General features: G+C 63.5%; 49 protein-coding genes and 1 tRNA gene. 23 read left to right on the top strand and 27 right to left on the bottom strand.

Annotated features, from left to right (window positions below):
- Positions 1-11: 11 nt before the first annotated feature.
- A complete protein-coding gene (locus AUR66_RS08785) occupies positions 12-281 on the top strand; it encodes a DUF5822 domain-containing protein (RefSeq protein WP_082682160.1) in 270 nt (89 codons plus the stop codon).
- 53 nt (positions 282-334) lie between these two features.
- Positions 335-1,183, top strand: coding sequence for a translation initiation factor eIF-2B (locus AUR66_RS08790; RefSeq protein WP_058572072.1), 849 nt, complete (start codon positions 335-337; stop codon positions 1,181-1,183).
- A gap of 9 nt (positions 1,184-1,192) precedes the next feature.
- Here the strand turns inward: AUR66_RS08790 and AUR66_RS08795 are convergent, their stop codons facing one another.
- From AUR66_RS08795 to AUR66_RS08805, 3 genes are all read right to left on the bottom strand, one after another.
- The gene (locus AUR66_RS08795; RefSeq protein ID WP_058572073.1) at positions 1,193-2,311 is read right to left on the bottom strand and encodes a Gfo/Idh/MocA family protein; all 1,119 of its coding nucleotides are present in this window, start codon (positions 2,309-2,311) and stop codon (positions 1,193-1,195) included.
- A 176-nt stretch (positions 2,312-2,487) separates the two neighbouring features.
- Positions 2,488-3,456 carry a sugar phosphate isomerase/epimerase family protein gene (locus AUR66_RS08800; RefSeq protein ID WP_058572074.1) on the bottom strand — a complete coding sequence of 323 codons (969 nt, stop codon included), beginning with the start codon at positions 3,454-3,456 and terminating at the stop codon, positions 2,488-2,490.
- A 119-nt stretch (positions 3,457-3,575) separates the two neighbouring features.
- A complete protein-coding gene (locus AUR66_RS08805; protein WP_058572075.1) occupies positions 3,576-4,052 on the bottom strand; it encodes a GNAT family N-acetyltransferase in 477 nt (158 codons plus the stop codon).
- Between the two features lie 156 nt (positions 4,053-4,208).
- Here AUR66_RS08805 and AUR66_RS08810 point away from each other — a divergent pair, with 156 nt between their 5' ends.
- The 3 genes from AUR66_RS08810 to AUR66_RS08820 all read left to right on the top strand — a co-directional run bounded on the left by AUR66_RS08810 (position 4,209) and on the right by AUR66_RS08820 (position 7,369).
- Complete coding sequence (locus tag AUR66_RS08810; protein ID WP_058572076.1) at positions 4,209-4,619, top strand: archease; 411 nt, start codon at positions 4,209-4,211, stop codon at positions 4,617-4,619.
- 91 nt (positions 4,620-4,710) lie between these two features.
- A complete protein-coding gene (locus AUR66_RS08815) occupies positions 4,711-5,817 on the top strand; it encodes a DoxX family protein (RefSeq protein WP_058572077.1) in 1,107 nt (368 codons plus the stop codon).
- Between the two features lie 91 nt (positions 5,818-5,908).
- Positions 5,909-7,369 (top strand): RtcB family protein, encoded by a 1,461-nt coding sequence (locus AUR66_RS08820; RefSeq protein WP_058572078.1) that lies wholly within the window; start codon positions 5,909-5,911, stop codon positions 7,367-7,369.
- A gap of 6 nt (positions 7,370-7,375) precedes the next feature.
- Here AUR66_RS08820 and AUR66_RS08825 read toward each other — a convergent pair whose 3' ends face one another.
- The 6 genes from AUR66_RS08825 to AUR66_RS08850 form a co-directional block, all read right to left on the bottom strand.
- Positions 7,376-7,780 carry a hypothetical protein gene (locus AUR66_RS08825; RefSeq protein WP_058572079.1) on the bottom strand — a complete coding sequence of 135 codons (405 nt, stop codon included), beginning with the start codon at positions 7,778-7,780 and terminating at the stop codon, positions 7,376-7,378.
- Between the two features lie 186 nt (positions 7,781-7,966).
- Positions 7,967-8,521 carry an HAD family hydrolase gene (locus AUR66_RS08830; protein ID WP_058572080.1) on the bottom strand — a complete coding sequence of 185 codons (555 nt, stop codon included), beginning with the start codon at positions 8,519-8,521 and terminating at the stop codon, positions 7,967-7,969.
- A gap of 51 nt (positions 8,522-8,572) precedes the next feature.
- Positions 8,573-9,718 (bottom strand): acyl-CoA dehydrogenase family protein, encoded by a 1,146-nt coding sequence (locus tag AUR66_RS08835; RefSeq protein ID WP_058572081.1) that lies wholly within the window; start codon positions 9,716-9,718, stop codon positions 8,573-8,575.
- Positions 9,719-9,814: 96 nt separating this feature from the next.
- Complete coding sequence (locus AUR66_RS08840) at positions 9,815-11,002, bottom strand: alanyl-tRNA editing protein (protein WP_058572082.1); 1,188 nt, start codon at positions 11,000-11,002, stop codon at positions 9,815-9,817.
- Positions 11,003-11,037: 35 nt separating this feature from the next.
- Entirely contained in the window at positions 11,038-11,559 is a 522-nt protein-coding gene (locus tag AUR66_RS08845) for a multiprotein-bridging factor 1 family protein (RefSeq protein WP_058572083.1), read from the bottom strand.
- Between the two features lie 484 nt (positions 11,560-12,043).
- Positions 12,044-12,128: transfer RNA gene (locus AUR66_RS08850), tRNA-Leu, on the bottom strand.
- Between the two features lie 142 nt (positions 12,129-12,270).
- On the opposite strand from AUR66_RS08850, the gene AUR66_RS08855 reads away from it, so the two are divergent.
- Positions 12,271-12,831 carry a DUF420 domain-containing protein gene (locus AUR66_RS08855; RefSeq protein ID WP_058572084.1) on the top strand — a complete coding sequence of 187 codons (561 nt, stop codon included), beginning with the start codon at positions 12,271-12,273 and terminating at the stop codon, positions 12,829-12,831.
- Between the two features lie 314 nt (positions 12,832-13,145).
- Here AUR66_RS08855 and purF read toward each other — a convergent pair whose 3' ends face one another.
- The 3 genes from purF to AUR66_RS08865 form a co-directional block, all read right to left on the bottom strand.
- Positions 13,146-14,624 (bottom strand): amidophosphoribosyltransferase, encoded by a 1,479-nt coding sequence (purF, locus tag AUR66_RS08860; RefSeq protein WP_058572085.1) that lies wholly within the window; start codon positions 14,622-14,624, stop codon positions 13,146-13,148.
- 335 nt (positions 14,625-14,959) lie between these two features.
- Positions 14,960-15,136 (bottom strand): 50S ribosomal protein L37e, encoded by a 177-nt coding sequence (locus tag AUR66_RS20495; RefSeq protein ID WP_082682159.1) that lies wholly within the window; start codon positions 15,134-15,136, stop codon positions 14,960-14,962.
- Positions 15,133-15,363 (bottom strand): LSM domain-containing protein, encoded by a 231-nt coding sequence (locus AUR66_RS08865; protein ID WP_004042938.1) that lies wholly within the window; start codon positions 15,361-15,363, stop codon positions 15,133-15,135. The genes AUR66_RS20495 and AUR66_RS08865 overlap by 4 nt, the downstream gene beginning before the upstream one ends.
- Positions 15,364-15,840: 477 nt before the next feature.
- Here AUR66_RS08865 and AUR66_RS08870 point away from each other — a divergent pair, with 477 nt between their 5' ends.
- From AUR66_RS08870 to AUR66_RS08885, 4 genes are all read left to right on the top strand, one after another.
- Complete coding sequence (locus AUR66_RS08870; RefSeq protein ID WP_058572086.1) at positions 15,841-17,193, top strand: ribonuclease J; 1,353 nt, start codon at positions 15,841-15,843, stop codon at positions 17,191-17,193.
- Entirely contained in the window at positions 17,193-18,239 is a 1,047-nt protein-coding gene (gene idsA3 / locus AUR66_RS08875) for a geranylfarnesyl diphosphate synthase (protein ID WP_058572114.1), read from the top strand. Before AUR66_RS08870 ends, idsA3 begins: the two co-directional genes overlap by 1 nt.
- Positions 18,240-18,426: 187 nt before the next feature.
- Positions 18,427-20,139 carry a glutamate--tRNA ligase gene (locus AUR66_RS08880; RefSeq protein ID WP_058572087.1) on the top strand — a complete coding sequence of 571 codons (1,713 nt, stop codon included), beginning with the start codon at positions 18,427-18,429 and terminating at the stop codon, positions 20,137-20,139.
- Between the two features lie 96 nt (positions 20,140-20,235).
- Positions 20,236-20,865 (top strand): cyclase family protein, encoded by a 630-nt coding sequence (locus AUR66_RS08885; RefSeq protein ID WP_058572088.1) that lies wholly within the window; start codon positions 20,236-20,238, stop codon positions 20,863-20,865.
- Positions 20,866-21,143: 278 nt separating this feature from the next.
- Here the strand turns inward: AUR66_RS08885 and AUR66_RS08890 are convergent, their stop codons facing one another.
- Positions 21,144-21,623, bottom strand: coding sequence for a DUF456 domain-containing protein (locus AUR66_RS08890; protein WP_058572089.1), 480 nt, complete (start codon positions 21,621-21,623; stop codon positions 21,144-21,146).
- 102 nt (positions 21,624-21,725) lie between these two features.
- Here AUR66_RS08890 and AUR66_RS08895 point away from each other — a divergent pair, with 102 nt between their 5' ends.
- From AUR66_RS08895 to AUR66_RS08920, 6 genes are all read left to right on the top strand, one after another.
- A complete protein-coding gene (locus AUR66_RS08895) occupies positions 21,726-22,055 on the top strand; it encodes a 4Fe-4S dicluster domain-containing protein (RefSeq protein ID WP_058572090.1) in 330 nt (109 codons plus the stop codon).
- Between the two features lie 138 nt (positions 22,056-22,193).
- Complete coding sequence (locus AUR66_RS08900) at positions 22,194-23,069, top strand: electron transfer flavoprotein subunit beta/FixA family protein (protein WP_058572091.1); 876 nt, start codon at positions 22,194-22,196, stop codon at positions 23,067-23,069.
- A 2-nt stretch (positions 23,070-23,071) separates the two neighbouring features.
- Entirely contained in the window at positions 23,072-24,766 is a 1,695-nt protein-coding gene (locus AUR66_RS08905; RefSeq protein ID WP_058572092.1) for an electron transfer flavoprotein subunit alpha/FixB family protein, read from the top strand.
- Positions 24,763-26,427 (top strand): FAD-dependent monooxygenase, encoded by a 1,665-nt coding sequence (locus tag AUR66_RS08910; RefSeq protein ID WP_058572093.1) that lies wholly within the window; start codon positions 24,763-24,765, stop codon positions 26,425-26,427. The genes AUR66_RS08905 and AUR66_RS08910 overlap by 4 nt, the downstream gene beginning before the upstream one ends.
- A gap of 4 nt (positions 26,428-26,431) precedes the next feature.
- The gene (locus AUR66_RS08915) at positions 26,432-26,872 is read left to right on the top strand and encodes a hypothetical protein (protein WP_058572094.1); all 441 of its coding nucleotides are present in this window, start codon (positions 26,432-26,434) and stop codon (positions 26,870-26,872) included.
- 132 nt (positions 26,873-27,004) lie between these two features.
- Positions 27,005-27,739: a GNAT family N-acetyltransferase gene (locus AUR66_RS08920; protein WP_058572095.1), complete on the top strand. Its 735-nt coding sequence runs from the start codon at positions 27,005-27,007 to the stop codon at positions 27,737-27,739.
- A 9-nt stretch (positions 27,740-27,748) separates the two neighbouring features.
- On the opposite strand, the gene AUR66_RS21870 is transcribed toward AUR66_RS08920, so the two are convergent.
- Positions 27,749-27,913, bottom strand: coding sequence for a hypothetical protein (locus tag AUR66_RS21870; RefSeq protein ID WP_197409716.1), 165 nt, complete (start codon positions 27,911-27,913; stop codon positions 27,749-27,751).
- 60 nt (positions 27,914-27,973) lie between these two features.
- Positions 27,974-30,286 (bottom strand): tRNA(Met) cytidine acetyltransferase TmcA, encoded by a 2,313-nt coding sequence (tmcA, locus tag AUR66_RS08925; RefSeq protein WP_058572096.1) that lies wholly within the window; start codon positions 30,284-30,286, stop codon positions 27,974-27,976.
- A gap of 339 nt (positions 30,287-30,625) precedes the next feature.
- Here tmcA and rpl7ae point away from each other — a divergent pair, with 339 nt between their 5' ends.
- The 5 genes from rpl7ae (at position 30,626) to AUR66_RS08950 (ending at position 32,665) form a co-directional block, all read left to right on the top strand.
- Positions 30,626-30,988 carry a 50S ribosomal protein L7Ae gene (rpl7ae, locus tag AUR66_RS08930; protein WP_058572097.1) on the top strand — a complete coding sequence of 121 codons (363 nt, stop codon included), beginning with the start codon at positions 30,626-30,628 and terminating at the stop codon, positions 30,986-30,988.
- A 6-nt stretch (positions 30,989-30,994) separates the two neighbouring features.
- On the top strand, positions 30,995-31,219 hold the full coding sequence (locus AUR66_RS08935; RefSeq protein ID WP_004060228.1) for a 30S ribosomal protein S28e: 225 nt from the start codon (positions 30,995-30,997) through the stop codon (positions 31,217-31,219).
- Between the two features lie 2 nt (positions 31,220-31,221).
- Positions 31,222-31,425, top strand: coding sequence for a 50S ribosomal protein L24e (locus tag AUR66_RS08940; protein WP_058572098.1), 204 nt, complete (start codon positions 31,222-31,224; stop codon positions 31,423-31,425).
- Positions 31,425-31,889, top strand: coding sequence for a nucleoside-diphosphate kinase (gene ndk, locus AUR66_RS08945; protein ID WP_058572099.1), 465 nt, complete (start codon positions 31,425-31,427; stop codon positions 31,887-31,889). The genes AUR66_RS08940 and ndk overlap by 1 nt, the downstream gene beginning before the upstream one ends.
- A gap of 230 nt (positions 31,890-32,119) precedes the next feature.
- Positions 32,120-32,665: a hypothetical protein gene (locus tag AUR66_RS08950; protein WP_058572100.1), complete on the top strand. Its 546-nt coding sequence runs from the start codon at positions 32,120-32,122 to the stop codon at positions 32,663-32,665.
- A 70-nt stretch (positions 32,666-32,735) separates the two neighbouring features.
- On the opposite strand, the gene AUR66_RS08955 is transcribed toward AUR66_RS08950, so the two are convergent.
- From AUR66_RS08955 to AUR66_RS08995, 9 genes are all read right to left on the bottom strand, one after another.
- Positions 32,736-33,914: a plastocyanin/azurin family copper-binding protein gene (locus AUR66_RS08955; protein WP_157533043.1), complete on the bottom strand. Its 1,179-nt coding sequence runs from the start codon at positions 33,912-33,914 to the stop codon at positions 32,736-32,738.
- A gap of 180 nt (positions 33,915-34,094) precedes the next feature.
- Positions 34,095-35,168 (bottom strand): methionine synthase, encoded by a 1,074-nt coding sequence (locus AUR66_RS08960; protein ID WP_058572102.1) that lies wholly within the window; start codon positions 35,166-35,168, stop codon positions 34,095-34,097.
- Positions 35,165-36,172 (bottom strand): 5-methyltetrahydropteroyltriglutamate--homocysteine methyltransferase, encoded by a 1,008-nt coding sequence (locus tag AUR66_RS08965; RefSeq protein WP_058572103.1) that lies wholly within the window; start codon positions 36,170-36,172, stop codon positions 35,165-35,167. The genes AUR66_RS08960 and AUR66_RS08965 overlap by 4 nt, the downstream gene beginning before the upstream one ends.
- A 59-nt stretch (positions 36,173-36,231) precedes the next feature.
- Complete coding sequence (locus tag AUR66_RS08970) at positions 36,232-36,828, bottom strand: HemK2/MTQ2 family protein methyltransferase (RefSeq protein WP_058572104.1); 597 nt, start codon at positions 36,826-36,828, stop codon at positions 36,232-36,234.
- Entirely contained in the window at positions 36,825-38,027 is a 1,203-nt protein-coding gene (locus tag AUR66_RS08975) for a mechanosensitive ion channel family protein (protein ID WP_058572105.1), read from the bottom strand. The genes AUR66_RS08970 and AUR66_RS08975 overlap by 4 nt, the downstream gene beginning before the upstream one ends.
- Positions 38,028-38,093: 66 nt before the next feature.
- A complete protein-coding gene (locus tag AUR66_RS08980) occupies positions 38,094-38,957 on the bottom strand; it encodes a 16S ribosomal RNA methyltransferase A (RefSeq protein ID WP_058572106.1) in 864 nt (287 codons plus the stop codon).
- Positions 38,958-39,000: 43 nt separating this feature from the next.
- The gene (locus tag AUR66_RS08985; protein ID WP_058572107.1) at positions 39,001-39,591 is read right to left on the bottom strand and encodes a DUF655 domain-containing protein; all 591 of its coding nucleotides are present in this window, start codon (positions 39,589-39,591) and stop codon (positions 39,001-39,003) included.
- Positions 39,592-39,644: 53 nt separating this feature from the next.
- The gene (locus AUR66_RS08990) at positions 39,645-40,001 is read right to left on the bottom strand and encodes an RNA polymerase Rpb4 family protein (RefSeq protein WP_058572108.1); all 357 of its coding nucleotides are present in this window, start codon (positions 39,999-40,001) and stop codon (positions 39,645-39,647) included.
- 3 nt (positions 40,002-40,004) lie between these two features.
- On the bottom strand, positions 40,005-40,295 hold the full coding sequence (locus AUR66_RS08995) for a 50S ribosomal protein L21e (protein ID WP_058572115.1): 291 nt from the start codon (positions 40,293-40,295) through the stop codon (positions 40,005-40,007).
- 123 nt (positions 40,296-40,418) lie between these two features.
- Between AUR66_RS08995 and AUR66_RS09000 the strand changes: the two genes are divergently transcribed.
- Together AUR66_RS09000 and AUR66_RS09005 are read left to right on the top strand one after the other, a co-directional pair.
- The gene (locus tag AUR66_RS09000; protein ID WP_058572109.1) at positions 40,419-41,579 is read left to right on the top strand and encodes a cystathionine gamma-synthase; all 1,161 of its coding nucleotides are present in this window, start codon (positions 40,419-40,421) and stop codon (positions 41,577-41,579) included.
- Positions 41,580-41,697: 118 nt separating this feature from the next.
- Positions 41,698-41,955, top strand: coding sequence for a hypothetical protein (locus AUR66_RS09005; protein WP_058572110.1), 258 nt, complete (start codon positions 41,698-41,700; stop codon positions 41,953-41,955).
- Between the two features lie 64 nt (positions 41,956-42,019).
- Here AUR66_RS09005 and AUR66_RS09010 read toward each other — a convergent pair whose 3' ends face one another.
- From AUR66_RS09010 to AUR66_RS09020, 3 genes are all read right to left on the bottom strand, one after another.
- Entirely contained in the window at positions 42,020-42,286 is a 267-nt protein-coding gene (locus AUR66_RS09010) for an elongation factor 1-beta (RefSeq protein ID WP_058572111.1), read from the bottom strand.
- Between the two features lie 2 nt (positions 42,287-42,288).
- Positions 42,289-42,468 carry an HVO_2753 family zinc finger protein gene (locus tag AUR66_RS09015; RefSeq protein WP_004042997.1) on the bottom strand — a complete coding sequence of 60 codons (180 nt, stop codon included), beginning with the start codon at positions 42,466-42,468 and terminating at the stop codon, positions 42,289-42,291.
- An 84-nt stretch (positions 42,469-42,552) separates the two neighbouring features.
- The gene (locus AUR66_RS09020; protein WP_231727815.1) at positions 42,553-43,734 is read right to left on the bottom strand and encodes a tripartite tricarboxylate transporter permease; all 1,182 of its coding nucleotides are present in this window, start codon (positions 43,732-43,734) and stop codon (positions 42,553-42,555) included.
- Positions 43,735-43,751 lie beyond the last annotated feature (17 nt).

The raw sequence follows: 43,751 nt of genomic DNA on the forward strand, positions 1-43,751 counted from the left end.
TAGCTTTACTCGTGCAACCAGTCGAGCGAACGAATCCGGAGGGTGTCGACTACGGGTGGGTCATGCAGATGACCTTCGTCACGACGATTCTCGTCGGGTCGCCCATCGTGGCACTCCTCTCGTTGAACACCACGCTCCCGACGTGGGGCGCACGCGCGGCGTTCGCCATCCGAATCGGTGCAGTCATCTGGTTCGTGACCGCCATCGCCCTGTTCGTCTACGCGAAGCGGACCAACGCCGGCGACGGCGGGTCGTCGCCCGAGGCGGACGCCGAGAACTGACACGTCTGCCCCTGTCCCGGAAACTCTTTCACACGATACGCAGAGGTTCTCGTATGATAGACGAGACCATCGAGGAGATTCGTGAGATGCAGACACATAGCTCCTCGGTCGTCGCCGTCAAGGCCACGCAGTCGCTCGCGGAGTTGACCGAACGCGACTACGCGACCGTCGAGGAGTTCGAGCGTGACCTCGAACGAAACGTCGGCGCACTCAAGCGCGCGAACCCGTCGCACGCGTCCCTCTACAACGCGCTGCAAGACGTCCTCCGGAGCGTGCAAGGTGAGACGGACACGTTCGAAGACGCACGCGAACTCACCCTCGACACCATCGACCGCGTCGTCGAGAGCGTCGAGATGGGCAAGAGTCGTGCCGCCGAGAACGCGGCGACGACTATCAACGATGGCGACACGTTCCTCACACACGACTACTCGTCGACTGTGATGGAAGCGGTCGAACTCGCTGTCGACGACGGTGCAGAACTGACTGCCTACGTCACGGAGGCCCGTCCGCGCTTCCTCGGCCGGAAGTTCGCCCGTGAACTCGCCGCCATCGACGGCGTCGAACCGCACCTGATGGTCGACGGCGCGTCCGGCATGTTCCTCGCCGAGTGCGACCGAGTCATCATCGGGATGGACTGCATCGTCGAAGAGACGCTGTACAACCGCATCGGGACCTTCCCACTCGTCGCGACGGCCAACAAGATGGACGTCCCCGTCACCGTCGTCGGGTCGAGTACGAAAGTCGTCGACGGCGGGTTCCGCTTCGAGAACGAGATTCGCTCGCCCAGCGAGGTCATGCTCGAACCCGTCGAAGGTATCGAGTTAGAGAACCCCGCCTACGACGCGACGCCTGTCGAACTCATCGACCAGGTCATCACCGACGAAGGCCTCGTCGAGTTCTGATTCCCTCTCCTATTCGAGACTGACCCACTCGCCAGTCTCGCCAGAGCGCTCGATTGCATCGAGCACCTGCTGGACTTCGTAGGCGTCCTCGAACGACGGGTGGAACTCGCCATCCTCGGCAGCAGCAGTCAAGAACTCGTAGTTCTCGTGGACGAAGGTGTGTTCCCACCCGATGACGTGGCCCGGTGGCCACCAGTGGTCCACGTAGGGGTCGGTTTCGTCGGTGACGAGTACCGTCTCGTAGCCACGGGAATCGCCCGTCTTGACCTCCAACTCGTTGAGGCGTTCGAGCGAGAACGTCAGACTCCCCTCGGACCCGTGAATCTCGATAGTGTGGTCGTTCTTGTGGCCGTTGGCGAAGCGAGAGGCTTCGAACGACCCGACAGCGCCGTTTTCGAACTCGGCCTGTGCGGTGTAGGCGTCGTCCACCGTGACCGGTTTGTACTCGTCCGTGTCGGGGACGGGGCGTTCCTCGACGAACGTCTGGAGGTGCCCGGAGACGCGTTCGATGTCGCCGGCGACGTTCCCGACGAGGAACCGTGCGAGGTCCACCGTGTGCGCGCCGAGGTCACCGAGTGCGCCGGACCCGGCGAGGTCCTTGTCCATGCGCCACGCCCACGGCGCTTCGGGGTCGACCAGCCAGTCTTGGAGGTAGCGGCCGCGGACGTGGTGAATCTCGCCGAGTTCGCCGTCTTCGATGAGACCTTTCGCGTACTGGATGGCCGGGACGAAGCGGTAGTTGAACGCGCACCCGGCGACACCGTCGGCGTCGCGGGCGGCGTCACGCATCTCTTCAGCCTCTTCGAGCGTCGGCGCGAGCGGTTTCTCACAGAAGACGTGTGCGCCCGCTTCGAGTGCGGCGATAGAGGGTTCGGCGTGGAGGTGGTTCGGGCCGAGATTGTAGAACACGTCCACGTCGTCGACGACGTCGCGCCAGTCGGTAGCCGTCGATTCGAAGCCGAACCGGTCGGCGGCGTCGGCGAGGGCTTCTTCGTCGCGGCCGACGATGACGGAACGCTCTACTTCAGGTGCCTCGGGGAAGAACATCGGGAGGCGCGCGAGGGCGTTGGAGTGGGCTTTGCCCATGAAGCGGTAGCCGAGGACGCCGACTTTGAGGGGGTCAGTCATCGTGCCACCTCCAAAACCGAATCATTACCGCGAGCGAGGCCGGAGGCCGAGTCTCGCGGCACTTTTTGGTCCAGATTTTTGCGGTGAGTGGGTCGCGAAGCGGCCCCGAACCGGAAAAAGGTGGGCCTGAAGCGGTAGCCGAGGACGCCGACTTTGAGGGGGTCACTCATACAGAATCACTCCGCCCAGTAGGCGTCGCCCGGTTGCGTCTCGAAGACGGCGCGCGAGAGTACGTCGACGGCCTTCTCCAGTCCCTCGTTCGAGGAGGTGAGCGCGTCTTCGTGTTCGATGGAGAGCGCACCCTCGTAGCCGACCATCCGGAGCGTGGAGACCACGTCCTTCCAGTGTTCTTCGCCGTGGCCGTAGCCGATAGAGCGGAAGAGCCACGAGCGGTCTGCGGTGTCGGCGTAGGAGGTGGTGTCGAGCACGCCTTTGACCTTCGCGTGGTGGTCGTACACCTTCGTGTCCTTCGCGTGGAAGTGGTGGATGGCGTCGTGGTCCCCGAGGAAGCGGATGGCCTCGGTGATGTCGATGTCCTGCCAGTAGAGGTGCGAGGGGTCGAAGTTCGCACCGATGCGCTCGTTGGTCGCCTCGCGGAGTTTCAGCATGCCCGTCGGTTCGTAGACGAGCATGTTGGGGTGCATCTCGATAGCCATATCCACGCCGTGGTCGTCGGCGAACGCGGCGAGGTCCGACCAGTAGTCGATGGCGACGTCCCACTGGTACTCGTGGGCGTCGGCGTGCTCTGTCGGCCACGGCGCGGTAATCCAGTTCGGAACCTCGTCGTTCGGGCCGCCGGCGGGGAGGCCGGAGAAACAGGTGACGGTGTTCACGCCGAGTGCGTCGGCGAGTTCGATGGCTTCACGGAGTTCCGCGTCCGCGTCGGCCGCCGTCTCCTCGTCCGGGTGGAGCGGGTTGTTGTGGGTCGCCAGCGCGCTGATTTGCATGTCGCGTTCCTCGACGGCGGCGAGGAGTTCGGCTTGCGCGTCGTCGTCGCCGAGGACGGTGGTTCGGTCCACGTGGTCTTCGCCCGGCCACCCGCCGACGCCGAGTTCGACGCCCGTGACGCCGATTCCCGACAGGTAGTCGAGGGCGTCTTCGAGTGATTCGTTCCCCAGTGGGACAGTGAGCACTCCGATGTACATACGCGGCCCTACTACTACGAAGCGAATAAAAATTAAGGATACGAGCAAGGTCGGAGTGGACGGTTCGGGGGCGGCGCTCACCGGGTGGATACGGGGACAGCAATCGATGTGCAGGCAGATTACCGTCGCAGGAACTCGGAGAGTCGCTCTCGGAGACTCGCTTCTTCGCCGAGGCGGAGATAGTACGACGCGCCGCCATCTTCGTAGTAGTTCTCGATGCGTCGCTGGACTTCGAAGCCCATCGCCTCGTAGAAGTCGAGGGCGTTCCGGTTCGTCGTTCGAGCGTGGCAGGTCACGACCGGGTGCTCTTTGGCGACTTCGGCGACGAGACGTTTCCCGTAGCCCTTGCCGCGGGCCTCGGGCGAGACTGCGAGAAAGAGGATGTAGCCGTCGCGTCGTGTCGACGCGAAGGCGACGAGTGCGTCGTTTTCGAAGAGGAGATAGGTCGCCGACCGACGGTAGGCGTCCATGAAGAACCCACGGCGTTGCTTCAGGAGGCCCTCGTTGACCCGGATGTCTTCTTTGAGGGCCCACGCCGTCTCGGCGTACTCGGTCTCGCCGGGGCCGTCGATTCGCATCTCCACGTTGACGCTCACATCCCGTGGTAACCGGAGCGAGAATATAACTCCACCGTCCGTCAGGACAGGCCACAAGCACGAAAGAACCCGCGAGGTATCGCCGGCCACGACGACTGGCGAGAATCACGACGACCGACCGAAAGGACGAGGGTACACCCCACCCCTCTAGTGAATATGGGATTCACACTCCGCGAACACACCGCCGACGTGGCCGTCGAGGCCGACGGCCCGAGTCTAGGGGCCGTCTTCGCCGCCGTCGCCGACGGTCTCGCGGCGGCGATGTGCGACGACATTCCCGAGACTGGCGAGCGATTCTCGCTCTCTGTCCGCGCCGAGAGTCGCGAGGCGGCGTTGTTCGACTATCTCGACCAACTCATCTACGAACGCGACGTTCGGGGGGTTCTCCCTGTTGCGCACGAAGCGACAGTCCAGCAGGACGGAGACGAGTGGGTCGTCGACGCCTCTGCTCGTGGTGTTCCCTTCGCCGACGTAGAGGCCCGCGACGTGAAGGCAGTCACCTACTCCGAGATGCGACTCGACCCGACCAACGATGGGTGGGAGTCGTACGTCGTCTTCGACGTGTAATTCGCGTATTCTATCGTTTCATACCTTCTCTCTCCCGTTCGCGGGCGAATTTTTCCCTCGACGTTATCCCGTCTCCGCCGTAGTGTCAAGCATGTCCTCCGCCGTTCGACGTGCGACCACGCTAAGTGGACTCGTCGCCCTCCTCGCACTTGCCACGGGGACGGTGAGCGCACACGTCAAGTACGTGACTCCGGGGAGTGACCCCGTCGAAGTCGCCGTATTCCTCGCCGACGCGCTGACGAACCCGTTCAACCTCGCTGTCCTCACTGCAGGCGCACTTGGCACCATCACCGCCGGCCTCGTCTATCTCAGATTCCGACCGTTTCCGAACGACGTTCGCGTGTTCCGCCGCACGCTCCAGTCGTACGAGGACCGCTTGCCGTGGCTTCTCCGCCTCGCAGTCGGACTTCCGTTGGTCGGGGCGGGGTTCTCGGGCTACTTCTTCTCGCCCGTCGTCCAACCTGCTGCCCCCGTCTTCGTCCGCCTGTTCGGCATCACCATCGGGTTCCTCCTCCTGTTCGGGTTCGGGACTCGACTCGTCGCCGCCGTGGGTCTCGTGTCGTACCTCGTCGCGCTCGCCGTCGAGCCTGCGCTCCTTCTCGCGTTCGAGTACGTCCCCGGGTTCCTCGCGATTGCGCTCGTCGGCGGTGGGCGACCCAGTGCCGACCACGTCGTCGCCTCTATGGCAGCAGACGGCCAGACCGTATATTCACGCATCGACCCGTTCTATCGCCGCGTGGCGCTCCCGTTCGTCGAGCGGACGCGTCACCTCGAAGCGTACGTCCCCACGATTCTCCGCGTCGGCCTCGGACTCACCTTCGTCTACCTCGGTGTCGCACAGAAACTGATGGAACCCGGTGATGCACTCGCCGTCGTCGCCAAGTACGACCTCACGGCCGTCGTGCCCGTCGCACCCGAACTGTGGGTCGTCGGTGCGGGGTTGACCGAGCTTCTCGTCGGCGTCCTCCTCATCGTCGGGGCGTTCACGCGCGCGGCGTCTGGTGTCGCGTTCCTGCTCTTCACGACGACGCTCTTCGGCCTCCCAGACGACCCCGTCCTCGCGCACATCTCGTTGTTCGGGCTCGTCTCGGCGCTCCTCGTGACCGGCGGTGGGCCGTATTCGGTGGATGCGGCACTCCACGAGACCGCGAGTCGGACAGACACCGACGTGCCACCGGGGCCTACGAAGGGCGACTGACCGACACCACGCCACGACGTGTTCCGCCCCGAGGAGACTGACTCGGGCGCGTGACGGAATCCTATTCAATCGCCGTCTCGATTGTTCAACTATGACCACACGCGAGTTCGGCGATATCGAACTGCGACGAGTTCGCGAGCACGTCTGGGAGATTCCGCAAGAGGGCGAGATGAACGCCCCTGCGCGGATTCTTGCCTCCGAGGCACTGCTCGAACAGATTGGACAGGACAAGACGCTCGAACAGTTGCGGAACGCCACGCACCTGCCGGGAATCACGAAACACGCCATCTGTATGCCCGACGGCCACCAAGGCTACGGGTTCCCCGTCGGCGGCGTCGGCGCGACGGACACGACTGACGGGTGTATCTCGCCGGGAGCAGTTGGCTACGACATCAACTGCGGCGTCCGCATGATGACGACGAACCTCACCTACGAGGACCTCCAGGGCAAGGAAGAAGAACTCGTAGAAGCCCTGTTCGAGGCCATCCCGTCCGGCCTCGGCGGCGGCGGTGTCGTCAAAGGTGACGCCGAGACCATCGACGACATCCTCGCTCGCGGGATGCAGTGGGCACTCGACGAAGGCTACGCCACCGAAGACGACCTGGCCCACTGCGAAGACGAAGGCTTCCGCGACGACGCGCACCCGGAGTACGTCTCGCAGAAGGCGAAAGACCGTGGCCGGAACCAAATCGGGAGTCTCGGGTCCGGTAACCACTTCCTCGAAGTCCAGCGTGTCACCGACATCTACCGCGACGACGTCGCCGAGTCGTTCGGTCTCGAAGCGGACCAAATCGTCGTCCTCATCCACTGTGGGTCCCGCGGTCTCGGCCACCAGACCTGTACGGATTACCTGCGACGCATCGAGAAGGAACACAACGACCTGCTGGACGAACTCCCCGACAAGGAACTCGCCGCCGCACCCGCCGGGTCAAAACTGGCTGAAGAGTACTACGGCGCGATGTGCGCCGCCATCAACTTCGCGTGGGTGAACCGGCAACTCATCATGCACCGCACGCGCGAGGTGTTCGCCGACGTGTTCGACCGCGACTGGCGCGACATGGAGATGCGTCTGCTCTACGACGTCGCACACAACATCGCCAAGAAAGAAGTCCACGACGTCGACGGCAAGGAGCGAGAACTCTACGTCCACCGAAAAGGTGCGACCAGAGCGTTCCCCGCCGGACGGCCCGAACTCCCGCCGGCGTACGCCGACGTGGGACAACCGGTCATCATCCCCGGCAGCATGGGCGCTGGAAGCTACGTCCTCCGAGGCGGCGAGAAGTCACTCGACCTCACGTTCGGGTCCACCGCTCACGGTGCGGGCCGATTGATGAGTCGGACGAAGGCGAAACAGGAGTACTGGGGCGAGACAGTCCAAGACGAACTCCGCGAGCAAGAGAAGATATACGTGAAGGCACAGTCGGGTGCGACGGTGGCAGAAGAGGCACCGGGAGTCTACAAAGACGTGGACGAAGTCGTCCGCGTCTCCGACGAGTTGGGCATCGGCGACAAAGTCGCGCGGACGTTCCCGGTCTGTAACATCAAAGGCTGAGTCGCGTCAGAAGTACCCCGGTCCACCGGGGCCTGCGTTCGGCCCGCGCGGACTCGGCGGTCCCTGTCCCCCGATGACGACGTAGTCGCTCTCGGGCACTGCTTCGACTTCTCGCCCGTCTTCGTACTTGACGAACGAGAGGTAGAAGTCACGCCCGCACGGCGACGCCAGACCCGGATTTTCTACGTCGTCGGCGTCGCTCTCGACGTCAGTCCACGACACCCCCGAGGCGTCGCTCTCGCCACAGACGAAGTGGACACCGTCGGCACCTTCGAAGTCGTCGGCCGGGTCGGCGTACTCCCATCCTTCTAACGGGTACGGCGTCACCGACTTGTCAGCGAGGTAGCCGTCGCGTTCGAGTTCGACGACGGAACCGCAGTGCGGGCAGTAGTACGAGACCGGAAATCCCATGAGAGAATCGTCGGATTCTGCGGGCTTAACGGACACGGCGGTGCGGGGTGGGTCTCTTCCTGAGTTTTATATGCGATTCCGCGGCCAGACCCCGTGTGCGTTGACACCCACCGCGGGGCGGGATGCGGTTGTGCGGCACGTCGCCTCGCGGACGCCGAGTGCCGCCTGTTCGCTATTCGTTCCGATTCAGACGCCCGACGGCCCGTCTCCGACGTACCGGAACGCGACGCCAGCGCGTTCCGCAGTCACCTCGTCGCGGGCGGAGTCGCCGACGAACACCGCCGACTCGGGGTCGGCGTCCATCCGGTCGAGTGTCGTGAGCAGTGGTGCTGGGTCGGGTTTGCGCGTCGCGACGGTGTCCCGGCCGACGACGGCATCGACGTGGTGCGACAGGTCGTGGACGTCGAGTGCGACACGGCAGGCGTCCTCGGCGTTGAGCGAGCAGACGCCCGAGGGGACACCGTCGTCCGGGAGGTAGTCGGCCAGTGGGAGCAGGTCTGAAACCCACGCCCCCTGTCGTTCGTGCGACGACAACTCCAGTTCCAGTTCGTCGCGGACGCCCGCCTCGTCGGCCACGTCGAGCATCGCCCAGAGGTCCATCGAGTCGGCGTCGACGCCGGCGTCTCGCAAGACGAGTGCCGCGTCGGTTGCCGCGTCGTCCCAGTCGACACGGAGGTTCACGAGCGTGCCGTCTAAGTCGTAGACGACGGCATCGAAGTCGGTGAGGTCGGGGAGACTCATTAGTCGGTGTAGGGTGTTCGAGCGAAAAGACGCTTCGGGAGGCGCAGAGATTCAGTCGAGGAGCGACCGCGCGATGACTTCCTTCTGAATCTCGCTCGTGCCCTCGTAGATGGTCGTAATCTTCGCGTCGCGGTAGTAGCGTTCCACGTCGAAGTCCGTCGTGTAGCCGTAGCCACCGTGGACTTGCACGGCCTCGTTGGTCACGTCGACTGCTGCCTCACTGGCGTAGTATTTCGCCATCGACGCGGCAGTGCGTGGGTCTTCGCCGGCGTCGGCGACGCGTGCCGCTTCGCGGACCATCGTGCGCGAGGCGTGGACTTTCGTGCCCATGTCCGCAATCTTGTGACGAATGGCCTGAATCTTCGAGATGGGCTTGTCGAACTGCTCACGCTCGTTCGCGTAGGAGATGGCGTCGTCGAGGGCGGCCTGCGCGAGTCCGGTCGCCTGCGCGGCGATACCGATACGGCCACCAGTCAGGATGTGGAACGCCGCAGAGAGCCCACGTCCTTCCTCGGTGAGACGGTTCTCGGCAGGGATACGCACGTCGTCGAAGGTGAGACCCGTCGTGTCGGAGGCGCGGAGGCCGAGTTTCTCTTCTTTCTTGCCGACTTCGTAGCCGGCGTCTTCGGGGACGAGGAACTGCGTCACTGAGTTCGGGTCGTCGGGGTCCGTCTTCGCGAAGAGGATGCACACGCCGCCACGCTGGCCGTTCGTAATCCACTGCTTCTGGCCGTTGATGACGTACTCGTCACCTTCACGGCGAGCGACCGTCGACATCTCGGCCGGGTTCGACCCTGCTTCGGGTTCGGAGAGGGCGAACATCCCGACTGGTCGGCCCTGCGCCATCTTGGGAAGCCACTCTTCTTTCTGCGCTTCAGAAGCGAACTCCGAGATGCACTCAGTGGCGAGACAGTGGACCGAGAGGGCGGTGGCGACGGCGAGTTGGCCGTAGGCGACTTCCTCGTTGACGACGGCGTAGGTCGTTCGATCGGCACCGAATCCACCGTACTCTTCGGGGACGGTCAGTCCCGTCAAGTCGAGTTCGGCGAGGCCGTCCCAGACGTCTTCCGGGAACGTCTCCGTCTCGTCGGCCTCACGTGCAGTCGGCCGAATCTCTTCGACTGCGAACTCGTGGACCACGTCCTGAATGGCCCGTTGCTCGTCGGTCAGACCCGTAGCAGACCCTACTGATTCCATGGTGTTCAGTACGGTCCGTCATTGAAAAAGATGACCGAAGCGTCGTCGGCGATGTGACCCCGTGTCACGATATCGGCCGAAAGAGTTTGGATTCGTTCAGTTCTGGACGAACTCGAGTACGTCGTCCGCGGACGCACCGAGGCCACCACCTTGTGCGAACGTCGGACTGCCACCGCCGCCACCGCCGAACTCGTCGGTCACCTCGGAGACGACGTCACCCGCGGCGACGTCTCCTGCGCTGGCGACGACGAGGAACGGTGCGTTCGACTCACCGACGGCGACCATCACGTCGGCGTCGTCGCGTGCTTCTTTCACCGCCTCACCGACTTCGTTGGCCTCGAACCCCGAAATCGACCCAACCTTCCACGTCAGTCCGTCGCGTTCGACCGTCTCAAACTCGGCGAGGCGCGCGCCGAGCACCTCCGACTTCAGGTCGGCGAGTTCCGATTCGAGGTCACTCCGGGCCTCGACGGCGCTGGACGCCGCCGACCCGATGTCGTCGAGACTCGTCCCGAGGGCATCCGCTGCGTCGTATGCTGCCGTCTGCAACTCGGCGCGGTGGTCGATGGCCGAGGGGCCGACTGCGAACTCGACGCGAGTGAGTCCCTCACCGGGATTCGAGCGACCGAGGACTTCGACCGGCCCGATTTCGATGGTGTTCGAGACGTGTGTCCCGCCGCACGCGCCCCAGTCCCAGCCGTCGATACTGACGATTCGAACCTCGTCGGCGTCGGCGAAGACACCCTCTTCGGTCTTGACGTTGAACGCGATTTCCTCGCGTTCGCGTGCCTCTTCGACCGGAATCTCTTCCCACGACACGTCGCGGGCGTCCCAGACCGCTCGGTTGACGAGGCGTTCTAACTCGACGAGTGCTACGTCGTCTACGTCGGTGGTCGTCTCGAAGTCGACGCGGACTTTCTCGTCGGAGATGCCGAACCCACCGTAGCCGAGTTCGTCGAAGATGTGGCGTGCGGCCCCGTAGAGCACGTGACTCGCGGTGTGCGCCCGCATACAGTAGGTCCGGAAGTCGTCGTCGACGACGCCGGTTACCTCGTCGCCAACCGAGAAGGATGGTTCGGCGGCGAGTTCGTGGACGACGACGCCGTCCGCTGCTCGGACGTGGACGACTTCGGTGTCGCCGAGCACACCGCGGTCGGACGGTTGCCCACCGCCTTCGGCGTAGAAGTACGTCTCGTCGAGGACGACAGACTCACCGTCGATGTCGGTGACAGTCGCCTCGAACGCCCGAACCGTCGGGTTGTCGGATGCGAGAGAGGATGACATGTGGGCGTCGAGACGCCCGAGGGAGAAAAATCGTGCTACTCGTCTACGAGTGTCACGTCGAGTCGCGCTTCGAGTGCGCGGATGACCGACCCGCCGACGTTCGCGCGGGTCGCCCGGCCTTGCTCGATGGCGAGCAGTTGTTTCTCTTCGAGTTCGAGTTCGTCTGCGAGTTCGTCCAGTTGCAGACCTTCGTCCTGCCGGGCAGACTCGACGATGTCGCCGTATCCGGAGACGAGGTACGGGAGACGGTCTTTCTCGTAGTTCGTCCCCTTTTCTTCCCAGTGCTTCGCGCTCCCCTTGGCGCTGTCGTACATCTTCGCCGTGCGCTGGGCGGCGCGTTTGCGGCGACTGCGTTCAGAGTCGTCGCGTGTGGACTGCGACTGTTCGTTCTTCCGGTCAGTGTGGCGGTTCTCGCCGTGGGGGGCGCAGTCGGGACAGACCAGCAGGTTCGCACCGGCAACGTTCGCTCGGCGGAGTTTCGTGGTCGTCCGCCCGCAGAGTTCGCAACTGTCGCCACCGGAGTCACCGCCACCCCGGTTGGTCGAATACTTAGCCATGTGGCGTGTTACTCGTTCGACCCTTTTAAACTCGCGGCACCATGCGGGGATTCGGGTACCGATTTGGCGTGATAGCGTGCGCAATCGAGGACAGGACAACGCCGTCGCTGGCAGTGTGAAGAGGTGGAAAACCCCACGGAGAGAAACCTCTCGTGGGGTGTAGGTTCGGAAGGATTGTGCGTGGGTGATGTCCGTGTAGGGACGTCACCTGCATCATTCGGCGGCTTCGCCGCCTCATTGGCGGAGTTACACTCCGCCCGTGCGATGCGTGGGACCGGATTTGAACTTCCGAGACTCGCGTTGCTCGTCTCGACGTTCGAATCCAGCACGCTGGATTCTCACCGGCGGACCTCTACAGGACAGCGCCATCGCTGGCAGTGTGAAGAGGTGGAAAACCCACGGAAGGAAGCCTCTCGTGGGTGGTAGGTTCGGAAGGATTGTGCGTGGGTGATGTCCGTGTAGGGACGTCACCTGCATCTTGCGATGCGTGGGACCGGATTTGAACCGGCGGACCTCTACAGGACAGCGCCCTCAACGCTGCGCCGTTGGCCTGGCTTGGCTACCCACGCTCGCTGTGTCTTGCTGCACTCTCCGTTACCCCGCGGTAATTTAAATGACTTTCCTTTCGACTCGACAATGTCGGGCGTTTGCAGACGACGTAGCAGGTGGATGGACAGAACGATTTTCCCGTCGCAGTCCCCCAATACGTCCATGGAGCTTCGAGCACGCGACCACGTCCGTGGACTCACGGCAATCCTCTCAATACTCTCGCTCGCGTTGGTCTTCGGGGCGGCCCTCGGCGCGATACCTCGGGCGGCCATCCCACAGGCACCGGATTCGGTCCTGAACGCGATTCCGCACGTGAACGCCGTCATCAGTACTGTCGCTATCGTGACTATCGTCACCGGCGTCCGACTCGTCCGCCGCGGAGAGGTGGAAAGACACCAGCGGATGATGCTCACGTCGTTCGCCCTCTTCGCCACCTTTCTCGTCCTCTACCTCTACAAAGTGGTCGTGCAGGGAACCGCCGAGTTCCCCGGTCCTGAAGCAGTCTACCAGTTCGTCTACCTGCCGACGCTCGCGATTCACATCCTCCTCGCCGTCGTCTGTGTGCCAATCGTCTACTACGTCCTGTTGCTGGCGTTGACCCGTCCTCTCTCCGAGGTGTTCGACACCCAACACGCCCGATTCGGTCGCATCGCGGCGTCGCTGTGGCTGGTCTCGTTCGTTCTGGGTAACGTCGTCTACGTCCTCCTCTACGTCGTATACTGAGACGGCAAGGGAGTTGCCTGTCCGAACCTGCTGTCGGAAACGGTTCCCGATGCGAGAGTCGTTCGGACAGGTAGTCGGTACGTGGTGTGACCGGCAGGTCACAGAGACGGAGCTGGGCGAGACGTCTCGCTGATTCACATGTCGCCCCGTCGGTCGTATCGCACTCCGTCTGTACTCCGTTCCGTCACCCGGTTTCTGACGGGCCGAAGTACGTGTAAACGTACGAACGCGAAGGAAAAGAAACGGCGCGTTGATTATGTTAGCACGCCTCTCGGTGAGAGTCACGGACGATGACAGACGACGGAACGCGTGTCTCAGTCGTCTGCTGGGGCGTCGGCACCGACGACAGGGCGACTGATGTCTCGGTCGGTCTCTTCGCCGTCGATGTCGTAGGGGTACTCACCGGTGACACACCCGAGACAGAGGTCGGAACGCGACTTCTCGAGGACTTCAGAGACGGCGTCGATAGAGAGGTACGAGAGGCTATCGGCCTGAATGGTGTCACAGACCTCGTCGACAGACTTGTCCGAGGCGATGAGTTCCTCCCGCGTGGCCATGTTGATACCCATGTAACAGGGCGCGACAATCGGCGGCGCACCGATGCGCATGTGGACCTCTTCGGCACCAGCCTCACGGAGCAGTTGGACGAGTTGGTTCGACGTCGTTCCGCGCACGATACTGTCGTCGATGAGGGTTACGGACTTCCCCTCGACGGTGGACTTGATGGGGTTGAGTTTCAGGCGGACGGCGCGTTCGCGTTCGTCCTGTGTGGGCATGATGAACGTCCGGCCGACGTAGCGATTCTTCATCAGGCCTTCGGCGAACTCGACGCTCGCGTCGTCTTCCTGTGCTGCCTCGGCGTACCCGGAGGCGAACGCCCGGCCAGAGTCGGGAACGGGCATGACCACGTCGGTGTCGACACCTGCTTCCTCCCAGAGTTTGCGTCCGAGACCGCGGCGTACCTCGTAGACGAGGGTGTCGTTCATCACCGAGTCGGGACGGGCGAAGTAGATGTGTTCGAAGAAGCAGTGGGCCGTGTTTTCGCGTTCGACGAGTTGATAGGAGTCGAATCCGGACCCGTCGGGTTCGAGGACGACGAGTTCGCCCGGTCGAACGTCGCGGACGAGTTCGCCGTCGAGGGTGTCGATAGCGGCGGACTCGGACGCGAGGACGTAGCCATCGTCGAGTTTCCCGATGCAGAGCGGACGGTTCCCCTCTGGGTCGCGGACGCCCAGCACCGTCTCGTCGTGCATGATAGTCAGCGCGTACGACCCGTGGATTCGCTCCATGGTTCGTTTGACGGCGCGGACGAGGTCCTCTTCGAGGAGGTTGCGGGCGAGGTCGTGGGCGATGACCTCGGTGTCGCCCGTCGAGGTGAACGCGTGCCCGAAGTTCTCCAGTTCGTCGCGGAGTTCGTCGGCGTTCACGAGGTTGCCGTTGTGTGCGAGGCCGAGCGACCCCGACTTGAACGAGACGGCAAACGGTTGCGCACAGGATTTCGTCACGTCGCCGGCAGTCGGGTAACGGACGTGGCCGATGCCCGCCTGGCCGTTTAGGCCGTCGAGGTCTGACGCGCTGAAAGCGTCTCCGACGAGACCCATCTGGACGTGGCTGTGTTGTTGGAACCCGTCGTGGGTGACGATGCCTGCGGACTCTTGCCCTCGGTGCTGGAGGGCGTACAGCGAGTAGTACAGGGGTCGTGCAGCGTCTCGGTCGCCGAGTGCGACACCGACGACACCGCACTTCTCGGTTGGTCCGCTGATGTGGTGGGAGTCGTCCCGCCCATTTGCCATGGAAGAAAATAGCGCGGGGAGGGGGTAAAAAACCCGTCCTTATGCAGTAACTGCGGGTTTCAACACCAGATATTATGCACAATCGTGTATTGTCTAGTGGAGGGACGAGTGGCTGCTGATGGTGCCGATTCGGTGGCAATAGCAGTCTAGGTAGGAGTCGGTCAGCGATGGGTGGCGAGGACACCCCTCACAGTAGGCGATGTCTCTCCGAGAGCCTAGTGGTACCGAATAGCATAGAAAAGACGACAGACCGGGAGTCAGGAACGCGGGTTTGTTGCTCGCCGGGTCACGGCGAGACAGAAGACAAAGTGACGGTCAGAGACCGTCGAGAGTCGTTATTTGTCGCCGGCTTTCGACTGCCAGGCGTAGCTGCGACGCTTCTTCGACTTACCGAAGCCGCAAGACGAGCAGACCTTCTTCTTCACGTGGTAGGACTTCTCGCCACAGCGACGGCACTTCACGTGCGTCGTCTTGTTCTTCTTTCCTTGGCTAGGGGTTCCTGCACCCGTCATGCTTTGATGGTGACGACGTTATCGCCGCGTATAATGGTTGTGTCTTGGACTTGCTCGAGTTCGATATCCCCGGGCACGGTGTCTTCGTCCAGCGCTTCTTCGAGTACGACGTTCATGTGCTGGTCGTAACCAGCGAGGACGCCGAAGTATGCGTTGCCGTCCTTGAGTAGAACCGTCACAGGTTCGTCGAGTGACGCTTCGAGGACGTCGAGAGGTCGACCGCTCATGTTTCAATTCCGTCTCGTAATTATCTTAAAGGTGCCGAACCGCACGAATCAGAGAGTGTCACCGAGCGTGGGCTATCAGACTGCTATCCGCCGAAGTCGGTGTCGGGCGAGGCGTGACGGTCGAATCCGTGTCCGTCCCCGGTCGGTCTCCGCATCTGTCTCTCTGTTCTCCCCTCCTTCGTTTCACCATCTCTCGTTCCCTACCCTATCTCTCGTTTCCCTTCCCTTTACGACCGGGTGTGCGGGCGCGATGAACCCACGTAGTTTTTAGTACCCCGGTGAGTAGGTGCCGATACCAGAAACCCGCGGGTAAGTGCGGGTGCGCTCACTTCGACCGGCCGGGCGCACCTCGCACGCGGGGTCAATCGACCGACGAGCTGCAAGACGCCGGGGCCGATGGCCCCCAGACACCCGTCTTTCCGTGAGCACCTTCGCCACATCGTGGCTTTCGATGCTCGGAATATCGAGATACAAACCATGGAAATCGAAATCGCAACCATAGGCGGATACGAAGAAGTCGGCCGTCAGATGACGGCCGTCCGTGCCGGAGACGACGTTGTCGTCTTCGACATGGGTCTCAACCTGTCGCAGGTCCTCATCCACGACAACGTTGAGACAGAAAAGATGCACAGCCTCGACCTCATCGATATGGGCGCCATCCCGGACGACCGTATCATGAGTGACCTCGAAGGTGACGTGAAGGCAATCGTGCCGACGCACGGCCACCTCGACCACATCGGTGCCATCTCCAAACTGGCACACCGCTACGACGCTCCCGTCGTCGCGACGCCGTTCACCATCGAACTGGTGAAACAGCAAATCGAAGGCGAGAACAAGTTCAACGTCAACAACGACCTCGTCAAGATGAGCGCCGGTGAGACGATGTCCATCGGTGACTCCGGAAAGGTCGAACTCGAGTTCGTCCACGTCACCCACTCCATCATCGACGCCATCAACCCGGTCCTCCACACGCCCGAGGGTGCCATCGTCTACGGTCTCGACAAGCGCATGGACCACTCGCCGGTCCTCGAAGACCCAATCGACATGAAGCGCTTCCGCGAGATTGGCCGCGAGGGCAACGGCGTCCTCGCGTACATCGAGGACTGTACGAACGCCGGTCGGAAGGGCCGCACGCCCTCCGAATCCGTCGCTCGTCGCCACCTCAAGGACGTCATGACCTCCGTCGAGGACTACGACGGCGGCATCGTCGCGACGACGTTCTCGTCGCACATCTCGCGCGTCTCCTCGCTCGTCGAGTTCGCGAACGACATCGGCCGACAACCTGTCCTCCTCGGTCGCTCGATGGAGAAGTACTCCGGCACCGCCGAGCGTCTCGGCTTCGTCGACCTCCCCGACGACCTCGGGATGTACGGCCACCGCAAGTCCGTCGACCGCACCTTCAAGCGCATCATGAAGGAAGGCAAGGAGAACTACCTGCCCATCGTCACGGGCCACCAGGGCGAACCGCGCGCCATGCTCACCCGCATGGGCCGCGGCGAGACGCCGTACGAACTCGACGACGGTGACAAGGTCATCTTCTCGGCGCGCGTCATCCCGGAACCGACCAACGAAGGGCAGCGCTACCAGTCCGAGCGTCTCCTGCGCATGCAGGGCGCTCGCATCTACGACGACATCCACGTCTCCGGCCACCTTCGTGAGGAAGGGCACTACGAGATGCTGCAGGCACTCCAGCCCCAGCACGTCATCCCGGCCCACCAGAACCTCAAGGGCTTCGCTCCGTACGTGGACCTCGCAGAGAGCCAGGGCTACGCCCTCGGCCGCGACGTCCACGTGACGCGGAACGGCAACATGATCCAACTGGTGGAGTGATGAGTTCGGACGCGACGGAACAGCGAGTGCTCGAGGCGATTCGCGAGCGACGCGAACTCGTCAACGATGCACTCGACGAGGACGTGCCGATGGCCGAGCCAGAACGGCTGTACGAGGCTTCTCGGTACCTCCTGAAGGCCGGTGGAAAGCGACTCCGCCCGACAGTCTCGCTCTTGACGGCCGAGTCCCTCGCGGACGTGGAACCGATGTCGGAAGACTACCGTGCGTTCCCGACGCTCACCGGGGAGGCAATCGACGTGATGATTGCCGCCGTGAGCATCGAGGTCATCCAGTCGTTCACCCTCATCCACGACGACATCATGGACGACGACGACCTGCGACGCGGCGTCCCGGCAGTCCACAAAGAGTACGACACCGAAACCGCGATTCTCGCGGGCGACACGTTGTACGCGAAGGCCTTCGAACTGCTGACGAAGACGGGCGCAGACCCAGCGGCAGGCCTCGAAGCAGTCCGTCGTCTCGCCACCACCTGCACACAAATCTGTGAAGGGCAGGCGCTCGACATCGACTTCGAGCGACGGACCGAGGTGCTCCCCGACGAGTACCTCAAGATGGTCGAACTCAAGACGGCAGTCCTCTACGGTACCGCGGCCGCCATCCCGGCAGTCCTGATGGGTGCCGACGACGACGTCGTCGAAGCTCTCTACCAGTACGGCATCGAGTCCGGCAGCGCGTTCCAGATTCAAGACGACGTGCTCGACCTGACCGTGCCCTCGGAGAAACTGGGCAAGCAGCGAGGTTCGGACCTCGTCGAAAACAAGGAGACGGTCATCTCCCTGCACGCACGCCAGCAAGGTATCGACGTGGACACCCTCGTCGACGCCGCCACGGCCGAAGAACTCACCGAGGCAGACGTCGAAGCCGCCGTCGAGGAACTCGAAGCGGCCGGCAGCATCGACTACGCCCGTGAGATGGCAGAAGACCTCACCGAGCAGGCGAAGGCGCGCCTCGACGTCCTCCCGGACAACGAGGCCAGCGACCTGCTGTGCGACATCGCCGACTACCTCATCACCCGCGGGTACTGAACCCCCCGGCGTCGGCAGTCGTTTCTGTTGGACTCAGGTCCGAACTCGCGTTTTCTCGCGCTCTGCGTGTCACCGCCGCAACTCATATCTGCACAGACGTGGTAACAACTCACGTACCCCTGCCCGCGCGAGGACCCTTCCCCGCAATCCGGGCCTGTTTTTAGGCGCGCCGCGGAATCGGACGGTAATGGACGACGAGCTTCGAGAACGCGTCGAGCGAGAAGCGGAGAAACACGCACTCCTCAACGCGGTCAAACACGACAGCGACGCCGACGTGGGCGCCATCATGGGCCCACTGATGGGCGAGAACCCCGAGTTCCGACAGCACGGCGGCGAGATTCCCGGACTCATCGGTCCCGTCGTCGCCGAAGTCAACCAACTCTCGGCGGGCGAAAAGCGCGACCGACTGGAGGAACTCGCGCCCGAGGAACTCGCGGAGATGGAAGCAGAAGACGAGGAAGACGACTCACTCCTTCCCGACCTTCCCAACGTCGAAGACTACGACGAAGTTCGGATGCGCGCCGCGCCGAACCCCAACGGCCCGTGGCACCTCGGCCACGCCCGTATGCCCGCCGTCATCGGGACGTACAAAGACATGTACGACGGGTCGTTCATCGTCCGGTTCGACGACACCGACCCGGAGACGAAGCGTCCCGACCTGAGCGCGTACGACGCCATCCTCGAAGATATCGACTATCTCGGGTTCGACCCCGACGACGTGATTCGCGCCTCGGACCGCGTCGAGACGTACTACGACCACGCCCGCGAACTCATCGAGATGGGCGGCGCGTACACCTGTTCGTGTTCCGGTGAGGAGTTCTCGAACCTCAAGAACAACGCCAAGCCGTGCCCCCACCGCGACAAGGACCCGGAGACGACGCTCGAAGAGTTCGAGGACATGGTCGCCGGCGAGTACACCTCCGGCGAGATGGTCCTCCGCGTCAAGACCGACATCGAACACAAGAACCCCGCCCTGCGCGACTGGGTCGCCTTCCGCATGATAGACACGCCGCACCCACGGCCAGAGGCCGAAGACTATCGGGCGTGGCCCATGCTCGACTTCCAGTCCGGCGTCGACGACCACCTCACGGGCGTCACGCACATCATCCGCGGCATCGACCTGCAAGACTCCGCGAAGCGCCAGCGGTTCGTCTACGACTACTTCGGCTGGGACTACCCCGAGGTCATCCACTGGGGCCACGTCCAGGTCGACGAGTACGACGTGAAGATGTCCACGTCGAGCATCAAGGAACTCATCGACGCGGGCGAACTCGACGGCTGGGACGACCCGCGCGTGCCGACCATCAAGAGCCTCCGCCGCCGCGGTATCCGCGGACAGGCAATCGTCGACGCGATGGTCGGACTCGGCACGTCCACCTCGAACGTCGACCTCTCGATGTCCAGTATCTACGCGAACAACCGTGACCTCGTCGACGACGAGACGGACCGCTACTTCCTCGTTCGAGATGGACGAGAGTTCGCCGTCGAAGGCGGCCCCGACGTCGCTCACCCGCCACTCCACCCGAGTTTCGAAGAGCGCGGCACCCGCGACATCCCGGTCGGTGACAGCGTCCTCCTCGAATCCGGCGACGTGCCCGCCGAGGGTGAACGTGTCTGGCTGAAAGGCTTCGGCGCAGTCCGCCGCGAGGACGACACACTCGTCGCCACCGGCGACGACCTCGACGTCGTCCGCGAGGGCGACGTGGCCGTGATTCACTGGGCACCCGCAGACGGCGTCTCGGTCCGTATGCGCACGATGGATGGCGACGTGCTCGGTGTCGCCGAACCCGACTTCGGCGACGTCCCCGTGGGCGAACTCGTCCAGTTCGAGCGCGTCGGGTTCGTCCGCGTGGACACGACGGACCACGACGAGACGCTCGTCTACTTCGCGCACAAGTAAGCTGACCACGTCGTGGGGGCCTCGCGCCCCGCACCTCTCGCACGAACTCACCGCTCCACGAACACTCGTTTTACCGACGCCCACGTAGGGCACGTCGTGACCCTCGTAGACCTCACTCGTCGCGTCGAGTCCGGGATGCCGACGTACCCCGGCGACCCACCCGTCTCGGTCGAATCGCACGCGGACTTCGACGCGGACAGCTATCGCGTCTCTCGTCTCCACCTCGGGACCCACACTGGCACTCACGTCGATGCACCGGCACACACCGAGGCGGACGGTGCGACGCTCGACTCGTACTCCGTCGAGGACCTCCGATTCACCGCCCGAGTGGTCGATTGCCGCGACGTGGGTGCGAACGGCCTCGTCACCCCGGACGCCATACCCAACGAACTGCATTCCGACGTGGATTGTCTCGTCTTCCGAACCGGGTGGGAAGACGACTGGGGAACCGACCAGATGGCCGACCATCCGGCGCTCGCACCGGAGACGGGGCGACTGTGCGCCGACCATGGATTCTCACTCGGTATCGACGCACTCAGTCCCGACCCGACTGCCGGCGACGGCAGAATCCCTGTTCATCACGCCGTACTCGGGGCTGGCAATCTCATCGTGGAGAACCTCCGCGGGTTGGAGGCTCTCCCGACCGACCACTCGTTCGACTTCCTCGTGATGCCACTTCGGGTCGACGCCGACGGTGCGCCGGCGCGAGTCGTCGCCGAGGTGTGAATACAGGGGAGCACAGCCATCGTGCAGGTTGCCCAGAACGTCGTGGGAGAGCGAATTCTGGTGTCCAGAACGCATAAGTCCGACATTGCCCATTGTTAACATGGGTGAAAGTGGATGAGATATCGAACCGCTCGATTCGTCTCGCGAAACTGGTGGGTGTTGTTGTTCGTGGCGCTGCTGCTGCTCGCACTGTCAGTCGGTGTCGTCGACGGCGTCGCGGCGTAGAACCGCACGCGACACACTGAGTCGGGGTGTGACGGTCGAACGGGTGTCGTCGCCTACAGCACCACGACGACGACGAACCCGACGAGCATCGAGAGCGTGAGGAGGACTTGCACAACGGACGACGCGAGAACACCGACCGTCGCGTAGAGGGCGCGCCGCCCGCTCTCTTCGGCGTCTTCGTGTTCGAGGTACTCGATGACGAAGACGGTTCCAGCGACGCCGATGAACATCCCCAACGGGCCGAGGACGAACAGGAGGACGAACCCAGCCACACCCGCGATGAGCGCCGTGCGACTCGATGCTCCACCGACGCGAGCGGCGATGACTCCGGCACCGTAGTCGGTGGCGATTGCCACGAAACCGACGAGTAAGAGGCTAAACAGGCCGAGGAGCCCAGGGTCCGTGAACCCGGTCGACCACCAGTAGACGAGGACGCCACCGACAGAGAGCACCGCGCCAGGGAGCAACGGGAGGACGCTCCCGACGACGCCGAGGACGAGGAGGACGAGTGCGACCCAGAAGAACAGGTCCATGCCCACTCGTTGCACCCCAGAGGTAATCACCGCATCGAGAATTCTCGGACCGGGATTCGGGGCATGATTTATTGTCTCGTCAACGGAATGGTAACAAGAATCATGCCAATTGACCCGTCCTTCGAAGAGAACCGAGAACGCGTCGACGATGGGAGTGGTGTTGCGGTCTGGGGCCCTACCGACCCACCAGAGAAACTCGGTATCCACGGGACGCACGTCGCCGTCGACTTCGACATCTGTCTCGCCGACGGTGCGTGCCTCGAAGACTGCCCGGTGGACGTATTCACGTGGGTCGACACACCCGGCCACCCCGAATCGGACATCAAAGCCGAACCGACACACGAAGACCAGTGTATCGACTGTATGCTCTGTGTCGACGTCTGCCCAGTCGACGCCATCGACGTCGACCCGGGGCGCGCCGGACGCATCTAGTCGACGCGACTACTCGGTCGTTGGTTCCTCTGCGGCCATTTGCCCGACTCGAGAGCAACAGCCCTCGCTGACTTTCCAACGGGGTAGCACAAAAGATTATTATGAATATGAGCTAGCATTAAGGAGAGAGTGTTCTCAATGCACACGGTGGTACTTACCAAAGGGGTCCCTGACTTTCGAGAGGGACAGGTATCGTTCGACGAAGACGGGCATCTCGAACGCGGCAAGACGCCCACAGTGATGAACCCGAACGACCAGTTCGCACTGGAAGCGGCGCTTCAGACGCGGGTTCGACACGGTGGCAACGTCAGCGTGATGAGCATGGGTCCACCGGGATACAAGGAAGTCCTCCAAGAGGCGATGGAGTCGGTGTACGCCGACGACCTGTATCTCGTCTCGGACCGCGAGATGGCGGCGGCGGACACGTGGGCGACGGCGATTACGCTCAGTGCCGCTATCGAGAATCTCGACGAGATGCCGGATATCATCTTTGCGGGGTTCAAGACGGCAGACGGGGAGACGGGCCACACCGGCCCCCAGGCGAACTGGTGTCTCGACATGCCACTCGTGACGCACGTCATCTCGCTCGATATCGACGAGGAGGAACGCACGTTGCGAGCGAAGCGCCTCGTCGAAGGCGACATCGAAGAGATAGAGACTGTGGAGGTGTCGCTGCCGGCGTTCGTCGTCACCGACCCCGAGTTCGTCCCGTCGTATCGCTCGGCAGGGGAGCGACTGACTCTGAAGGACCTCCGGGCGGCGACGACGGAGCGAGCACCCGACTACGAGGACTACCTCACGGTGTGGGACCACGCCGACATCAACGTCGACCCGGACTACATCGGCCTCGACGGGTCGCCGACCATCGTCTCGTCTGTCGACCCGATTCCGAAGGCACCGGCAGAGCGCGAGGCGACGATGGTCGAACCGGAAGACGTCGATGGAATGCAAGAAGTGCTGGAGGCGATGCAGTCGGCAGTGGGTGGCGACGCCGCGGCCGCGGAGGGTGACTGACCATGACTGACTTCGACCCGGGCGAGTACGAGATTTCGGAACTCGGCCCAGCCCTCAAAGATATCGAAGACGTCGGCGAGTTAGAGGAGATTCTCCAGAAAGAACACCGCGGCCAGAACCGCGACCCGGTCATCGCACTCATCGAGAGTCGCATCGAGAAGTTCTCTGAAGACGAAGAGGAACCCGCAGACGCAGGAAGCCTCGACCTCGCGTCGATGAGTACCGCAGACGTGGGGAACGCCCTCCAGAACATCGACGAGGTAGACGAACTCGAAGCGCTCCTCGAAGCGGAAGAAGCGGGTGAGGACCGCGGGGCAGTCAAGCGACTCATCAACAAGCGCATCGACTCCGTGCAGGGAAGCGACGAGGAGGTCATGGTCGACGAAGCGGACGAACGGACCGCCGAAGAGCGACATCCTGACCTCGACCACCCGACGCGCGACAAGCGCCACGTCCGGTCGCTCCACGGCGGCGTCTACGAGGACATGTGGGTCTACTGCGAGACGCAGGCCGGCGAACTCGTCGACGTGTCGAAAGAGATGCTCGGGAAAGCCCGCGAACTGATGGACCAGTACAACGACGACTACGACGCCGACGAACGCGTCGTCGCCGTCCTCATCGGGTCGGACGTGTCGAAACACGTGGACGACGTTATCGCCTACGGGGCGGACGTGGTCGTCGTCCGCGAAGACGACCGACTCGAACGCTTCCAGCACAAGCCCTACACCGAGATATTCTGCGATATGGCCCGCGCCGGGGCAACCCACAACCGCGGCGAAGTGGTGGACGGCCGAGACGAAGAGTGGCGCGACTACGACAAACCGCGGTACACCCTCTTCCCAGCGACGAACAACGGCCGTGACCTCTCGGCGCTGGTGCAGGCCGAACTCGACTCTGGCCTCGCCAGCGACTGTTCGGGCCTGTACATCGAAAATCAGGTCATCTCGAACCCGGTCAAGACCGGTGTCGCCGGCGAGAAGAAGGAGTTCGAGCGCGTCTTACACATGAAGCGTCCCGACTTCTCCGGGTTCGAGTATTCGACGATTCTGTGTCTCGACAACCCGCGACGCGAGTTCCACCCACAGGGTGGGTCTGTCATCCCGGGAAGTTTCGACATCCCCGAGGCCGACCCAGAGCGTGAGGGCATCGTCGTCGAACACGACGCACCCCTCGACGACGACTGGTTCCGCGTCTCCGTGACCGAGTGGGACCAGCTAGACGAGGGTATCGACCTGACTGGCCACGAGGTCATCGTGGCCTTCGGCCGTGGTATCGGTGACAACCCGACGAAAGGCGTCGAACTGGTGTTGGAACTCGCAGACCAGTTCGAAGACGCCGAAGTCGGCGTCACGCGTGGTATCGTCACCGGGTCGTTCCAGTTCGACGGTCACGTCGAGCAGTACACCCACGAAGACAGACAAATCGGCGAGACTGGACAGGTCGTCGCGCCCAAACTGTACATCGCGGCGGGTATCTCCGGCGCGATACAGCACAAGGTCGGCGTGGACGAGTCGGACACGATTATCGCCATCAACACCGACCCCGACGCGCGCATCCGCGACTTCTCCGACTACTTCATCGAAGGCGACCTGTTCGAGGTGCTCCCGCGACTGACAGAGGCGTTGAAACAAGGACGGTTCGAGGCGGCGGTGGCCAGCGACGGAGGCGTCGCAGGCGAACGAGGTGACTCACAATGAGCGACTACGAACACTACGAAGCACTCGTCGTCGGGGCAGGCCCCGGTGGTGCGGCGGCAGCAGCGACGTTCGCGAACTACGGCATCGAGACACTCGTCCTCGAACGCGGGGCCGAAGCCGGGTCGAAGAACGTCTCTGGTGGTCTCATCTACGCGGAGGAATCTGCGCCCTACACCATCGACGACCTCTTCCCCGGATTCCGCGAGGAGGCGTCGGAACGGCCGATTACGAAGTACCGAATCCACAACCTCGCCGGCGACAAGGTGGAGTCGTTCGACCTGACGAAACTCCACGAACACGACACTGAGTGGTCTGACTCCGTCCTCCGACGGAAGATGGACTCGTGGCTCGAAGACCGCGTCCACGAACGCACGCGCGAGACAGGCGGGGGACTGTTGACCGGCGTCCACGTCACCGGCCTGCTCCGCGAAGAGGGCAAAATCGTCGGCGTCGAGACGGACGAACTCGACCCGATTACGGCCGACGTCATCGTCGCCGCCGACGGGGTAAACTCCGAACTCGCCCGTGACGCGGGGTTGATGGACTGGGACGAACCAGAAGAGTGGTTCCAGGGCGTCAAAGCCGTCGTCGACATGCCGAACGACGTCATCGCCGACCGCTTCGACGTGGGCGAGGACGAAGGCGCGGCCCACCTGTTCTCCGGCGACCTGTTCCAGGGCGTTCGCGGTGGCGGGTTCCTCTACACGAACCGCGACACGCTGTCGCTGGGGACCGTCTTCCACCTCGACAGCCTCGTGGCCGAACAGGCCGAACCGCACGAACTCCTCGACGCCATGTTGACCCACCCACTCCTCGCGCAGTGGTTGGGCGACGACTACACGGAACTGGAGTACAGCGCGAAACTCGTCCCCGACTCGAAGAAGGTGGCACTGCGCGAACCGCACTTCGGCCGCCTCCTCGTCGTCGGCGACGCCGCCGGCCAGATGCAAGCACAAGGCCCCATCATCAAGGGGATGAACCACGCCGTCACCGCGGGTGCACTCGCGGCCGAGGCGTACGCGCAGGCGAAGTCCCGGAACGAACCCGAGAAAGCGGGGACGCGCTACGCGCACTTGCTTCGGAGCGAAGGCGTGATGCAGAAACTCCGCCCACGCGGGTACGAGATGTTCCGCGGCGTCACCGAAGACGACGGAGTCACCGACATCGTCGAAAGCGTCCTCACGTCGTTCGTGGGGCGCGCCGGCATCCGAGCGCTGTCCGGGCAACTCGAACGCCTCTACAACGTCCCGGCACTCTCGTCGATGATTCCGGACACGCAGACGCCGTACGTCACGCTCCCGACGGTCATCGCAGAGGAACTCGGGACGCCGGTCCGTGAGACCAGTTCCGTCACCCCGCCGAGTCTCGAAGAACGCATCGGCGACCTGACCTACGACACCGACATCGGGAACCCGCACATCACAGTGCTCGACAACTCTTGGGAGGCAAGTGGTGCTGCCGTGGCGGCCTGTCCCGTCTCTGCGGTGGACTTCGGTGGTGGCTGTTACCGCGAAGAACTCGTGCGGACGAACGGGTCCGAAGAACGTGTCGTCAGCCTCGACACGCAACCGTGCGTGGAGTGCGGCACGTGCGCCGTCGTCGCCGATACCGAGTGGACGCACCCGCGCGGCGACAAGGGTGTCGAGTTCAAGTGGGGATGATATCGTGACTGGGGACACAGTACAGTCGGCGCGAGACGGCGACGAGCGTCGACCAGAGGGCCGTGAACGCGACCCAGAACACGTCCGGTTCGGCGAACGGGTTCGGAGTCTCGCCGCCGAGGCCCGGCAGGCCCGAGAGCGATTCGACCCTCCGGACGAATCCGCGGCAGACGAGCGAGCGCTGGCGTGCGCCCGCGACGGCGTCGGACCCGCAGTCTCGCTCTACATCGAAGCGCGAACTGGCGGGCGCATGGTCGAGTTCACCCGCGAGGAGTTCCGACTCCTCCACCGCGCGCTCAACGACTGGTTGACGCTGTACGCCCGGTGTTACGGCGTCGAACTCGACGCCGACTTCACCATTCGTGAGGCGGCGGAGGTGCTTCTCAGGACGCACAACGTCCGCGACACGGCCCAACTCTTGACCTGCGTGCCCGCACGGTACTGAGGCTCTCGCTCCACCTCCGCGGAGTCGCTCGATTTTCGCTGAACACCGGATTCCGGCGTCGGCGAACCGAACCAGAACTTCTCTCAATTCATCACGAACAACAATTATTAACCATGCCTGTGATTGTGTACCATGGAAGTCACTGACAGTCTTAACTTCGGTCACAAGGACCGCAAGGACATCTACGAATACATCGAACGTCACGGCACCGTCAGAGAAGACGAGGTACGGCGCGCGCTCAACTTCGACCCGGCGGCCCTCGGTGCGCACCTGACGATTCTGCGACGAGACGGCTACATCCGAAAGGTCGGAAAGCACGTCGAGGTGGCGTACGCGCCAGAGAAAGAACAGACAGTCGAACTCGGCGACCTGGAGGTGACGATTCGGATGGCACAGAACGTCGACTTAGAGAGCCTCGTCGAGGCCATCCACGAAGTCGCCGACGAAGGGCGCTACATCGAAGCCGAGACAGTCGCCGACGTCCTCGACCACGAAGAAGTCGTCCTCCGACACAACGAGGTCAGTTCCCGGATGGTGTTCGTCGGCACCGTCGAAGAGGAACTCGCGGGATGGGTCCACCTCGACCTGCCCGAAGCAGAGAAACTGAGTCACACGGCCGTCCTCACCGTCGGCACCCGACCCGAGTACCGCGGCCACGGCATCGGGAGTCGCCTCCTCGAACAGGGCGTCGAGTGGGCACGCGACCACGGATTCGAGAAACTGTACAACAGCGTCCCCGCGACCAACGAGACGGCAATCGAGTTCCTCGAAGGCCACGGGTGGGAGACAGAAGCGGTCCGCGAGGACCACTACAAGATAGACGGCGAGTACGTCGACGAAGTGATGATGGCCGTCTCGCTCCGGTGAACCGCTGCCTTACGACCAGTCCTTTTCTGCGCCATCGAGTGGTTCAGCGACGACGCCGTCCTGTTGTACGAGCGCCCGTCCGTGTGCCGTACAGACGTCTCTGTCTGCGTCCCACGGGATGTAGAGTCTGACCGCGGCGACGTTCTCACACCCGTCTTGGCTACACTCGGCCATAGTCGACCATCGTCGCCGACGACTATCGGTGTACCGCCGGGGAGTCTCGCCCGCTGTGACCTACTGATACCGTTCGCGTTCGTCGTGCGCCACCTCGCCGCCGTACTCGTCGACCAGTGGTTCGTAGGCGTCCCCGAGAGCGCGCATACACTGCGCAGTCGAGTGAAAGTCGAGTTCGTCGGCGACGGCGGACCACGGATGGGTCTGCAACACCTTCCGGACGAGTAGACGCTCCTCCCGGTCGGAGAGCGAGACACGCTCAGGGGAGGTCAGGTGCGCGAGCGCGAGGCGACGGAACGCACCCGGTGCCGTCGTGTACAGACCGGGGCCGTAGGATGCCCCAACCACGACGCGCCACTCGTAGTCAGAGAGCAGTGGTTCGTCGTCCGCGTCGCCGGGTCCTCCTTCCGAAGAGTGCCCGACAGAGGCGAGTGCTGCGCGCGCGACGTCCGGGTCCAAATCGGAGAGTGCGTCGCCGAGTACGTCGCCGATGCGCTGGACGAACCACGCGGCGTGTCTGTCGTGGAGGGTGTGCCCCGCTGGCGAGAGTGGGAGCAACATCAGTGCGGAGTATTCGCCGCTCGTGTCGTTCCGGGTGGTCGAGAGGTGGACAGTCCCGTAGTCGTTCTCGCGCCAGAACGAGAGGAGTTCGGGCGTCGCACCGAACCCGACGCCGAGGTAGTCCACGTCGCCGTCGAACTCGTCACGAATCGCCGAAAGTAGGTGCGACCCGAGTCCAGACGACCGGACGACGTGGTGTGTCGCGATGCGCATCACGCGATAGCCGACCGGGACGCCGGCGTCCTCGTCACGGAGTTGACTCGTGAACACGTCGGGCAGCATGTTCCCGCGAATTCGACCGCCGTCGTACATGTGGCGGCGCGTTTCGGCGTCGAGGTTACCCTCGCGGGCGAGCAAGGCGACAGAGACGATGCGGTCCTCGTAAGTCAGCGCCCGGAGCGTTAGGTTTGGCGCGTCGAGGAGGCGGGCCAAGTCGTCTGGTTCGGTCCGGTAGTGAGCGAGGACGAGCAGACCGAACGCCTCTCGCATGAGGTGTTCGTCGGCGAGGAGTTCGTCCGGCGTGAGCGTCCTGTACTCCACGTTGTGTGGGGTCGCCTCGGTGATCAACTGGGCGACTGGAGGACGAGCATCGAGCAAGAGCGCCCTGAACGTCCACGACTCTACTGGGTCGCCGGCGGCGTACCGAATCGGGTCGTCGAGTCGCACGTCGGTGACCTCGTGGTCGGAGTCGTCGAGTCGGTCCCGGAACCTGACGGCGAATCCGCGTCCGGCGCCTTCGTACCCGCGGACAGTGGTACAGAACGCGACCGAGGGCGCGTCGAGGAACGACGTGAGGAGTCGAACCGGGAGCGCGGCAGCCTCGTCGACGACGAGGGCGTCGGCATCTGCTGCTGCAGCCCCCGCCTCGGTGGGTGGAACGTATCGGACGCGACCCCCACGCGACGACGAGAGGTCGAACTCGTCGGCACTCCCGGTGTCGTACAGGTCGAGTTCTCTGAGGAGTCGCTCGGTGCGGACGAACACTTCGGCGGCGTTGCGTCGGCCGGGAGCGGTGACGACCACGTCGCGTCCCTCGGCGGCGAGACTCCCGGCGGCGAGGCCCGCCGCACTGGACTTTCCGCGCCCGCGGTCCGCTTCGACGACGACGGCGTTTCCGGGTTCGGCGAGTGCTTCGAGCGCTTCGAGTGCATCGGCTTGGTCGGCGGTGAGACAGTCTTCGTAGCCACGGCGTGGGAATCGCCGCTCTCTCGGGACGGTCGGAAGCGACGTGTCGAACGTGATTCCTTGTCTGTACGCGCCGTCTCGTTCGACGGTGCCGGTGTCGAGGTCCACGAGTGCGATGCCGGGGTGGTCGCGGAGCGTCGAGACGAGTCGGCCACGGAAGCGGTCGCTCACGTCTGCGGTGGTAAACGGTGGGACGGCGAGACGCTCGTCGAACGAGTCACGGCGCGCGACCCACTCGTCGGGGGGCGGCGTGAGGAGGACGAGGAGGCCGCCGCCGTCGACAGCGCCGGCGACGCGTCCGAGCGTGTTGGCCGAGAAGTCCTCGTGGGCGTCGAGGACGACGATAGTGCGCGTGGTCCCGAGGAGGCGTGACGCCTGTCGCGGTTCGACGCGGTCGAATCGGAACCCTTCGCGGGTCGTGACGAACGTCACTTCGTCGTCCGGAACGTCCGCTCCGCGAACGACGTCGAACGCGGCGTCGATACCGGCGTCTCTGTCACCGGCGAAGACGAGGAGTCGGCGCTGGTCGCTGTCCATCGCCTCGTCGCGGCGAGTGGCCGCGAGTGACTCCACGTCCAGCGTTTCGGCGTCGTCGCCGGACGGAGTGTCCTCCCCGGAACTGGTCATACCCCTCGTTTCCCAGCGAGCGTATTCACTTCCTTCGGTCGGGTCGCCCCGGGAGTGACGCGACTCGTGGGGGCCTGGTCTGATTTTTCGGGGAAATTTGCATCATTCTTCACCGAATTTCTCGCGGCCGAGAACGCCGATTCCTGGGGCGTGCGGACGCGTACCACGCCGTCGAGATTTTGAAAGCGCTTTTATGGGGTCCGAAGCAAGGAATGGTTACAGCCTGTCCGGGGTTGATGAACCTCCTCGCCGTAGGGATTGTGCCCACCGGTCGATTCCGACCGACTGGTGACGCCGGCGAGGGAGTCGAGCCCGCGAGCAGGATTTAGGTGAACAACAATGGCAGTCTACGTAGATTTCGACGTACCGGCCGACCTCGCTGACAGCGCCGTCGAGGCGCTCGAGGTCGCCCGAGATACCGGCATCGTGAAGAAAGGAACCAACGAAACGACCAAGTCCATCGAGCGCGGCAACGCCCAGCTCGTCCTCATCGCGGAGGACGTCTCCCCCGAGGAGATCGTCATGCACCTCCCCGAACTCGCAGACGAGAAGGGCATCCCGTTCATCTTCGTCGAGACCCAAGACGACATCGGCCACGCCGCTGGTCTCGAAGTCGGCAGCGCCGCTGCCGCCATCGTCGACGCTGGCGAAGCGTCCGACGATGTCGAAGACATCGCGACTAAGGTCGAGGACCTTCGATAACCGACCATGAGCGCGGACGAACAAGCCAGCGACTCGACGCCTGCGGAAGTCATCGAAGTCGTTGGAAAGACTGGGATGCACGGCGAGGCCATGCAGGTCAAATGCCGCATCCGTGAGGGCTCCAACAAGGGCCGTATCATCACGCGAAACGTGCTGGGTCCTGTCCGCGAGGGCGACATCCTTCAGCTCCGCGAGACCCAGCGTGACGCCGACTCCATTGGAGGGCAATAACGATGGTCGAGAAACGAACCTGCGACTACAGCGGTGAAGAGATCGAACCCGGAACGGGTACGATGTACGTCAAGGTCGACGGAACCATCCTCCACTTCAAGAACTCGAAGGCCGAGAAGAACTACTTCCTCGGTCGCGAGGCCCGTGACCTCGAGTGGACGGAAGCCGGCCGACGCGCACGTGGTCGTGCGGAGGAGGACAACTGATGTCCGACGCCGAGCGTACCTTCGTGATGGTCAAGCCGGACGGCGTCCAGCGTGGCCTCATCGGCGACATCGTCTCCCGCTTCGAAGAGCGTGGTCTGAAGATGGTCGGCGGCAAGTTCATGCAGATTAGCGAGGAACTCGCCCACGAACACTACGGCGAGCACGAAGGCAAGCCGTTCTTCGAGGGCCTCGTCGACTTCATCACGTCCGGTCCCGTCTTCGCGATGGTCTGGGAAGGACAGGACGCGACGCGTCAGGTCCGCCGTATGATGGGCGAGACCGACCCCGCCGAGTCCGCCCCCGGTACCATCCGCGGCGACTACGGTCTCGACCTCGGTCGGAACGTCATCCACGGCTCCGACAACGAGGACGAGGGCGCAAACGAGCGCGAAATCGACCTGTTCTTCGACGAAGACGAACTGGTCGACTACGAGCGCATCGACGAGACCTGGCTCTACGAGTAAGTTCTCGTCTCGATTTTCCACGTTTTCTCCCGACAGAGCGACGGCCATCTTCGGTGGTCGCCGCTCGTCCGCGCTCTTCACCGAGACGAGGGTTCTGTCCTCGACTCGGTGTGGGTCGTGATATCATCGGCCCCTCTTCGGTTGGGTGCGGCGACGACACCCTCTACAGGTCGTGACCGTCAGGTCTGGCGCAAATAATCGCTTTGCTCGTCGCCGGCCAAAGAGAGGACATGGTGGAACTGGAACTCGTCCTCATCACGCTCTTGGTGATGTTCTTCGTGGGCGCGGTTGCGATGCTCGGGGCGACGGCAGTCGCCGCGTGGGTGACTGCACGACTCGCGACGAACGCCTTGGCGCTCGCTCGACCGGTCGTCCTCGGTCCGACCGACATCCGTGACGTCGAACTCAAGGTCGCAGGGTTGCGCGCCCTCGACCACGTCGATTCCGGCGTCGTCACTGCCGTCGTACCGGAACGACGACGGGGGAAACACGGGTTCTCACGCCTCTCGCTGAACGATGGCGTCAGATTCGACCTCGCACTCGCGACGCCCGACGACAGGAGAGCACGCCTCTGGGTACCGTTTCCGAACCAACTGACCGGTGATTCGCGACTCGAACGAGTCGCCGCGGCGTGTGGCGTCTTCCCCGACGAGATATCGGACGCAGTGGGGACCGAACTCCCACTCGTCCGGGGGGCGGACGGTACGTGGCGCGTCGATACGTACCGAACGTCTACGGGCCACACTGAGCAGGCGTTCGAAACTGAGCGAGCGTAGTACAGGACAGCACAGGGTAGTCCAGTTCAGTTCGCGACTGACTCTTGGAAAAATAGAGCGGTGTGTTCGCTCAGGCGCTCTCGTCTTCGTCGTCTTCGTCGTCTCCACCACCGCGGTGGTCGCTGACCACGTCGTCCCACGAGACGGACCCTTCGTCGACGATGGTCTGCGGGTCGAGTGCTGCAGAGTCCAATGCTGCTGCTGCACTCGGGACGTTCGGGTCGAGACCACCGAGGATGGACGCCAGGTTGTTCTCCTCGGTCGGTGGCCGACCGGTGTCTTCCATGGCCTCTCCGTCCATCTGACCATCCGTTTCGTCCCCACTCTCTGTGGGTGTCGTGGTCTCGTCGCTAGACGCCGTCGTCGTGGCGTTCGTCTCCTCACCGCCGTCTGCAGTCGTCGTGGACTCCTCGTCCATCTCGTCGTCACCGTCGTCTGTGGACTCAGTTCCGTCACCCACGACGACGCGCATCACCATACCGAACGGTTCGTGCGGCGGACAGTAAGCGTCGTACACGCCCTCCGTCTCGAACTGATAGAGCCAGTATCCGCCGACGGGCACGAGCGGCGACGAAATCGGCCCCACTCCGTCCGGGACGAGGTTCTGTCTCCCGTGGCGTGGGTGGTACGCCGCGAAGGCGTGGTCAGGCGTCTCGGCACTGAAGAGGACCACGTCCCCGGGTTCGACTGCCAGCCCCGCCGGTTGGAAGTGGAACGCCGTCGTCTCGGCGAGGGCCGTTGCAATCTCTTCGACGGTCAGCGTCACTTCTTCGCCCGCCGGCGTCTGCGCCGTGACCTCCAACTCAGGGTCGTCTAGTTCGTCTGTGTCGACCATCCCGTCTGTGACGGCGGCGTTGATGCTCTCGATAGTCTCGTCGTCGAGGACGCCCGGTGCGGTGAACGGGAACAATTCTTCCGGGAGGTCGATGTGCATCTCGACTTCGTGGGCCGGTTGCACGTCGAACGACTCGAAGCAGTCCTCACTCGCGTCCCCCATACAGGGGTTCGGTCCTGCGGATGCGAGCCCGAATATCGGGTCTAGTCCGTCCATCTGAGAGTCGTCGTCACTGTCTCCGTCGTCCTGTGGCGTCCCCTCTTGTCCGTCTTCGTCACTCTGTGCGACAGTCGTCCCTGCCCCCATTCCGAGGAGGACTGCCGAGGCCCCTGCGGCACGCAGGACACTCCGCCGTGCCACCGGGAACCACTGTTGCTCGTCGCTCGATTCACCCGCTGCTGGTGTGTTTGTCACTGTCTCCCACCCCAGTAGAGAGACGACGTGTTTCGGCATAAAATCGAGCAGATTTCTATATAGACGACAATCTCATCCCGTTGAACAGTAGGACGAAGAGACACGAACGGAACGCCTTCAGGAACGAGAAGAGAGAGAACCGAGCGCCCAGAGTGTGCCGTCGAGGCGCGGCCAGACGGGTCAGTCGGCCGACTGGACCGGGGCGTCGAGGTCGATTTCGCCAGCGTCGAGTTCTGCTTCGACCTCACGGGCGGCCGTGACCATGTTCTCCATCTTCTGGTAGGCCACCTCGCGGGGCAGGAGTTTCACGCCGCAGTCGGGAGAGATTGTGAGTTTCTCCGGCGGGACGACCTTCAGACCCTGTTTGATGTTCTCTTTGATCTCTTCGACCGACTCGACTTCTGCGTCGTGGACGTCCACGACGCCGAGGGCGAGGTCAGGTTCGAACTCGGGGTCGGTGAACACGTCTATCTGCTCGTAGCCTCCGTTGCAGAGTTCCACGTCGAACTCGTCGATTGGGTAGTCGTTGAGTTCGGGGTAGATGCGCGAGTAGTCGCCGTAACAGACGTGCAGGCCGATGCGAACGTCGTCCGGAACACCCGAGACGATGCGTTCGAGACACTCACCGACGATGGCGTGGTCGTCTGGCGTCGTCGCCAGCGCGGGTTCGTCGATTTGGATGTACGTCGCGCCCGCCTCGACGAGTTGCTCGATTTCCTCGTTGACGAGGTCGGCCAGCGCGTACGCGAGTTCTGCTTCGGAGTCGTAGTGCTCGTTGAACGACCAACTGGCGAGGGTGTACGGGCCGGTGATGGGCACCTTGACCGGCTTGGAGGCCACGTCACGGGTGAACTCGAACTCGTCGACAAGCCACGGTTCGTCGTACTCGACTTCGCCGACGACAGAGGGCTTGTCGAAGTAGTTGTGGCCCCAGACCTTCACTGGGCCGTTGAACTCGTAGCCGGGGATGCGGTGGGCGAAGTACTCGACCATCTCCTCGCGGCGCATCTCGCCGTCGACGACGGTGTCGAGGCCGGAACGCTCGTGTTCGTTCGTGATGACGCGACAGGCGTCGTCGTGGGCCTCGTGGAGGTGTTCCTGGGTGAACTTGGAGTCGGGGTCCTCTGCGAGGTCGTTCGCGCGGTTGAGCCACTTGGGCTTCGGGTACGACCCGACGACGGTGGTGAGCAGGAAGTGCTCGTTCTCGTGGTTCTCGGGACGGAACTGCTCGCGGTTCTCGACACCTCGGCTCATGCTTCCACCTCCAGTTCCTCTTCGGTAGCAGCAGCGAGGGCGCTGAGTTTCTCCGTGGCGCGGTTCTCCGGCAGGTAGAACAGTTCGGTGTTAGAGGTCACGTACGCGGTGTCGAACGTCTTGTTCTGTACGCGGTCGAGCGTCCACTCGACGCGTTCGCGGACCGTCTCGGGGTCTTCGACCAGCGTGTTCTGGCCGTCGACGAGACCGAGTGCGATGCTGTCTTTCGTGCCGTACTCGTTGATGTTGTAGAACGTCTGGTCGCGGTCACCGGCGACGAAGTCGAAGCCGATTGCGTCCACGTCGGCGTCCATCAGGTGGGCGTAGACTTTCTCTTCGAGCGACCCCCAGTAGGTGTGAACGACCACGTTCGCGTCCGTCGCGTCGGCCACGGCGGAGATGGCTTCGGGGACCTGCGCGTCGATGTCGTCGCCTGGCGGCGACTCGACGAGGGAAGGTTCGAGGAGGAACAGCGTCTCGTGTTCCGGGAAGGCGTCGACTTCACCGGCGAGGAACTCGCCGATGGCGTCGAGGAAGTCCGCTTCGTCGCCGTAGTGCTCGTCGGTGGCGAGGTCGGCGAGGGAGTACGGGCCGGGGAGGACGGCCTGCAGCGATTCGTCGCCGAGGAGGTCAGTCGTCTTGTCGAGTTCGGCGGCCACGTCGCCGGAGAACGTCAATTCGCCGCGGACCTGCGGGTCGCGGTAGAAGTTGTTGTTGTCGTAGTAGCGGACGATGCCGCCGGTCTCGACGTTCTCGTGCACCGTCAGCGGGTGCGCGAGCATGTCGTCCCAGCGGAGTTGCCCTTCGACGATGTGGTCGAGGCCAGCGTCGACCTGCTCGGAGACGACTTCCTCGCGGGCGCGGTCGTAGGCGCTCACGATGTCCGGGCCCTCGTCGCCGGAGATGAGGTCGTGCTTCTGGTGGCCTTTGAGGTCGGAGAGGTCTTGTTTCGCCCAATCCGGGAGGGGATACAGCCCCGGTGTCGTCGAGACGAGTTCAGTCATCACTCGCCGCTAAGAAATGACGGCGTATAATATTTCCTGTATGGACAAATGCGCCACAGTTATTTTAGGGCGAGAACCGAGAGCGTCTCGTAGGGGTACGACTCCTGGACGACGACGTCGTGGCCGAATCCGTTCGCCTCGGCCCGAGCGAGTACCTCGTCGTACCCAGTGAGACTGCTCACGAGGAGGAGTACCTCACCGTCTGGTTTGAGGACCCGACCGACCGTGTCGAGGAAGGGGTCGATGATTTCTCGGCCGTCTTCTCCGCCGGTGAGTGCGACTTCCATCCAGTCGTCGCGTGCCGCTTCGAGGTCCTCGGGGAGGTACGGTGGGTTGAACGCGACGGCGTCGAACGAGTCGTCGCAGAAGGGGTCGACGAGGTTCCCGCGAACGACGTCGAACCCGCGGTGACCGTCTTCGCGAAGGTTCGCCGAACGCTCGGCCGCCTGCGCGCACGCGTGCGGGTTCAGGTCGCTCGCGACCACGTCGGCGTCCGTCTTCTGGACGAGTTGGGAGGCAACCCATCCGGACCCCGTGCCGACTTCGAGGACGCGCCCCGAGACACGTCCGATAGCCGCCTGTGCGAGGAGTCCCGAATCTTCGGCCGGTTGGTAGACCGTGGTGTTCATCCCTCGTCGTTCTGCGAGGTCCGTCATCGGTCGCCCTCGCTCGATGTGCTCGAACTTCCATTGGTTTCAGGGATTCCTCGCGGTGATTCCTCAGTGAGCGGAATCGGCCCCGACTGGTCTCGCGACGAGAGTTCGCGCTGTGGGAACGGGATGGTGATATCTTCTTCCTCGAAGGCGTCTCGAACGGCCCCGATGACCGCAGTCTGTGCCTTCCACTTTCGGCGCGCACTCGGACGGTCTATCCACGGCCGCACGCCGAGGACGACGGCGGAGTCGTCGAACCGTTTGGCGACGATTTGCGGTTGCGGCACAGAGAGTGTCTCGTCGAGTTCCTCGACGGCCTCCTGTGCCACGGACGCCGCGTGGTCCAGGTCTGCCTCGTAGTCGACGCCGACTTCGATGTCGAGGCGGAGTCGACCCTTCCGACTCCGGTTGACGAGGCTCTCGGAACTCACCACGTCGTTCGGAATCATGACGTACTCACCGTCGAACGTCTGGATTCGGGTGTTCACGACCGTGATGTCGGTGACGATACCCTCGTGGTTTCCGACTTCGACCCAGTCGCCGATTTCGAAGGGGCGAGAGAACATCAAGACGAATCCCGCGATGAGGGCTCCGAGCGTTTGTCTGGCGGCCATCCCGACGACGATGCCGAGGAACCCTGCCCCGACGAGGATACCGCCGAGGTCCGCCTGCCAGATGCCGAGGATGACGACGAACGCGACGAGGTAGGTCGAAACCTGTGCCAGACGAAAGATAATCTCGCGCTGGTGGTCGGATATCTCCGGACGAGTGCTCGCAACCTCCTTGATGAGGCGCCCGAGGACGGTGGTCACTACGTACGCTCCTGCGAGGAACGCTGCCGAGAGACCAACCTGGACGAGTGTGTCGGTGCCGAGGCCGTACTGTTGGGAGAGCGTGGCGATGTCACCAGAACTCGACCAAATCAAGAACAGGAACGCCCCACCGAAGACGACGCCGACGAGGCGGAACAGCGTGACCGTGAGGTGCCAGAGGGCCGACGAGAACCCCTCGGTGTCGACGTCGTGCAGTCGCGCACCGAGTGCCCAGACGGCGACGATGGCGGCGATAGTGAGCACGCTCGCCACGAGGCGGAGTTCGACCGACGGCAGCAACGTCGCGAAATCTATCGGGACGACACTCTGGAGTGTGGTCGTCGTCGGTGCGTGAGTGGACACGGTTGAAGGAGGGAGTGGGGAGGACATGGGCAACGTCGTGGACAGAGATGGTTTAGGGGACATATTCGAGACGGACACGGGGAGTGACACGACTTACAAGCCGACGTCTGCGGCCAGTTGGGCGAGTTCGGCGAACTCGGTGGGTGCCATGTTTCCGGCACGTTTCCGAAGGACGTCTTCGTCCGCCGCCTCGACGACGGCGTCGGGGTCGGCCAATCCAGAGATGTGTGCCGTGTTTCGGATACCGTTGCGAATCGTCTTGCGGCGCTGGGTGAACAACGCCTTCACGAAGTCGAGGAAGAACTCCTCGTCGTCGACTTCGTAATCGGGTTCGCGCGGCGTTACACGGACGATAGCACTCTGGACCGCCGGTTGCGGGTCGAACGCTTCGCGCGGGACGATTTCACAGACGTGCACGTCGCCGTAGTGCTGGGCGCTCACCGAGAGTCGACCGTACTCGGACGTCCCCGACTCGGCGGCCATTCGCTCGCCGAACTCCTTTTGGAACATGAGCACGAGCGGTTTGCCGCGCGGAAGGAGACGGAACGCTATCTCCGAGGAGATGCCGTACGGGAGGTTCGAGACGCACGCCGTGAACTCGGGGAGGTCGACTGCCAGTGCGTCGCCGTCGACGACCGTGAGACGGCCGTCTTCGACTTCCTCGGTGAACTCGCGGCGCAGGTGCGCAGCGAACGTCTCGTCTTGTTCGACGACGGTCACGCGGTCGGCAACCTCCAGCAGTCGGTCGGTCAGGACGCCCGGACCGCCACCGATTTCGAGGACGTGGGACAGGTCTGTCCCCTCGGGGAGGTACGTCGGAATTCGGTCGACGACACGGTCGTCGACGAGGAAGTGCTGGTCTCGGTCTGGGTCACCGCGGACGCCTGCCCGGCGGATGAGTGCGTCCGGGTCGCGCGCGCCGGACGCACGGACCTGTTCGCTGCCGTCGCTCGTCATTGGCGGTCCTAACGCGTGAGTGCGGGTAAAAGTCCCGCTCCGCTTATTGGTCAGGTCGGACGAACGTCTTGTACTTCACGTCGTCGCCGTGGAGTTCTTCGAGGATGCGTTCGACGACGACTTCCTTCGGGTGGTGAAGCCCCGAGACGCGCTCTTGGAGGTCTTCGAACGATTCGAACGGACCGTAGCGCTTCCGCTCTTCGAGAATCTTGTCCCGGAGTTTCTTCCCGATGCCAGGGAGCAAGTTGAGTTGGTGCAGGCGAAGTGTGATGGGTTGCGCGTCGTTGTAGAAGTCGACGAAGCGCGCTTCGTCGGCGTCGACGATGTCTGCGACGACGTACTCTAACTCGGAGTCCGCCGTGTTCGAGAGGTCGCCGTAGGACAACTGTTCGACCTGCTTGACGATTTCGCGGTCTGCAACCGGTGACACGACGACGCGGTCACCGATGCTCACGTCTGCGTCTTCAGCCAGCGTCAACTCGAGGAGACGGAAGTTCGACTCGTCGAGCGCGTAAGCGATGGGGTCAGCGTCGAACCGTCGTCGCCCGTCGTCTTGACGCCCGTGCCGAAGCACGTCGAGCAAGACGGCGTACTCGGCCGTTGCGTCGGCGTCACCGCTCTCCGAAGCTGTCATGTCAGTAGATACGACGAGGCTCTATTTAAATAGTTGGCCGCGTGGTCGCCCGTTCAGACGTACTTGGCGACGACGTTGAGAATCTCGTCGAGTTCGTCGCCAGAGAGTGCGTACCGTTGCTGGGCGAACACCGCACGCAGTTCGTCGCGGGACTCCGGCAGGAGGTCCGCGATTTTGATTGCGGTGGGGCCGTCTACTTTCTCGAGTTCGGCGAGCTCCTCGACGAGTTCGCGAGATTCCTCGGGGTCGAGGTGGGCGAACCGGTTGACGTGTTCGATTGCACGCGCCAGTTCGTAGCGCATCTCGCGCTCTTCGTCGGCAGCGCGTTCCGCCTCAACCTCGGCGAGGAGTTCTTTGACCTCAGACGTGGTCAGATACTCCTCGTCGAGCTTCTCTTTGAAGATGGTCATCGCTTACTTCTGGGCGCGCAGGTGAGCGGGCCGGACGATGACCAACTTCTCTTTGCCACCGTCGTTGATCTGGACCTTGAACGCACGGCCCTGCTTTCCGACGACCTCACCGGTGAGACCGTTGAAACGTGGGTGGAAGCGTCCCTCGCGCACGCTCGGGTCGAGGTTGAGGTGGACCTTCTGTCCGTCTTCGAATTCGGCGATAGAGCGCTGCGGCGGCGAAGTACCGCGCTCGCGCGGTTTGTTCGAGAGCTTTCCTCGCGTCCCCTTCATTGGACCATTGGAGCTCGGCATAGTCGTGAGAACGAGTACTTGCGTCGCCATTATAAATTGCACGTTACGAACCGCGCGTGTGTGTCTCCCGCGTGGTCGCGCGGGAGGGACGGACTTAACCCGAGCGGGCGCGGGGATTCGCGTATGTCTGAAGACGAGCGACGCATCGAGACGCGCGCCATCCACGCCGGCCAAGAACCCGACGAGGAGACGGGCGCGCTCATGACGCCTATCTACGCGAACTCGACGTACGCGCAGGACGGACCTGGCGACCACCGCGGGTACGAATACTCCCGAACGGGCAACCCGACACGAGCCGACCTCGAATCGAACCTCGCAGCGCTCGAAGGTGGGTCGTACGGTCGTGCGTTCTCCTCTGGGATGGGCGCAATCAACACCGTGCTCAACCTCCTCGAAGCGGGCGATCACGTCGTCGCCGGCAACGACGTGTACGGCGGTACCCACCGCATCTTCACGCAGGTCTACGAGAAGTACGACCTCGAGTTCGACTTCGTCGAGACGACGGACCACGATGCCGTCCGCGACGCCGTCCGCGACGAGACGGCGCTCGTGTGGGTCGAGACGCCGACGAACCCACTCATGCGCGTCAACGACATCGACGCCCTCGCAGACATCGCACACGACGTAGACGCGCTCTGTGCCGTCGACAACACCTTCGCGACGCCGTACCTCCAGCGCCCCCTCGAACACGGCGCGGACATCGTCTCGCACTCGCTGACGAAGTACCTCGGCGGCCACTCCGACATCGTCGGCGGCGCACTCGTCACCGACGACGCGGACCTCGACGAAGAGATAGGATTCTACCAGAACTCTGTCGGTGCGACACCGTCGCCGTTCGACTGTTTCCTCGTCCTCCGTGGGACGAAGACGCTCCCCGTGCGGATGGACCGCCACTGCGACAACGCCCGCGAACTCGCGGCCTGGCTAGACGACCACGAGGCCGTCGAGACGGTCCACTACCCCGGCCTCGACTCCCACCCACAGCACGAACTCGCGGCCGAACAGATGGACGACTTCGGCGGTATGCTCTCGTTCGAACTCGACGGCACGCTCGAACAGGCGTCGACCGTCGTCGAAGAGACAGCGGTGTTCACGCTCGCCGAGAGTCTCGGTGGCGTCGAGAGTCTCATCGAACAGCCTGCGGCGATGACGCACGCGGCCATCCCGCGCGAAGAGCGCCTCGAAGCGGGGCTCACCGACGGCCTCATCCGCGTCTCGGTCGGCATCGAGCACATCGACGACATGAAAGCCGACCTCCAGCAGGCCTTCTCTGCGGCGTTCTGAGCTCGTCTTCTCCTTACTCTCGCCTTCCGAAGAAAGTCGTCCGAGGCGACTAAATGGTCGTTTCCGACTTTTGGGAACCCGAGCAAGGATTATAGACTGTGACGATGAATCATTACATATGTCCCAAGAATCAGTGTCACTGAGCGCAGAGGCCATCCAGCAACAGACGCCCGCCGAACCAATCGACCACGTGATGGTCGATTCGGACGACCGCTCGGGGTCGAGTCACAGTGCAGAACAGTTCGGCATCGGACTCACTGCGGGGATCCTCCTCGGCGGTATCGCCGGCGTCATCGGCAACTCGCTCACACTCGGCGTGATGGTCGGTCTGATAATCGGGGTCGTCCTCGGCATCTACGTGATGGAACGCCGCTAGGGTAGCCGCCAACCAGCGCTGCCGCTCAGCGGGACGGGTGTTCTGGAAAAGGGTGGTCGGACAGTTAGATACGGCCGACGTTCTCGACGGAGACGGACTCGACGCCGTCGACTCCGGTGAACGCCTCTTCGACGGCCTCGGTGCCGCCAGCGTCGTCAGGGACGATGACCGTCGGCAGGAGTGCGACGAGGCCGAACGCGACGTCGTCGCGCTCGAAGCCCTTGATCTTCGCACCCTCGGGGAGGGAGTCTTCGAGCTTGTCCTCGAGGTCGTCGAGGTCCAGCTCGGGGCTGTTCGGCATGACCTTGATTTTAGCGGCTACTTTTCCCATGTTTATGGACCCATGAACCCGCAGTCGGGGCACTCGTAGAGGTTGCTCTGCTTGCGGCACTTGGAACAACGCGAAATTTCCTGGCCACAGTCGGGGCACTTGAACGTCGCGGCGCTCATGCCCGCGATGTTGATGCCACAGGACACACACTGGTGCGCGTGTCGCTGTTCGGACTCGCTCATACGTTGAACAAACCGGCGCGCGACTTTTAACCGTTGTCTTTCCGGGTTCCAGTGTGGGCAATCCGTGGTCCACGTCGACACAGGTCACCCGAGCGCAACCGGTGCCATGAGGACACTCATCAGGTGGACGCGACGGCATCCGAGGGACACTGGAACGGAGCCCACCAATGCGGCGACGACGAGGACAGCGACACCTCCCACGCCCGCGAACGCCCACGAGAGCACGACGAGAAAGACGCAGACGGCGGTCACCAGTCGTCGCTGGTCGAACCGACCGACGAGCAGCAACGCCCTGTCGCCGAGGAGTGGGACCAACATCGCGCCGACCATGCCGGCGACGACGGTCACCGGAACTGCGACCCAGAGACCGGACGGGAGGCCGGCGGCCGTGAGCGCGACGAGTGCGCCGGTTCTCGGGGTCCCCAGTCCGACCAACGCGAACAACGCGAACACTGTCGTCGCCGTCGTGGCCGCACTCGTCGCTGTGACGTACGCTCGCGCCGACTCGTCGGGGTCGCGTCCGGGGAGGACTGCGAGTGCGAGTGTCCCCGCAATCCCAGCGGAGACACCGGGGAGGTACCCGACGAACGCACCGCCGCCGGTTCCCGCAAGGACGCTCCGGACCACTGCCGTCGGTGTCGTGGCGAGCGTCCTGTCGCCCTGTGGTGGGACGCCCGCGCCATCGCGCGCATCGAGGAGGACTGGGACCCCGAACAGACCGGCCAAGAGCGGGGCCAGCACGCCGCCAACCGGAAGTGGGCCGGCAAATGGCCTGTCGAGAACGGCGAATCCCAACCCGGCAGCGGCGACCACAGTCACCGCTGCCGCGAGTCTCCCACGCAGTGTCGGTTCGGTCCAGACGAGCGCCAGAACGACGGCACCGAGGACGACCCACAGCGAGTCGCGGACGACTGGGTAGATACCGACCATCACCTCGGTAATCGGGAGTGCGAGTGGAACGGCGAGACAGAGTGCGGCACCGCTCCCGAGCGCAGACAGTCGCATCGCTTCGCGGCCTCTCCCGCCGAGGACGAGTCGGTGGCCCGGTAGCGCACCGGGTGCGAGCGCGGCGTCTGGAACGCCGAGTGCCAACGCGGGAACCACGTCGAGGAACGTGTGAACCGTGGCCGCAGCGAGGATGGCAGCGGCGATTGCTATCGGTGGCCCCGGGATGGTGGACGCGACGCTCGCCAGCAGGAGCGCGAACGCGTTGGCGTGGAGGCCGGGGACGAGGCCGGAACACGTCCCGAGGACGACACCCGCCACGACGCCAGCGACGACGG

The sequence above is a fragment of the Haloferax profundi genome, from assembly GCF_001469865.1.
Classification (GTDB): Archaea; Halobacteriota; Halobacteria; order Halobacteriales; family Haloferacaceae; genus Haloferax; species Haloferax profundi.

What these genes read in the sequence shown, in the direction of transcription:
- purF (WP_058572085.1), bottom strand. Translation starts at nt 14,624, where the DNA reads ATGGCAAATGGGCGGGACGACTCCCACCACATCAGCGGACCAACCGAG.
- AUR66_RS08920 (WP_058572095.1), top strand. Translation starts at nt 27,005, where the DNA reads ATGGAAGTCACTGACAGTCTTAACTTCGGTCACAAGGACCGCAAGGAC.
- AUR66_RS08830 (WP_058572080.1), bottom strand. Translation starts at nt 8,521, where the DNA reads ATGAGTCTCCCCGACCTCACCGACTTCGATGCCGTCGTCTACGACTTA.
- AUR66_RS08895 (WP_058572090.1), top strand. Translation starts at nt 21,726, where the DNA reads ATGCCAATTGACCCGTCCTTCGAAGAGAACCGAGAACGCGTCGACGAT.
- AUR66_RS08975 (WP_058572105.1), bottom strand. Translation starts at nt 38,027, where the DNA reads ATGTCCTCCCCACTCCCTCCTTCAACCGTGTCCACTCACGCACCGACG.
- AUR66_RS21870 (WP_197409716.1), bottom strand. Translation starts at nt 27,913, where the DNA reads ATGGCCGAGTGTAGCCAAGACGGGTGTGAGAACGTCGCCGCGGTCAGA.
- ndk (WP_058572099.1), top strand. Translation starts at nt 31,425, where the DNA reads ATGTCCGACGCCGAGCGTACCTTCGTGATGGTCAAGCCGGACGGCGTC.
- AUR66_RS08815 (WP_058572077.1), top strand. Translation starts at nt 4,711, where the DNA reads ATGTCCTCCGCCGTTCGACGTGCGACCACGCTAAGTGGACTCGTCGCC.
- AUR66_RS09005 (WP_058572110.1), top strand. Translation starts at nt 41,698, where the DNA reads ATGTCCCAAGAATCAGTGTCACTGAGCGCAGAGGCCATCCAGCAACAG.
- AUR66_RS08980 (WP_058572106.1), bottom strand. Translation starts at nt 38,957, where the DNA reads ATGACGAGCGACGGCAGCGAACAGGTCCGTGCGTCCGGCGCGCGCGAC.
- AUR66_RS08970 (WP_058572104.1), bottom strand. Translation starts at nt 36,828, where the DNA reads ATGACGGACCTCGCAGAACGACGAGGGATGAACACCACGGTCTACCAA.
- tmcA (WP_058572096.1), bottom strand. Translation starts at nt 30,286, where the DNA reads ATGACCAGTTCCGGGGAGGACACTCCGTCCGGCGACGACGCCGAAACG.
- AUR66_RS09015 (WP_004042997.1), bottom strand. Translation starts at nt 42,468, where the DNA reads ATGAGCGAGTCCGAACAGCGACACGCGCACCAGTGTGTGTCCTGTGGC.
- AUR66_RS08890 (WP_058572089.1), bottom strand. Translation starts at nt 21,623, where the DNA reads ATGGACCTGTTCTTCTGGGTCGCACTCGTCCTCCTCGTCCTCGGCGTC.
- AUR66_RS08965 (WP_058572103.1), bottom strand. Translation starts at nt 36,172, where the DNA reads ATGACTGAACTCGTCTCGACGACACCGGGGCTGTATCCCCTCCCGGAT.
- AUR66_RS08900 (WP_058572091.1), top strand. Translation starts at nt 22,194, where the DNA reads ATGCACACGGTGGTACTTACCAAAGGGGTCCCTGACTTTCGAGAGGGA.
- AUR66_RS08905 (WP_058572092.1), top strand. Translation starts at nt 23,072, where the DNA reads ATGACTGACTTCGACCCGGGCGAGTACGAGATTTCGGAACTCGGCCCA.
- AUR66_RS08795 (WP_058572073.1), bottom strand. Translation starts at nt 2,311, where the DNA reads ATGACTGACCCCCTCAAAGTCGGCGTCCTCGGCTACCGCTTCATGGGC.
- AUR66_RS08950 (WP_058572100.1), top strand. Translation starts at nt 32,120, where the DNA reads ATGGTGGAACTGGAACTCGTCCTCATCACGCTCTTGGTGATGTTCTTC.
- AUR66_RS08995 (WP_058572115.1), bottom strand. Translation starts at nt 40,295, where the DNA reads ATGCCGAGCTCCAATGGTCCAATGAAGGGGACGCGAGGAAAGCTCTCG.
- AUR66_RS09000 (WP_058572109.1), top strand. Translation starts at nt 40,419, where the DNA reads ATGTCTGAAGACGAGCGACGCATCGAGACGCGCGCCATCCACGCCGGC.
- AUR66_RS08840 (WP_058572082.1), bottom strand. Translation starts at nt 11,002, where the DNA reads ATGTCATCCTCTCTCGCATCCGACAACCCGACGGTTCGGGCGTTCGAG.
- AUR66_RS08960 (WP_058572102.1), bottom strand. Translation starts at nt 35,168, where the DNA reads ATGAGCCGAGGTGTCGAGAACCGCGAGCAGTTCCGTCCCGAGAACCAC.
- AUR66_RS08855 (WP_058572084.1), top strand. Translation starts at nt 12,271, where the DNA reads ATGGAGCTTCGAGCACGCGACCACGTCCGTGGACTCACGGCAATCCTC.
- AUR66_RS08845 (WP_058572083.1), bottom strand. Translation starts at nt 11,559, where the DNA reads ATGGCTAAGTATTCGACCAACCGGGGTGGCGGTGACTCCGGTGGCGAC.
- AUR66_RS08825 (WP_058572079.1), bottom strand. Translation starts at nt 7,780, where the DNA reads ATGGGATTTCCGGTCTCGTACTACTGCCCGCACTGCGGTTCCGTCGTC.
- AUR66_RS08985 (WP_058572107.1), bottom strand. Translation starts at nt 39,591, where the DNA reads ATGACAGCTTCGGAGAGCGGTGACGCCGACGCAACGGCCGAGTACGCC.
- AUR66_RS08910 (WP_058572093.1), top strand. Translation starts at nt 24,763, where the DNA reads ATGAGCGACTACGAACACTACGAAGCACTCGTCGTCGGGGCAGGCCCC.
- AUR66_RS08800 (WP_058572074.1), bottom strand. Translation starts at nt 3,456, where the DNA reads ATGTACATCGGAGTGCTCACTGTCCCACTGGGGAACGAATCACTCGAA.
- rpl7ae (WP_058572097.1), top strand. Translation starts at nt 30,626, where the DNA reads ATGGCAGTCTACGTAGATTTCGACGTACCGGCCGACCTCGCTGACAGC.
- idsA3 (WP_058572114.1), top strand. Translation starts at nt 17,193, where the DNA reads ATGAGTTCGGACGCGACGGAACAGCGAGTGCTCGAGGCGATTCGCGAG.
- AUR66_RS08820 (WP_058572078.1), top strand. Translation starts at nt 5,909, where the DNA reads ATGACCACACGCGAGTTCGGCGATATCGAACTGCGACGAGTTCGCGAG.
- AUR66_RS08935 (WP_004060228.1), top strand. Translation starts at nt 30,995, where the DNA reads ATGAGCGCGGACGAACAAGCCAGCGACTCGACGCCTGCGGAAGTCATC.
- AUR66_RS08880 (WP_058572087.1), top strand. Translation starts at nt 18,427, where the DNA reads ATGGACGACGAGCTTCGAGAACGCGTCGAGCGAGAAGCGGAGAAACAC.
- AUR66_RS09010 (WP_058572111.1), bottom strand. Translation starts at nt 42,286, where the DNA reads ATGGGAAAAGTAGCCGCTAAAATCAAGGTCATGCCGAACAGCCCCGAG.
- AUR66_RS20495 (WP_082682159.1), bottom strand. Translation starts at nt 15,136, where the DNA reads ATGACGGGTGCAGGAACCCCTAGCCAAGGAAAGAAGAACAAGACGACG.
- AUR66_RS08835 (WP_058572081.1), bottom strand. Translation starts at nt 9,718, where the DNA reads ATGGAATCAGTAGGGTCTGCTACGGGTCTGACCGACGAGCAACGGGCC.
- AUR66_RS08810 (WP_058572076.1), top strand. Translation starts at nt 4,209, where the DNA reads ATGGGATTCACACTCCGCGAACACACCGCCGACGTGGCCGTCGAGGCC.
- AUR66_RS08865 (WP_004042938.1), bottom strand. Translation starts at nt 15,363, where the DNA reads ATGAGCGGTCGACCTCTCGACGTCCTCGAAGCGTCACTCGACGAACCT.
- AUR66_RS08940 (WP_058572098.1), top strand. Translation starts at nt 31,222, where the DNA reads ATGGTCGAGAAACGAACCTGCGACTACAGCGGTGAAGAGATCGAACCC.
- AUR66_RS08990 (WP_058572108.1), bottom strand. Translation starts at nt 40,001, where the DNA reads ATGACCATCTTCAAAGAGAAGCTCGACGAGGAGTATCTGACCACGTCT.
- AUR66_RS08790 (WP_058572072.1), top strand. Translation starts at nt 335, where the DNA reads ATGATAGACGAGACCATCGAGGAGATTCGTGAGATGCAGACACATAGC.
- AUR66_RS08870 (WP_058572086.1), top strand. Translation starts at nt 15,841, where the DNA reads ATGGAAATCGAAATCGCAACCATAGGCGGATACGAAGAAGTCGGCCGT.